The organism is Mesonia sp. K4-1 (assembly GCF_008017825.1).
Taxonomy (GTDB): Bacteria; Bacteroidota; Bacteroidia; order Flavobacteriales; family Flavobacteriaceae; genus Mesonia.
Map to the genome: position 1 here is coordinate 57,672 of NZ_VRLS01000094.1, position 57,671 is coordinate 115,342.

56 protein-coding genes (2 of these 56 cut by a window edge) are annotated in these 57,671 nt (G+C 33.9%); 7 read left to right on the forward strand and 49 right to left on the reverse strand.

Annotated elements, in window-relative coordinates; translation table 11 throughout:
* The 17 genes from FT986_RS15195 to FT986_RS15275 form a co-directional block, all read right to left on the reverse strand.
* On the reverse strand, positions 1-537 hold the 5' portion of the coding sequence (locus FT986_RS15195) for an APC family permease (protein ID WP_027126743.1). It extends 780 nt beyond the left edge of the window; 537 of the gene's 1,317 nt are visible here — the first part of the coding sequence; the start codon lies at positions 535-537; its stop codon lies beyond the left edge, outside the window.
* Positions 538-617: 80 nt separating this feature from the next.
* The gene (locus tag FT986_RS15200; protein WP_026753622.1) at positions 618-1,052 is read right to left on the reverse strand and encodes a Fur family transcriptional regulator; all 435 of its coding nucleotides are present in this window, start codon (positions 1,050-1,052) and stop codon (positions 618-620) included.
* A gap of 36 nt (positions 1,053-1,088) precedes the next feature.
* Positions 1,089-3,596: a heavy metal translocating P-type ATPase gene (locus FT986_RS15205; RefSeq protein ID WP_044403645.1), complete on the reverse strand. Its 2,508-nt coding sequence runs from the start codon at positions 3,594-3,596 to the stop codon at positions 1,089-1,091.
* A gap of 9 nt (positions 3,597-3,605) precedes the next feature.
* Positions 3,606-3,953 carry an STAS/SEC14 domain-containing protein gene (locus FT986_RS15210; protein ID WP_028281653.1) on the reverse strand — a complete coding sequence of 116 codons (348 nt, stop codon included), beginning with the start codon at positions 3,951-3,953 and terminating at the stop codon, positions 3,606-3,608.
* A 50-nt stretch (positions 3,954-4,003) separates the two neighbouring features.
* Positions 4,004-4,420, reverse strand: a complete 417-nt coding sequence (locus FT986_RS15215; RefSeq protein ID WP_026775391.1) for a Fur family transcriptional regulator — start codon at positions 4,418-4,420, stop codon at positions 4,004-4,006.
* Positions 4,421-4,436: 16 nt separating this feature from the next.
* Positions 4,437-4,775, reverse strand: a complete 339-nt coding sequence (locus tag FT986_RS15220; protein WP_026775392.1) for a P-II family nitrogen regulator — start codon at positions 4,773-4,775, stop codon at positions 4,437-4,439.
* A gap of 196 nt (positions 4,776-4,971) precedes the next feature.
* A complete protein-coding gene (locus tag FT986_RS15225; RefSeq protein WP_026775393.1) occupies positions 4,972-6,228 on the reverse strand; it encodes an efflux RND transporter periplasmic adaptor subunit in 1,257 nt (418 codons plus the stop codon).
* 16 nt (positions 6,229-6,244) lie between these two features.
* Positions 6,245-10,660, reverse strand: a complete 4,416-nt coding sequence (locus FT986_RS15230) for a CusA/CzcA family heavy metal efflux RND transporter (RefSeq protein ID WP_147865766.1) — start codon at positions 10,658-10,660, stop codon at positions 6,245-6,247.
* 119 nt (positions 10,661-10,779) lie between these two features.
* Entirely contained in the window at positions 10,780-11,175 is a 396-nt protein-coding gene (locus FT986_RS15235) for a hypothetical protein (RefSeq protein ID WP_244745226.1), read from the reverse strand.
* A gap of 74 nt (positions 11,176-11,249) precedes the next feature.
* A complete protein-coding gene (locus FT986_RS15240) occupies positions 11,250-12,695 on the reverse strand; it encodes a type IV secretory system conjugative DNA transfer family protein (protein WP_028281656.1) in 1,446 nt (481 codons plus the stop codon).
* Entirely contained in the window at positions 12,692-13,720 is a 1,029-nt protein-coding gene (mobB, locus tag FT986_RS15245) for a MobB family relaxase (protein ID WP_008992775.1), read from the reverse strand. The genes FT986_RS15240 and mobB overlap by 4 nt, the downstream gene beginning before the upstream one ends.
* A complete protein-coding gene (locus tag FT986_RS15250) occupies positions 13,720-14,268 on the reverse strand; it encodes a BfmA/BtgA family mobilization protein (RefSeq protein WP_027126753.1) in 549 nt (182 codons plus the stop codon). The genes mobB and FT986_RS15250 overlap by 1 nt, the downstream gene beginning before the upstream one ends.
* A gap of 531 nt (positions 14,269-14,799) precedes the next feature.
* Positions 14,800-14,997: a hypothetical protein gene (locus FT986_RS15255; RefSeq protein WP_008992777.1), complete on the reverse strand. Its 198-nt coding sequence runs from the start codon at positions 14,995-14,997 to the stop codon at positions 14,800-14,802.
* Between the two features lie 11 nt (positions 14,998-15,008).
* Positions 15,009-15,389, reverse strand: coding sequence for a DUF6876 family protein (locus FT986_RS15260; protein ID WP_025743391.1), 381 nt, complete (start codon positions 15,387-15,389; stop codon positions 15,009-15,011).
* An 81-nt stretch (positions 15,390-15,470) separates the two neighbouring features.
* Positions 15,471-15,806, reverse strand: a complete 336-nt coding sequence (locus FT986_RS15265) for a single-stranded DNA-binding protein (RefSeq protein WP_008992779.1) — start codon at positions 15,804-15,806, stop codon at positions 15,471-15,473.
* 959 nt (positions 15,807-16,765) lie between these two features.
* Positions 16,766-17,602: a DUF932 domain-containing protein gene (locus FT986_RS15270; protein WP_147865767.1), complete on the reverse strand. Its 837-nt coding sequence runs from the start codon at positions 17,600-17,602 to the stop codon at positions 16,766-16,768.
* Between the two features lie 96 nt (positions 17,603-17,698).
* Positions 17,699-18,106 carry a hypothetical protein gene (locus FT986_RS15275; RefSeq protein ID WP_147865768.1) on the reverse strand — a complete coding sequence of 136 codons (408 nt, stop codon included), beginning with the start codon at positions 18,104-18,106 and terminating at the stop codon, positions 17,699-17,701.
* Between the two features lie 298 nt (positions 18,107-18,404).
* On the opposite strand from FT986_RS15275, the gene FT986_RS15280 reads away from it, so the two are divergent.
* Positions 18,405-19,382: an IS110 family transposase gene (locus FT986_RS15280; protein ID WP_168817893.1), complete on the forward strand. Its 978-nt coding sequence runs from the start codon at positions 18,405-18,407 to the stop codon at positions 19,380-19,382.
* 726 nt (positions 19,383-20,108) lie between these two features.
* Positions 20,109-20,357, forward strand: coding sequence for a hypothetical protein (locus FT986_RS15285; RefSeq protein ID WP_147865770.1), 249 nt, complete (start codon positions 20,109-20,111; stop codon positions 20,355-20,357).
* Positions 20,358-20,596: 239 nt separating this feature from the next.
* Here the strand turns inward: FT986_RS15285 and FT986_RS15290 are convergent, their stop codons facing one another.
* From FT986_RS15290 to FT986_RS15325, 8 genes are all read right to left on the reverse strand, one after another.
* Positions 20,597-21,328, reverse strand: coding sequence for a haloacid dehalogenase type II (locus FT986_RS15290; protein ID WP_147865771.1), 732 nt, complete (start codon positions 21,326-21,328; stop codon positions 20,597-20,599).
* A gap of 68 nt (positions 21,329-21,396) precedes the next feature.
* Positions 21,397-22,041 (reverse strand): DsbA family oxidoreductase, encoded by a 645-nt coding sequence (locus tag FT986_RS15295; protein ID WP_147865772.1) that lies wholly within the window; start codon positions 22,039-22,041, stop codon positions 21,397-21,399.
* Between the two features lie 51 nt (positions 22,042-22,092).
* Positions 22,093-22,764, reverse strand: a complete 672-nt coding sequence (locus FT986_RS15300; RefSeq protein WP_147865773.1) for a hypothetical protein — start codon at positions 22,762-22,764, stop codon at positions 22,093-22,095.
* A gap of 22 nt (positions 22,765-22,786) precedes the next feature.
* Entirely contained in the window at positions 22,787-23,101 is a 315-nt protein-coding gene (locus FT986_RS15305; RefSeq protein WP_147865774.1) for an EthD family reductase, read from the reverse strand.
* A 17-nt stretch (positions 23,102-23,118) separates the two neighbouring features.
* Complete coding sequence (locus FT986_RS15310) at positions 23,119-23,844, reverse strand: SDR family oxidoreductase (RefSeq protein ID WP_147865775.1); 726 nt, start codon at positions 23,842-23,844, stop codon at positions 23,119-23,121.
* A 105-nt stretch (positions 23,845-23,949) separates the two neighbouring features.
* Positions 23,950-24,498, reverse strand: a complete 549-nt coding sequence (locus tag FT986_RS15315; RefSeq protein ID WP_147865776.1) for a carboxymuconolactone decarboxylase family protein — start codon at positions 24,496-24,498, stop codon at positions 23,950-23,952.
* A 66-nt stretch (positions 24,499-24,564) separates the two neighbouring features.
* Positions 24,565-25,128 (reverse strand): TetR/AcrR family transcriptional regulator, encoded by a 564-nt coding sequence (locus FT986_RS15320; protein WP_147865777.1) that lies wholly within the window; start codon positions 25,126-25,128, stop codon positions 24,565-24,567.
* A 58-nt stretch (positions 25,129-25,186) separates the two neighbouring features.
* Entirely contained in the window at positions 25,187-26,059 is an 873-nt protein-coding gene (locus FT986_RS15325; RefSeq protein ID WP_147865778.1) for a LysR family transcriptional regulator, read from the reverse strand.
* A 110-nt stretch (positions 26,060-26,169) separates the two neighbouring features.
* Between FT986_RS15325 and FT986_RS15330 the strand changes: the two genes are divergently transcribed.
* On the forward strand, positions 26,170-26,793 hold the full coding sequence (locus FT986_RS15330; RefSeq protein WP_147865779.1) for a LysE family translocator: 624 nt from the start codon (positions 26,170-26,172) through the stop codon (positions 26,791-26,793).
* 63 nt (positions 26,794-26,856) lie between these two features.
* Here the strand turns inward: FT986_RS15330 and FT986_RS15335 are convergent, their stop codons facing one another.
* The 16 genes from FT986_RS15335 to FT986_RS15415 form a co-directional block, all read right to left on the reverse strand.
* A complete protein-coding gene (locus FT986_RS15335; RefSeq protein ID WP_147865780.1) occupies positions 26,857-27,717 on the reverse strand; it encodes an SDR family oxidoreductase in 861 nt (286 codons plus the stop codon).
* A complete protein-coding gene (locus FT986_RS15340) occupies positions 27,714-27,914 on the reverse strand; it encodes a hypothetical protein (RefSeq protein WP_147865781.1) in 201 nt (66 codons plus the stop codon). The genes FT986_RS15335 and FT986_RS15340 overlap by 4 nt, the downstream gene beginning before the upstream one ends.
* An 89-nt stretch (positions 27,915-28,003) precedes the next feature.
* Complete coding sequence (locus tag FT986_RS15345) at positions 28,004-28,870, reverse strand: helix-turn-helix transcriptional regulator (protein WP_147865782.1); 867 nt, start codon at positions 28,868-28,870, stop codon at positions 28,004-28,006.
* A complete protein-coding gene (locus FT986_RS15350; protein WP_147865783.1) occupies positions 28,870-29,472 on the reverse strand; it encodes a short chain dehydrogenase in 603 nt (200 codons plus the stop codon). Before FT986_RS15350 ends, FT986_RS15345 begins: the two co-directional genes overlap by 1 nt.
* A 324-nt stretch (positions 29,473-29,796) precedes the next feature.
* Positions 29,797-30,099 (reverse strand): helix-turn-helix transcriptional regulator, encoded by a 303-nt coding sequence (locus tag FT986_RS15360; RefSeq protein WP_147865785.1) that lies wholly within the window; start codon positions 30,097-30,099, stop codon positions 29,797-29,799.
* A gap of 68 nt (positions 30,100-30,167) precedes the next feature.
* The gene (locus FT986_RS15365; RefSeq protein ID WP_187248654.1) at positions 30,168-30,653 is read right to left on the reverse strand and encodes an AraC family transcriptional regulator; all 486 of its coding nucleotides are present in this window, start codon (positions 30,651-30,653) and stop codon (positions 30,168-30,170) included.
* Positions 30,641-31,084: a hypothetical protein gene (locus FT986_RS15370; RefSeq protein WP_147865787.1), complete on the reverse strand. Its 444-nt coding sequence runs from the start codon at positions 31,082-31,084 to the stop codon at positions 30,641-30,643. Before FT986_RS15370 ends, FT986_RS15365 begins: the two co-directional genes overlap by 13 nt.
* A gap of 2 nt (positions 31,085-31,086) precedes the next feature.
* On the reverse strand, positions 31,087-31,611 hold the full coding sequence (locus FT986_RS15375; protein WP_147865788.1) for a hypothetical protein: 525 nt from the start codon (positions 31,609-31,611) through the stop codon (positions 31,087-31,089).
* A gap of 18 nt (positions 31,612-31,629) precedes the next feature.
* On the reverse strand, positions 31,630-32,235 hold the full coding sequence (locus tag FT986_RS15380) for a hypothetical protein (RefSeq protein WP_147865789.1): 606 nt from the start codon (positions 32,233-32,235) through the stop codon (positions 31,630-31,632).
* 31 nt (positions 32,236-32,266) lie between these two features.
* The gene (locus FT986_RS15385; RefSeq protein ID WP_147865790.1) at positions 32,267-33,217 is read right to left on the reverse strand and encodes an SDR family oxidoreductase; all 951 of its coding nucleotides are present in this window, start codon (positions 33,215-33,217) and stop codon (positions 32,267-32,269) included.
* A 172-nt stretch (positions 33,218-33,389) separates the two neighbouring features.
* Positions 33,390-34,304 (reverse strand): AraC family transcriptional regulator, encoded by a 915-nt coding sequence (locus FT986_RS15390; protein ID WP_147865791.1) that lies wholly within the window; start codon positions 34,302-34,304, stop codon positions 33,390-33,392.
* Positions 34,305-34,316: 12 nt separating this feature from the next.
* Positions 34,317-35,423 carry an MBL fold metallo-hydrolase gene (locus tag FT986_RS15395; RefSeq protein ID WP_147865792.1) on the reverse strand — a complete coding sequence of 369 codons (1,107 nt, stop codon included), beginning with the start codon at positions 35,421-35,423 and terminating at the stop codon, positions 34,317-34,319.
* A gap of 138 nt (positions 35,424-35,561) precedes the next feature.
* Positions 35,562-36,380, reverse strand: coding sequence for an SDR family NAD(P)-dependent oxidoreductase (locus FT986_RS15400; RefSeq protein WP_147865793.1), 819 nt, complete (start codon positions 36,378-36,380; stop codon positions 35,562-35,564).
* A gap of 142 nt (positions 36,381-36,522) precedes the next feature.
* Positions 36,523-37,485, reverse strand: a complete 963-nt coding sequence (locus tag FT986_RS15405; protein WP_147865794.1) for a 2OG-Fe(II) oxygenase — start codon at positions 37,483-37,485, stop codon at positions 36,523-36,525.
* A 318-nt stretch (positions 37,486-37,803) separates the two neighbouring features.
* Entirely contained in the window at positions 37,804-38,787 is a 984-nt protein-coding gene (locus tag FT986_RS15410) for a zinc-dependent alcohol dehydrogenase family protein (RefSeq protein WP_147865795.1), read from the reverse strand.
* 111 nt (positions 38,788-38,898) lie between these two features.
* Positions 38,899-39,054 carry a hypothetical protein gene (locus FT986_RS15415; RefSeq protein ID WP_255506002.1) on the reverse strand — a complete coding sequence of 52 codons (156 nt, stop codon included), beginning with the start codon at positions 39,052-39,054 and terminating at the stop codon, positions 38,899-38,901.
* 155 nt (positions 39,055-39,209) lie between these two features.
* On the opposite strand from FT986_RS15415, the gene FT986_RS15420 reads away from it, so the two are divergent.
* Entirely contained in the window at positions 39,210-39,620 is a 411-nt protein-coding gene (locus FT986_RS15420) for a hypothetical protein (protein ID WP_147865796.1), read from the forward strand.
* Here the strand turns inward: FT986_RS15420 and FT986_RS15425 are convergent, their stop codons facing one another.
* From FT986_RS15425 to nfsB, 5 genes are all read right to left on the reverse strand, one after another.
* On the reverse strand, positions 39,621-40,487 hold the full coding sequence (locus tag FT986_RS15425; protein ID WP_147865797.1) for an AraC family transcriptional regulator: 867 nt from the start codon (positions 40,485-40,487) through the stop codon (positions 39,621-39,623).
* Between the two features lie 104 nt (positions 40,488-40,591).
* Positions 40,592-41,701, reverse strand: coding sequence for an L-dopachrome tautomerase-related protein (locus FT986_RS15430; protein WP_147865798.1), 1,110 nt, complete (start codon positions 41,699-41,701; stop codon positions 40,592-40,594).
* Positions 41,701-42,534 (reverse strand): DUF4437 domain-containing protein, encoded by an 834-nt coding sequence (locus FT986_RS15435; protein WP_147865799.1) that lies wholly within the window; start codon positions 42,532-42,534, stop codon positions 41,701-41,703. The genes FT986_RS15430 and FT986_RS15435 overlap by 1 nt, the downstream gene beginning before the upstream one ends.
* A gap of 41 nt (positions 42,535-42,575) precedes the next feature.
* A complete protein-coding gene (locus tag FT986_RS15440; RefSeq protein WP_147865800.1) occupies positions 42,576-43,583 on the reverse strand; it encodes a zinc-binding alcohol dehydrogenase family protein in 1,008 nt (335 codons plus the stop codon).
* 19 nt (positions 43,584-43,602) lie between these two features.
* A complete protein-coding gene (gene nfsB / locus FT986_RS15445; protein WP_147865801.1) occupies positions 43,603-44,262 on the reverse strand; it encodes an oxygen-insensitive NAD(P)H nitroreductase in 660 nt (219 codons plus the stop codon).
* A gap of 170 nt (positions 44,263-44,432) precedes the next feature.
* Here nfsB and FT986_RS15450 point away from each other — a divergent pair, with 170 nt between their 5' ends.
* Both FT986_RS15450 and FT986_RS15455 read left to right on the forward strand, forming a co-directional pair.
* Entirely contained in the window at positions 44,433-45,320 is an 888-nt protein-coding gene (locus tag FT986_RS15450; protein ID WP_147865802.1) for an AraC family transcriptional regulator, read from the forward strand.
* 54 nt (positions 45,321-45,374) lie between these two features.
* Complete coding sequence (locus tag FT986_RS15455) at positions 45,375-47,222, forward strand: cation:proton antiporter (RefSeq protein ID WP_147865803.1); 1,848 nt, start codon at positions 45,375-45,377, stop codon at positions 47,220-47,222.
* A gap of 184 nt (positions 47,223-47,406) precedes the next feature.
* Here the strand turns inward: FT986_RS15455 and FT986_RS15460 are convergent, their stop codons facing one another.
* From FT986_RS15460 to FT986_RS15470, 3 genes are read right to left on the reverse strand one after another with little or no spacing between them, the layout of a single operon-like run.
* Positions 47,407-48,018 carry a trans-aconitate 2-methyltransferase gene (locus FT986_RS15460; protein WP_147865804.1) on the reverse strand — a complete coding sequence of 204 codons (612 nt, stop codon included), beginning with the start codon at positions 48,016-48,018 and terminating at the stop codon, positions 47,407-47,409.
* A gap of 24 nt (positions 48,019-48,042) precedes the next feature.
* Positions 48,043-50,328, reverse strand: coding sequence for a BamA/TamA family outer membrane protein (locus FT986_RS15465; protein ID WP_147865805.1), 2,286 nt, complete (start codon positions 50,326-50,328; stop codon positions 48,043-48,045).
* Between the two features lie 11 nt (positions 50,329-50,339).
* The gene (locus FT986_RS15470; RefSeq protein WP_147865806.1) at positions 50,340-55,409 is read right to left on the reverse strand and encodes a translocation/assembly module TamB; all 5,070 of its coding nucleotides are present in this window, start codon (positions 55,407-55,409) and stop codon (positions 50,340-50,342) included.
* Positions 55,410-55,629: 220 nt separating this feature from the next.
* Between FT986_RS15470 and FT986_RS15475 the strand changes: the two genes are divergently transcribed.
* Positions 55,630-57,671 carry the 5' portion of a metallophosphatase gene (locus tag FT986_RS15475; RefSeq protein ID WP_147865807.1) on the forward strand. The gene runs 1,558 nt beyond the window's last position, so 2,042 of the gene's 3,600 nt are visible here — the first part of the coding sequence; its start codon is at positions 55,630-55,632; the stop codon falls past the right edge of the window.

Sequence of the window (57,671 nt, forward strand, 5' to 3'; positions counted from 1 at the left end):
AATTTTAAAAAATTCTGCTTTGGGTGGACCAGTTTCCAAAAGTCCAAATACTATCAATAATAACAATCCCAAAAGTTGAATGCTGACCATAATAATATTTGCTGTCGACGATTTTGTGATGCCTGTAATACTAATTAATGACAACACCAATAAAATGCCATAACTTATTAGAAGAGAGGGCATATTAAAAAACGTATTGAAATACCCCGAAAAGGCAAGTAACACGGCTGCAATGGTGGCCGAACTATGAAACGCAATCGTCCAACCCGTGAGAAAAGACGGAATATCAATTTTTGGAAATGCCTTGCGTACAAAAATAAATTCCGCACCAGCATTGGGATAGGTAGAGGACAACTCTGCATAGGACATTGCAGAGACACTAGCCGCAATTGCTGCAAAAATAAAACTCAACCAAAGGTCTGTGCCCGCTTGTCCAGCAGCTGCACCAATCACGGTATAGATTCCTGCACCCACAATCGTGCCAACGCCATAAAAGGTAAGTCGAAGCGTACCCAAAGATTTTTTTAGTTCTGCCATATTTTTTAGTTAAAGAGGGTGGAAAAAACCTGAACTGGACCATTGGGCGCAAAGGTTCAAGGTTCAAGTACTCCCACCTGTTATTTTTTCCTGCATTTTTCACATATTCCTTTCAATACAAGGTTCACATCGTTCACTTCATAATCGTCTGGCAAGCTCTCTTCCGATATTTTATTTGGTAAACAGATTGTTTTCCTACAATCGGTACAATGAAAGTGCATATGTAAATCTGTACCGTATTTACCTTTGGCGTTTTCATCAGAAATCGCATATTTTGCCACTCCGACCCCATCATTAATCTGATGAATCAACCCTTTATCCTCAAAAATCTTGAGATTGCGATAAAAGGTCGTTCTGTTTGCTGTTTTATTGGTTTCGCTCTTTTGAACAAAGGCCTTTTTCAAATCGGAAAAGGACACGGCACTTTGTTTCCTTTTTAGGAACTTGTATATCTTCGACCTCATTTTAGTAGGTCGAATCCCGTGATATGATAGTATCTTTTCCGTTTTGGTCATTTTAACCTTTTCAAAAGCAACCCTTTTTTATTAAATTTATTTTTTATAAGCCAAAAGCCTTAACGCATTAAAAACCACAAGTAACGTTGAGCCTTCGTGGATGACCACTGCAATACCGATATTGGCCCAACCCATAATGGTCGATGGTATGAGCAATGCCACAATACCGAGGCTTACCCAAAGGTTTTGCTTAATAATGGTTTTTGCCTTCCTGCTCAAACCTATGGCAAAGGGCAGGGTTTCCAGTTTATCGGCCATTAGGGCAATGTCAGCTGTTTCCAATGCTACATCACTGCCCGCAGCACCCATTGCGATTCCTACGGTGCTGTTTGCCATTGCAGGGGCATCGTTCACACCGTCGCCTACCATTGCGACTTTGGATTCCTGTTCTTTTAATTTTTTAATGGCATCAACCTTTTCCTCTGGCAACAGGCTTCCCCAGGCATCGGTCAACCCAATTTCTTTAGCAACGGCATCGGCAACCTTTTGATTATCCCCGGTTAGCATTATCATCCGTTTGATGCCGATTTCCTTTAATTTTTTCAGTGTTTCCTTGGCCGCTTCCCGTGGGGTATCCATCAGGGCGATGATACCGATATATTCTTTGTTCCTTCTTATGAGCATTGTGGTATTTCCACCACCTTCAAGTTCTTTTACTTTATTCGATATTTCTTCGGGTGGTTTTGCTTCATCGAGGTCTTCGTACAAGTCAAGGTTTCCAATATAGATTTTATCCTTGCCCAAAGAAGCTTTGATACCTTTTCCAAGAACAGCTTCCAAATCGGTCGCATCGGGTATTGAAGTGCCTTCCAGACGTTCTTTTCCATCCCTTACAACGGCTTTTGCCAAAGGGTGGTCGCTCAAATTTTCAACAGCTACGGCTATTTTTATAAGTTCATTTTCTTCTATATCCCCAAGTGGAACAACTTGGGTAAGTTTAGGCTTTCCTTCGGTAAGCGTGCCTGTTTTGTCAAAAGCAAGGGCGGTCAATTCGCCCAAGTCTTCCAGAGGTCGCCCACCTTTAATAAGTACACCGCCCCGTGCTGCCCGTGCCACACCGCTCAATACGGCGCTTGGTGTTGAAATGGCCAATGCACAGGGACTTGCTGCGACCAATACCGCCATCGCCCTATAAAAGCTGGCACTAAATGGCTCGTCGATGACCAAAAAGGCAAAGAGTAGGATACCCACCAATATCAGTACGGATGGTACAAAGTATTTTTCAAACTTGTCGGTCAACAGTTGGGTTGGGGATTTCTGGGTCTGTGCCTCGTTGACCAATTTGACCAGTCGGGACAGCGTAGAGTCTTTGGCTTCTTTGATTACCTTTATTTCCAGCGTGTTATTACCGTTGATAGTTCCGGCGAACACGCGGTTTTCATCATTTATATCATCATCTGCGGAATAGTCCCTGCTCGTATCTTCCACGGGAATTTTGTCCACGGGTACACTTTCCCCGGTAATAGGTGCCTGGTTGACGCTGCTTTTTCCATTGACCACGACGCCATCTGCGGATATTTTACTATTGGGCTTGACCACTATAATATCGCCAATACTCAATTCCTCAATTCCAACTTCTTCGGTCTTGCCATCTTTTTTGAGCAATGCCGTTTTTGGTGCTAAATCTGCCAGTGCCGCAATGGACTTTCGGGCCTTTTCCATTGCATAATGTTCAAGGGCGTGACCCAAACTAAACAGGAACAGCAACAAGGCACCTTCTGCCCATTCTCCCAAAATGGCTGCCCCAATGGCTGCAACAAGCATTAAGAAGTCAATTTCAAAACCGCCTTTGGCGACGGTCTGTACTGCTTCCTTGGCCGTAAAGAAACCACCGAAAAAGTAAGCACCAATATATAAAGTAAGACTGACCCAATCTGGGATGGATTCTACATAGGAAAGTCCGAAACCTATTCCGAGAAGTGCCCCACAGATAATGGAAAAAATGAGCTCCGTATTTTTACCGAAAATACCACCGTGGGCGTGATCTTCTCCTTCATCGTGGGTCTCGCCCTCTGTGGAAGTTTGTTCTTTAGTATCTTCCTTCTTTGAACGCTCCTGTTTTTTGGATGCTTTGGTGTAATCATTTTCGTTTGAAGAACTCCGCTGAATCTGAAGCTCTTCTTTTTCAATTTGTTTACTTATTTCATCAAAATTCGTTTGCTTTTTATCAAATTCAAGTCGTACCATTCCAGAGCCTGAAACGGAAACTTCCAAAACTCCATTGATTGTCAAAAGGCTTTTCTCTATGGAACGAGCCTGCCTTGTGTGTCTGATTCCTTTAACTTCAATGAGCAAATGCCCGTATTTTTCGGTAATCTCGGCACCAGTACTTTCGGCGAGGGATTGAATGCGGTCAATGGAAATGATATCTGGGTCATAATGAAAACAGAGCTGCGGCACATCATCTCCGTTTGCATCGGCAATGTGCACTTTTTCGATGCCCTCTTTAGCTTGTAGTTTTTGAATAAGCCTTTCAACACAAGAATCTTTTTCGTTAGGAACTTGCGGAAGGATGACCGGTATTTTTAGTTGTAGTTTTTCCATTTTTTATTTTTATTTTATCCACTCTTTGGCATCGTCTTTTTCTTCGGTCTTATAAAATTTTATATGAGCTTCTGAAAAAGGAAGCAATACCTCGGTAAATTGCTCCTGCCATTTAACGCTACCCACCAAAGCAACACGCTTTAAATGCTTTTCATTCGGAAGGTCTAATTCAATTCCCTTCCAATGTGCCTCTGCTGTCCAACCTTCAAAATTTTCCATCTCGATGTACCAGAAAACTTCCGGATGGGCAGTTATATGTTCTGTTAAGACTGGTATCAAGTTTTCATAATCCTTGGCATCCAGCTTTTTCTCTGCCACCATATATACAGTAGCTTCTTTTTTATAGATTGACATCATTACTCACTATTTATAAATGATAATTAAATTTAAAAACCAAACGTTTAATCCTAATTGCCACTGCATTTTTCGCAAATGCCCTTTACCACCAAGTTGATATCCTCGGTAATATAACCATCAGGTAAGTTGATGTGAGGGATTTTATGCTCTGTTAAACAGACCGTTTCATTACAATTGTTGCAATGAAAGTGCAAATGAAGGTCGTTGCCGACCTCGCATTCACAATTTTCTTCGCAAAGGGCGTATTTTATAACTCCCGTACCATCCTCGATTTGATGCACAATACCTTTTTCTTCAAACGCTTTCATAGTCCTAAATAGGGTACTTCTTTCACTGACCTTAAAATCCTTTTCCAAGTCGCCAAGGCTGATGGCCACATTCAACTCTGCCAACCGCTTATATGTCATAAGGCGCATAGCTGTAGGTCGTATTCCTTTGCTTTCTAAAAATTGAACTATTTTTTCCATTTGTTTAAAAAGAGATTTACAGGTCGTGCCGTTTTAAGGAATCTCCTGTTTTAATCTGAAAGGCATCTTCAATATTTGCTATATAAATAATACCATCTCCAGGCCCGTCGGTTTTGGCGTTGGCTATAATTGTTTCAATGGCCGCTTGGGCTTCCTCATTTTGACAGACCAATTCCAATTTTACCACAGGACTATCTGTTACGTGAAAATCTAGCGACGGTCTTGCACCTTTTGCCTTGAATGCGCCCGTGCCTTCTGCTTGTGAAAGGGTCATACTTTCAAATCCATTGTCAGAAAGTGCTTCAATGACTCTTTGGATTCGGTTTGGTTTTATAAATGCTTTTATTTCTTTCATCTGTTGATATTTATTTGTTTTTTAATGGTCATATGTAATTCCCCAATCAACATTGTGGTTGGTATCCACATTGTTATAGCTCATTTCATATTTTTAAATTTTTAATCGATTTTGAACCGAGCCTGTTTTTTAATTTTTAACTAACTAATTAAGACGATAAACAAACTCGGAATCAAAATCTTTGATTGTTATTGAATTAATGTCCGTGTTCCAGTTCGCCCTTGACCATTTCCGAAGACAGGTTATAAGCTCCGTTTATCACGACTTTGGCATCCTTTGAAACTTCGGCAGGCAGGTTGACTTCAACAAAGCCTAAATCAGTAATACCAACCGTTACGGGTATCATTTTAAATTTCATTTTGTCCGCTTCCATTTCTTCATCTTCATCCAAAATAAAAATAAAGGATTGCTCGCCTTCTTTTATAATGGCAGCTTCCGGTACGGCAAAACCCTTTTTCTCGCCTTGCACTATTCGCCCTTCCACATACATACCCGGCAATAGGTTTTTATCCTTGTTTTCAATATCTGCCAGAACTTCCAAAGCTTTTGGGTCTGTATTGAAGGTTTTACCAACAGACCGAACGGTTGCTTTAAGCAGTTCATCTGGACGAGAGGCCGTGGAAAAATATATCTGTTGCCCTTGCTTGATTTGCTTTATGTCCTTCTCATATACTTTGAAGTTGACATAAATTTTTGAGTTGTCGCTTATCGAGAACATTTTGGATTGTTGTGCCACGTAATCGCCAAGGCTAATCATTACTTCATCCACATACCCACTTATAGGCGAGGTAATGGGAACAGCGGAATATATCTGTCCTTCCGCCACTTTGTCCGGGTTAATGCTCAACAGTCTCAATTGGGACCGCAAACCATTGACGCTGGATGTTGTAGAACGAAATTTTGACTGTGCCATTTGAAATTCCTTGCCAGAAGAAACACCTTTATCATAAAGAGTCTGCTTGCGCTCAAAATCCTGTTTCAAAAAGACCAATTCATCATTTTTTTCCTGATAATCTTGTTGCATTGCAATGATATCAGGGTGTTCTATATATGCCAACACCTGTCCTTTGCTTACGTTATCTCCGGGTATTACTTTTATGGAACTCACATTTCCACCAACAAAAGGACTTATGTTCGCCTTGTCCTGTGGGAAAAGTTCCAGCGTTCCTGTTACCTTAATGTTGTTCCCTAAATTGCGTTCCTCCAAAAGTTTCATTTCCAAACCTATGGTTTCGGCCTGTTGCTTTGTGAGTTCCACAACGCCTTCTTCCTCGCTGTGACCTTCTTCTTCTCCTTCACTGTGGCCTTCCTCGCCGTGTGCATCTTCTCCAGCTTCATTGGTTTTTGATACGCCTTCGGCTTCGTTATGCCCAAGTTCAGATTTTGGGGCATCATTACAACTCATAAACATAAGTGTAAATAATACGGTACTTACTAATAGTATATTCTTCATTTCTCTTTTTTTAAGGTTATAAATTGCCCAATTGATATTGCATATCAATGGTCTGCTGGTTAAACTGATTGATGTATTGTAAATGGTTTTGTTTAATGCGGATGGCACTATTGAGAATCGTGATGTAATTGACGTAATCTATTTCGCCTTCTTTAGATGCCAATTGTGCGGTGGTAATTTGTTCTTCTGCCAAGAGTAGTGCGCCTTCTTCGTAATATTGCAAAATCTTCTTTGTTTTTTCAAGGGATTTGGTCAATTGCGACACACGACTTTCCGTGACCGCCTTTTGTTCCAAATATTGATTCTCTGCTACCATTGCGTCTGCCTTGGCCGCCTTGACCCTCGACTTCTGGGGAAAAAACCACAACGGAATACTAATACCTGCCTGATAGGTGTTGAAGCCTGAAACATCATCCACAACCTGTCTGCCATACGATAAACTGAATTTCGGCAGGAATTGTGATTTCTCAACACCAACGTTTGCCTTGCTTACTTCGGCATTTTGCAACGCATATTGCAACATTGGGTTATTGGCCACCGAAGTGGAATCTAACATTGCCATAAAATCCAATGTTTTGTATGGTTCACTAATCGTTTCAATGGATTCATCCGTTCCCAAATATTGTTTTAAGGCACGTTTGGCTATTTCAATATCATCAAAGGCTTGTTGCCTTAATACTTGAATCTGTTGAAATTCTGAAGAGGCTGAAATAAATTCCAACTTACCTGTTTCTCCCGTATCATACCGAAGTTGGGCAGCGGTCTTAAAATTGGTATAAATACTGTCCAATTGGTCTGCAAAACGCAATTGTGCCTTGTAATAATTAATTTGGTCATACGCCTGCATCACATTACGCACCAATTGTTGTTCACTGGCCACATAAAACTTTTCTCCCAAGGCAATACGCTCTTTGTAAAACTTCGATTTTGAAAAACCGGAAAGCAAATCAATGTTGCCCTGTTGCACACCAACGGTTGTCTGCACTCCAGGAAGATTATTTCCATATTCTTCTTTGCCCGTGAAAACTTGAGTGCTACCAAGGTCAAAACTCGTTCCCTTTAGTGCCTTTTCCCGTTCAATAAATGCTTGGCTCTCTTTAAGTGATGGATAATTCTGTTTAGCCATAGCAATAGCCTCATCAATGGTCAAGGTCTTTGGGATTGTACCATCTTGATTGGTGTCTTGGGCAAATGAAGTACCAGAAGCCATCAAACCTCCAACCATCAATAATACGGTTACAATATTGGTTGATTTTTTAATATAACTTACATCTCCACCATTGTCCTTCTTTTCTTTTCGGGATTCCAGCCAATAATAAAGAATAGGAATAACCACCAAGGTCAGAAATGTTGCCGTAAGCATTCCTCCAATGACTACTGTCGCCAAAGGTCGCTGTACTTCTGCACCACCAGAGGTAGAAATCGCCATTGGGATAAAACCCATAATTGTTGTAATGGCTGTTAATAAAATTGGACGTAAACGTTCGTGCGTTGCTTCGTATATACGTTTTTTTAAATCTGTCATTCCACTGTCTTTTAATTCATTGAATTTGTTTATGAGTATGAGTCCGTTTAATACGGCAACTCCGAAGAGCACGATAAACCCGACTCCGGCAGAAATACTGAAAGGCATTCCACGAATCAACAAAACGAAAACACCACCAATGGTCGCCAAAGGCACTGCCATATAGATCATCAAGGCCTGTGTAACTGAATTTAAAGCAAAGTAAAGCAGAACAAATATTGTTAATAGAACGATTGGAACTACAATCATCAATCGGTCTGAAGCACGTTGAAGGTTTTCGAAAGAACCTCCGTAGGTTACAAAATAACCTGGTGGCAGTTTCACGTCCGTTTCCAATTTTTGTTGAATTTCCTCGACCATCGATTTTACATCGCGCCCACGAACATTGACCCCTACCGAAATACGACGGGAGGTATTGTCCCTTGAAATCTGCATCGGACCTGGCTTATAGCTGATATCTGCAACCTCCTTTAAAGGTACTTGTGCACCGTTTGGCAGGTCTATGAAAAGGTTTTTTAAGCTATTGATGTCTTGTCGATATTCCTCTGCCAAACGAATGACCACATCGAATCGTTTTTCCCCTTCAAAAATGACTCCTGCCTGTTCTCCAGAAAATGAAGCACTTACATAATCATTCAGCTTGTCAACGGTTACACCGTATTGTGCCATTTTTGCCCGGTTATACACCACTGTCATTTGTGGCAAACCGCTTGTAGCTTCTACATTGAGGTCAGCCGCTCCGGGAACGGTTCTGATGACCGCTGCGATTTCCTGTACCTTGTCTGCCAAAACGCCTAAATCTTCTCCGTACAGTTTGATTGCCACGTCCTCACGAACCCCTGTAAGCAATTCATTAAAACGAAGTTCTACAGGTTGGGTAAACACGAAATTTACGCCGGGAACTACTGAAATTTTTTCCTGTATTTTTTCTATCAGTTCTTCTTTACTATCTGCGGAAGTCCATTTACTCTTATCTTTTTCAAGAATAATATAACTATCGGCAATATCCATAGGCATCGGGTCTGTCGGTATTTCGGCCACACCAATCCTAGAAACTACTGTTTTTACTTCCGGAAACTCATTGATTAACTTCTGAAGTTTCTCTGAAGCCTCAATAGATTCTGTAAGACTGCTCCCCGGTTTTATCAATGCTTGAAATGCAATATCGCCTTCATCAAATTTAGGGACAAATTCTGCTCCCATATTGCTGAAAATAAATCCTGAAATCAAAAGCAAGGAAACCGCGCCTATAACCACACCTGCCCGAAAGCGAAGTGCAAAATTTAATATAGGCAGATAGATACGATTCAGAACATCCATAATTTTATCACTGAACCTATCAATCTTGTTTTCAAACTTGGCGAACCAACTATTTTGATTTTTAGCAGGTTTTAAAAATAATGATGACATCATTGGCACGTAGGTAAGACAAAGGATAATCGCTCCTAAAACGGCAAAACCAAATGTAAATGCCATTGGCCGGAACATTTTCCCTTCCACACCGGTCAAAAAAAGAATCGGTGTAAAAACTATAAGAACAATTAGTTGACCGAAGAAGGCAGAATTCATCATTTTACTTGAAGAATCATAGGCGATTTCATCCATTTCAGCTTGGTTGATGGCGGTTGTGGATTTTTTCATCCGTTGATGAATGTGGAAAACCGCTCCTTCCACGATAATCACCGCTCCATCTACAATAATTCCAAAATCGATCGCACCCAAGGACATTAAATTTGCCCAAATGCCAAATTGTTTCATCAAAATAAATGCAAATAATAGACATAAAGGGATTATCGAAGCTGCTATCAAGCCACCACGGAAGCTTCCCAAAAGTAAGACCAAAACAAATATGACGATTAGGGCTCCTTCTATTAGATTGTTTTTAACGGTACTTGTGGTTGCCTCAATAAGTTCACTTCGGCTTAAAAAAGCATCAATATAAACACCTTCCGGCAGGGATTTTTGAATTTCTACAATACGCTTTTCCACATTTTCAATCACGTCGCCTGGGCTTTCGCCTTTCAGCATTAAAATTTGTCCACCAACAGTTTCGTGTCCATCTTGGGTAAACGCACCATAACGCACTTGATTACCATAGCCTACTTTTTCCGCGACATCACGTATTAAAACCGGGCTTCCATTTTGTGTGGTTACAACCGTGTTTTCCAAATCGGCAATACTTCGTGCCAGCCCTTCGCCACGGATAAAATTGGCTTGGTGGTTTTTTTCGATATAAGCTCCACCAGTATTGGCATTGTTCACTTTAAGGGCCTCAAAAACCTGATTCATTGTAATGCCAAAACTTTTTAGTTTATCAGGATTTATGGCAACTTCGTATTGTTTTACATAGCCTCCAAAGGCATTGACCTCAACGACTCCGGGGACTAGTGCCATTTGGCGTTTAACAATCCAATCTTGGATGGTACGAAGCTCCATTGCGTCATATTTGTCTTCATAGCCTTCTTTTACTTTTAAGGTATATTGAAAAATTTCGCCCAGACCTGTTGTTATGGGTGCCATAAAAGGTGTGCCGAAACCTTCAGGGATTTCTCCAGCAACTTCGGTCAATTTTTCCTGTACCAATTGCCTTGGCAGATAGGTTCCAGCCTCATCCTTAAAGACAATGGTAACCACCGAAAGACCAAAACGGGACACCGAACGCAGTTCGATAACGTCTGGCAGATTTGCCATTGCCAATTCCACAGGGTAGGTAACAAATTGTTCTATATCTTCTGTCCCCAAGTTAGGGGCCACGGTTATTACCTGTACTTGGTTGTTTGTTATGTCGGGTACAGAACCCAAGTTTATAGTAGCCATAGACCAAATGCCCGTACCAACCAATGCCACTATAAATAAGCCAATAATAAATTTATTATTGATGGAAAATGAAATGATTTTGTTAATCATAGAAAATGTATTAATTCAGTTTAAAACTTACGATGCGAATAGGTGCAACGCATTTATATAGCAATGCCTATCTTGAGAAGCATCACGTTAGGATATAGCTATCCTTAAAAAAAACTGAATTATACTTTAGGGGGTTGGAAAAGCGATTCCAAATATCTGGAAGAGAAGTTTACTTTATGTAAGTTAACCTGTTTTTTTCCTTCAAACTTTAATTGATTAATTAAAGCCAAATTGTTGTTCTCAATCATTAACACTAAAGGGTGACAACATTGCTGATGGGAATGGATTGGTGTATTCTCCTTATCAGGGTTATGATGATGCCCTTCATTTTTTGCACCATTGTCAATGTAATCTTCGACTACGTATTCAAGGAAAGAGTCTCCATAAACTTTATGGTCTTGATAATGGGTAATAATGCTTGAAATTTCTTTAATTGGCCCACAAAAGTCCATATCAATGCTGATTCCCTGAAAAAAGAATAAAATAGACATTGATATGGAAAAGAATATTTTCATAAAGTTTGACAAAGATACAAATTAATCGATGCACAGGTTGTGCAAAAACTATGGTTGTTCTTTATTTACTAATTTTAGTTAACCTTAAATATAGATTTTGCCTCTCTATAAATCCGTTCAAAATTGAGCTTTAATTCATCGGTTGTAAAATGTTGATGAGGATTTGGTATTTCTCTTTTAATCGTTTGTAGTTTAAATTGAACTCTTTTATCTTTGCCATCAGCAAAAGTTATAAACTCGCCTTGTTTCAAACGGAAAAAAACATCTGCTCTACGTTTAGAAACTTCTTTTTCGCCTGTGGTAATTCTCGTATCAAAATTTAGATTGTGTCCACGATTTATACTTGTGGTTTCCTTACGAACAATCTCAAAGAAACGCTCATAATATTTTGCAGTATCTGGGTCATTAACTTTGCCGAAAAACTGATAGGAAAGATTGCTCAAAATAGCCTTACTCGCTTTGTCTCCATATAGCATATCATTCTGAATTTTATCCTGCATCACGTAAATTGTGGCAATATCATAGCTTCTTAAAGTTGCGGGAATGCGGTGCATATTAAGCAGCTTTATGGTTGGGGCTTCTTCCATCATTAAAAATGACGACTGTTGACCTCTCACGCTCATTTGCTTGATGACTGTGTGCATAATTGCAGCGATGATAGGCGAGTAAGCTGATTCATATTTGGGATGGTTCACGATGCAGATAACAGCAGGATTGTCCTTGCTGTTGATATTCAATGGTACTTCATCTTTTGACAAAGCCATAAACAACTGTTGTGAACCTATCTTTTTAAAGGCATTGGCCAATGTGCTTTTCACACCTGCCGTTTGTTTGTCAGAATCCATTCCGTTGATAAAAGCACTTGCCATACTTCGGGAAGTGATATTTGAGCTCACAAAAGTAACCAACTGTTTGGTAGTCATCGATTGAAAAATAGCAATCAAATGGGGCAGGGTGCAATATTGAGGATAGGACGTTTTTAGTTTCCAAATCATTCCACCCATCAAACCTTCAACAGCATCACTGAAGAATTTTGTGGTACTGTTTGTACTGGATTCGTTGAACTCCAAAAGATTTTCAATGAGTACCTTGGATAATTCATTCACACTTTCCTCATTGGGCAAATATCTTGGGGTAATTGGGTTTACACAATAATGGATTTGGTCAAAAGCTATGGTATAGAATTTAATATCCTTTTCTTTAAATAATGGGTAGGCAATTTCGGTAAGTTCAAAATCCTTGTAATCGTGTATGATACCACAAAATTGATGGGTACTAAAATGCTGTAAAAAATTATAGATAACACTTTCTGTTTTACCGCTTCCCGCAGAGCCAATAATCGATGCACCTCGCTTGATATTTTCGATTTGAAATTTTCCACGACGAAGTTTAAAGCGTACCTGATATTTCTTATCTCCGTTTTTGGGCTCTTCTTGATGAAGAAACACATATAAAACTGTACTGACAAACAATACCGGAACAACAATAAAAAGGATGATATGTGGTATTGACATACTCATATCCCAATAGAACCCGACTGTATTGCTCGGTCAATCCCTTTTTTAAACTTGTTGATTATCTTTAATGCCAACTGTACTTTGTTTGTTGGAATATTCATTATGGGTACACCAGATTTGGCAAGTATTTTATAGGCAGTTGCCTTTTCATTGGTTGGCAATCCCGAAAGAATTGAGAAATACAACTTTGGATTTTTCAGGAATGTTTTACGTGCCTTATAAGTTTCAACATAGTTTCGTTTGTATTGAAATAGAGTGTCAAACGTTTTTTCAGAAGCCTTAAAGAATTTGTCCCTATCAAAACCACGTTTTACAGGTTTGCCATTAAAAACGGTTTCCGAAGCTTTGTACTTGCTACCAGGGGACAAACTGTATTTATTGGACATATCCTTTCTGCTCACAATAATATGGATATGGCTTTGAGAGCCTTCTTTAGGCATCCCTCTAACAATGCGTTTTCCATCTTGTTGATGTGGTGCTTCTTTTTCCAATCGGGACATCGTTTGCTGTAATTTTTTGATGTTGCCTTCTAATTCGCCACTTTTAATTTTCCGGATATCGTTCTTAATTTGAAGTATCTTGGTGGCATAAGGTTGGTTCTCCTGAATTTTCCTATCCGTTCCCTTATACGTACGCTGATGCTCAATTTTGGCATAGTATATAATGTCATCTACAGTAACAGCTCGTCCGTTTATTTCCCGATTAAAAGATTTAGCGTACTCTTTCATCAATTCTCGGGTGTACTTTTTCAGTTCCTCGGAATGATTTTGCAATCGCTTCAATTCATAAGCACTCGGATTGACTGTAATGGAATAAAACTTTGGTTCGGTCTTTTTGAGTTTAGCCGTATTTCCGTCAATTTCTTTAATGACTTCCTTACCTGATATTTCTTCGCCATACTGATTGAAAAAATGTTCCATTTCATCAATGGATTTGTCATCGTTTTCTTTTTCGAGATAAGCGACAAAATCGGAAACGCTCTGTGCATAATTGCCATCTAATGTCTGTTTGGTTACTGTGATATACATTATAATTTTTGTTTAATGTTTTCAAATTCATCTTTGCTTAAATCCAGTTTTAAATAGCCACCTCCAAAACTGCTTTTAACATAAGTGGTCTTATCAATGATTTTTTCTAAATCATATTTTACGGAATGGAATTGTTGTTGAACTTCTTCGTACCGATTTCGATAATGATTCAGTTCCTCATTTTCTGTAATCAATTCCTGTTGTTCAAATTCAAATAATTCTTCTTGTGCTTCTTCCTCTTTTGGATTCTCCTGAAAGAGCAGTTCCAACATTGCATTGGTGGGTTTGGTCTGGTTTTTTTCAATATCCCTAATAATGGCTACAAGTGCATTGATTCGTTTTTTTAAGCTATTCTCTAAAGTCTTCATATTTGCACCCAAAGATTCATTTGGGGATAGCTCGTTCAAATCGAAAAAGTTCATCATTGCTTCCAACGTATCAGTATGTGAATGGGTAATTTCCTTGGAAAATTTCCGAAAGCGAGTTGCCACTTTAGGTTTAATACTAATGGCAGAAAAACTGTATTTCTTTTGATGATTTGAACTCATTTACTGTAAAAAATTGCCGTTTTATAGGGGTTTCAAAAGGATTTACTGTAAAACTTTGTTATTTCTCTATTTTATATAACCAGTAATTATTTGAATATCAAATAATTACAACTAAAAACCAATCGTTAACATCGCCTTGGCGTGTTACCCTCTTGCTTCTCAAATTCGTCCCGCAGGGACAAAATTTTTCAAACAACCTGACTGAAAAGTCAGTTGCTTTTTTTCGGAATAAAAAATTCCGATATGTTTAATTTTTGATGGGTATCATTATCGGCGAAAGTCAAATCAAAATGGGATAACGATACTTTAAATTGATACTGCTAACAGTCTTTTAAAGATATTCTATTTAGATATAATATTGAAATACAGATTGTTTCCAAATGGTTAGTTTTGATACCAAAAAATAGGATTTTTATAAAAAAGTAAATTTAAGACGTCGAGTTTTTGAATATTGGCTCTTGTAAATTTGAAAAAAGTAAAGCACAAAAAAAGACCTCTGAAAGTTCAAAGGTCTTAATTCTTGTTTTTATTTTAGATGTTAAAAACGTACTGATATGAATATAGATTTTTTATCGCTTCTTCGTCCAATATCTTATCATAATCCATATGATGTTCATTGGCGTAGGCTTTAAGGTCGTTCCCAAATTTGCTTTCTATATCTTCTTTTGAAACGGAAAGTAGATGTTGTTGGGTTTCGTCATCGAGGTTGTTATAATTTAGATAAATCATAGCCTTACTTTTTAATATTCGCTTGTAAGCATCAACGTATTATCCACAAAATACAACCGTAGTTCATCCAAAGGAAAATCGGTAAAATTGTATCGGTGTATTTCAAATATATTCCCATTTCCATCGCTGTAAATTATTTCAGCTTCATAGCCTGTATAATCCTGTTCCTCTTCCGATAGCCTTTTAAAATCTATTGTTATAAAATGGCTTCGGTTTAGCAAACTTTTGGCGATTACTGAAACATCGGTAATGAGCCAAAAACACTCTGCTACGTTGGCTAAATATTTCAGTCCGTTTGTAAATCGGGTGCGTATTAATGGGATTTGATAGAACATTTCAGAACCGTGAAAATGTTGCAATCCTTCTTTTATTTCGTTAACTTGTGCTTTCATTGTTATATCTTTTTAGAATTAATGATGAAAAGAAGAGGGCACAAACTAATTGAAAACTGGTATTAGTGCCCTCTTTACTTTTTACTTACTACCTAATAATAGGATTTCATCGGCTATCACTTCGGTAACATAGCGTTGATTGCCATCGTCCGTGGTATAGGTTCGGGTCTTTAGTTTTCCAACAACTCCGATTTCTTTGCCCTTTTCGGCATACTTTTCGATAATTTCAGCAGTTTTGCCCCAAGCGACAACGGTGTGCCAATTGGTATCCGTTTGCTTTTCGCCCTTGCCGTTTTTGTAGTATTCATTGGTTGCCAATGATAAACGGGCTACTTTCTTACCGCTTTCAAGGTTCGTAATAGTTGGTTCTTGCCCAACATTTCCAATTAACTGTACGTGATTTTTAATAGTACTCATAATAAAAGATTTAAAAGATTAATATTTCCCTTTTTGATTTAAACTGAATTAAATTTTAAGGGGTGTTTGTATGATTTCTTTCGTGCTCCGCACAATGGATGAAGTGGGTTTTGTCAAGACTTTTAGGGAATAAATCAGGTGTGTTTGCGACGTAGTAAAATCCTTGGATTTTCAAGGAAGTAGAAACCTTATTTTTGCCTAAAACTTGTACAGTCTTGACAAGTTCCATAATGGTATTAGCAATTCTTATAAAGCCATTTGTGACGAGAGCGTACCGACAGTTAAGCGAACAGAGCAAATGGCTTTATTTTAGAATTGGTTATGCCATACCTGTTTTTCGCTGTCCCGAAAAACAATAAAGGCTTCATCTATTATAAACCCCTTAAAATGTGTGAGGCAAAGGTTCGGTTTTTAAGAATTATCGAGTAAAGACCAAAGTAGGCTTTGCCGTTAATTCTGTTAAGAAAATCGAGGCTTTGACTTTCCGATTACAAGCGGACTGGATTCACGGTTTTGGTTTGGGAATGTAGCGTTCCTTCCCAGCGAAGCGGGAAGGGGAAGCGGAATGGAAAACCAAAAACGGGAATTGGGTCCAAGATTTTTTATAGAGAAGCTCTTTGCCCGAAATGTAGCTTTTTGCGAAATGTAGCGGGAAAGTGCTGAACGGATTATAGAACCAAATTATTCTTTTGAAGTAGGATTTAAAGCGGACTTGACTTTAAAGATGTAGATTGGAATAGAGTTTGACCACTTCCCGAATTTTCTCGGGAATGAGTAGGCAAGTGGAATGGAAATCGGAATCTTTGAAGTTGTGTCCAAGACCTTTTTTGAGAGCAGCTCATTTTCCGAAATGTAGAGCAACGGAATGTAGGGAAATGTGCTAAACGGAATGATAAGGCAGAAGTAAAATTAAAAATCCAGTTTAGTTAGGTACTGGATAAACCTTTTACAATGTTTCTTTAAACCATTGCATATATTTCATCGAACAAAACCTTATCCAACTTTTCTTGTTGTGAAAAGGTCTTTTTCAAGGTATTGTGAAGCATCCAATTAAAGGCGTTGTAACCTACCCATAAATTAGGTTTTGAATAAGCTGGAAACGGTTCATCGTTGATAAGCTCTATAACCTCACGGGATTTTTTTGATGGGTCATCGTTTTTGTCGCTACATTCATATCGGAACAATTTCGTTTTTTCCAATATGTCCTTTACAAATGCCTCGGTATCGATAAGTTCGATTTCTTCCATTTCCCTGAATTTCCTTGTGATTTCGTAGTATTCATTATTTAGAAACTTATCAAATAGCAAGTTCAATTTTGGCATTATTAAATCTGTATTGTTCTTGCTGTGCTTTATCGAAAATGCGATTTCTGCTTGTGCAACGTGTAATCCATTGGTGCATATTTCCCTATAAAAACCGAAATGTCCGGAAGTTTTCTCGCTTCCATCATAAGAATTTTTGAAACGTAACATTGGCAGAATCTTGTCCTGTCCTTCTTTTAAAGAAAACTGATTATCGTCCTCGATTATAAAATCGGTAATGAAAGACCTGTCATTTCTGTTGATAGTGCGTTTATGATATTTCAAATTGGCATCTATTAATAACCCTTCGGCTTTTTTGAAAAACAGTTCATTTGGAATATGGCCATAACTGTTCGAGACCACATTCACAATTTTGTCATTGGAAATAACGGCATTTTCAAGCCCTCTTCGAGACTCCATACCAGTAATAATTTTTAACGATTTCATTTCATTTGAAACGAAAATTTCATCTTGTTGTAAACGATTTAAATACATAATATTTGATTTTAGACCTGTCTGAAGACAGATATGATTAAAAAAAGAAAGCCTACTCTTGCGAGCAGGCTTTCACATTTGAAGACATTAGCTTCATTAAAGTTCAAATTTTAGAATCTGTTCTTCAATCTCTGATTTACGTTGTTCCAAAGTGGACTGTAAATGTGTAGTTACCAACTTGATTAAATTCGTGTTGGTCGTCTTGAATTCCAGATTGCGTGAGTCCCTAATATGAAAGGAACTTGAACCGTCCTGATTGTAATTGAACTTGGTAAGTTCACTCAAGGTTTCCGTAAGTCGTTCACGTTGCGTGGCCAAACCTCTCAATTTTTCAAACTTTTGAATTCTGTCATCCAAATTAATCTCTGGTTTTTTGGCTACCACGAGCTTTTCCGGTGTAACAGCTTTTCCGATAGCTTCCTCGGTCAACTTCTTTTGAACTTCCTTTTTAACGGTTGCATTTACTTTTTTTGCTGTTCCGTTTGATTTTACTTTTGTTTCCATAATTAAATGATTTTAGATTAAACAATATTTGAGCAAAACCCAAACGGAAGACAAAATTTTAGAGTGGAAAGGAAACGGAATCGTTACTTTACCGACAGTAAGAATTATAGATAAAAACAAATGTATTTTTACCATTAAACAACAGTTCCACTTACTGCATTAGCTTTAGAAACGGAATAGAGGAAATCTACTATTTATATTAAGTACAGTAAGTTATTTGAGTCAAAGCCAGAGAGTATTAAGGGCATAACCCACTAACGATTTAAGCCGCTCAATGGGAACATTAAAACATTTTATAATGGAAGTATATGGAATTGACCTGTCCAAAGAAAAGTTTGATGTCAGCTTTCTTGATGTAGGTAAAGAGAAAAAAAAGATCATACGCAATAACTTTAATGGTATATGCAACTTTTTAAAACAAGTGAAAGATGACTGTATCTTGGTAGCTGAGCACACGGGAAGTTACGGCGACCTATTAGTACACCTCTGTTACCGATACGGTATTAAAATAGCATTGGTCTCTGGTTACAGTGTTAAGCACAGTCTTGGGTTGCAGAGAGGTAAAAGTGATTCAAAGGATGCTTATCGTATCAGAAAGTATGGTGAGAGGTTTGCTGAAGAATTGCGCCTTGAAGAACCTAAATCCGAGTCCATCAAAGAACTCAAAGAACTCTATACCTTGCGCGAACAACTTTCCAAAAACAGGACATCACTTCTACTGGGGCAAAAGGCAAGAATGATTGGACCTTCCCAGAGTATTGTGGCCTATAGAAGCTGCAAAAGGGCAATTATGAATTTGGAAAATGAAATTAGTTCTGTTGAAAAAGAAATTGAAAAAGTCGTCCAATCAGATTCAGAATTAAGAGATAATTATAAACTTGTCACAAGTATCAAAGGAATTGGCCCGGTAATCGCAAACAACCTAATCATCAAAACGGAAAACTTCAAACGTATTTCGACGGCAAAAAAAGCGGCTGCATTTGCTGGTGTGTGCCCATACCCCAACTCATCAGGGAAAATGTCAATGAAATCGAAAACAAGCCATATGGCCGATAAAAAACTGAAATCCCTGTTATTCCTTGCTGCCAAAACGGCGGTAGCTCATAATAAGGAATACAGCTTATATGCCGAACGAAAAAAACTTGAAGGAAAGCCTTATTTCTTAATTATGAACAATGTGTCCAATAAAATGCTAAGAACAGTCTATGGTGTCATCCAAAGTCGTAAACCATATGATATGAACCATATTTGTATTGACCCAAGAAAAATGAGTTGAAAAAATAACGATTTTATTTGTTTTTAATAGAGTATATAAATAAGCGAGGGAAGAAGCGATGGCTTTATGCCGTCCCTTTTCCGAAAAATATTTTGCGACGTTTATATTTCGGTAATATTGTATGAATACTCTCTACCTCAAATTTTTCTATAGAAGTTCATCACTTAAAAGACCTATAATGAAATAGTTGATTACTCGATTTAATGTGTTTCCAGAATGATTAACTTAAAGATATTTAGTAGAAATGATTAGGCATAATGAACCAAATTTGAAGCAGTATTAAGAGTCATAAAATAAATGACTTTTTATGTTGGTTTGAAATAATACAAATTATATATTTGCACCATCAGAAAGTAAAGCATTTTACTTTAAGTTCATTTATAATATCGTCAACAAATCGGCTAACAGTAAAGTTTCGGAATCTGTAACTGGTTGATATATATAATATTATGGGGAAAGGGTATAATCCTGCCACCCCGACTAGAAAAAGAGTAATCAAATGATTACTCTTTTTTTTTGCTTTAAACTCAAGTGAATTATATTTTTAAAATTGGGCTTTTTCTATCGTAATAGCTATTATTTCTTTTTCTGAGAATAAATAATCTCGCGCAAGTAGATCTACAACCTAGATCAAAAATAGCTATACTAATTTGTAATATCACTGAAAACAGTTAGTCAGGTTTAAACCTAATATTCCAACTTTGTTTAAAACAAATAAGGATTACTATGGATTTTAAAACAATGTTACAATTACCAGTTTTAGATACAAATGAAGTTTTAAAAATACTTCAAGCAATAGCTGATATAGAGAGAAAAAAAGAAAAACCTCAAATGCTACAAGTTACAATTAGTACGCATTCAGGTGGTGCTTCTGGTTTTTTTGTAAACTATGACAGCGAGAAGTTTGGCTTAACTGGAATAATTTCGCCGCTTTTAATTGTAATTTCACCTTTAACAACAAATATCAACGAATAGTCATCTGTCCTAAAAGGATATGTAATAAGAATTTCTTCGTATTTATTTTTTGAAATATGTACGTGTAAAACGTCATTCTAGGGGTTATCCCCCATAATTTCAATTAGCTCATTTATAGTATGCTTTCTAATTAAATTTTCTTGCAAAATGGTTTTATGAAGATTTGGATTACAAATATAATATTTATCAAATTCCTTTTAGACTATTATCTGTTCTGTAATTTTCTAATAAACACTAAATTATTTATACGATAATAGAACCTGAGCAACTTTTTTTAAATCATCTTCACTAATCTCTGTCTGTGGGGCCAAAGGAAATATTTGCTGTCCTGGTCTACTGATGAATGCAGCACGCCAGCCAGCCCACAGCGCACCAGCAACATCCCACCCATGGGCCGCTATTAGCATACATTCTTCTGGTTTCACCCCCATTTTTCGTGCGGCCCAAGTATATGTGTCTGTAAATGGTTTAAATTTACCAATGTCCTCTACACTTATACGTTCATCAAAACACTCAGTTAAACCCGCGCTTTCAAATTGCTTTTTCACCCCTTCGTTTGAAGAATTTGTAAAAGATACCAGTTTATAACCGTCTTTTTTTAATTGAGCTAAAGCTTCTTTTACTTCGGGGTGTACTGGCAAACCACGTAAGGAATTTAAAACAGTTTTACGTGCTTCTTCCTCTGACAATTTAATATTATTATTCGCTGCTACCATTTGTAAAGCTGCAGCTCCAATATTTCCAAAATGTTCATATTGACCGCTTGCCGTAGTAACTAAAGAATACTGAAGCATGGTAGTAAACCATAATGAAAGTAGATCACCTCTACCATTAAGAGCTTCACTCACTACTTGTTTCATATCGGTAAGATCTAGCAAGGTTTCATTAACATCAAAGAATAAAACTTTTGGTCTTACATTGTCGCTATTTTCCATATTATTTTCTGTTTGTCCTAGTCCTATATTAGGCATCAAAACTCCTGTTGCACCTAATAACCCCAGGTTTTTTTATAAATTTCCTTCTGTCTTTCATAATCTACTTATTCAGTAATTAATTCTGAAAGTACTTCTTTAAACACGTCTACAGGTTGCGCTCCGGTTACTGCACTTTTTCGGTTAAATACAATTGTTGGCACCGAATTAACTCCCATGTTCTTCCAATAACCTTGCTTGTTTCTTATATCATAGCGTACTTCTTCATTATCTAGCCTTGCAAGTGCTTCATCTGCATTTAAACCAACATCTAGTAAAGCTTGTTTTAGGATATCTTTATTTGAAACATCTTTTCGTTCACTAAAGAAAGCGGTAGTTAATCGCATTTTAAGTTCGGTTTGCTTTCCGAAGTCTTTTGCATAATCTAATAAAATATGAGCATTAAAAGTATTTACCATTCGCATATCATCAAAATAATCAAACTTAAAACCAAGCTCTTCTCCTACTTCGGTCATATGCTGTTGGGACTCTTTTTGTTGTTCAAGAGTAGATCCATATTTTTCAGTAATATGTTCTTTTACATTTTGGCCTTCAACGGGCATATTCGGGTTTAACTCAAATGGTTGCCATTCTATTTCTATTTGATCTTGAACACCAAGTTCTGCAATTGCTTTTTCCAAACACTTGTATCCAATAGTACACCAAGGACACACTACATCTGAAACGATATCTATTTTTAATTTATCAGCCATAATTTTATTTTTCAATTGAATTTTATATTTATTTCTTCAACACTAATCTAGTTATTTACTAATTAGATTAGTGCTGAGGAAAATATTTTCCTTTTGTTCATCTTCTGTGATTTTATCTATTGATACCATATTTAAAACCATAGAATTCACAACTCTGCTTTTACTTAAATCTTTATTTATAATTAATGCTTTATGATACATACCTAATGTTTCTACATTAGGTTTTGGACTACTATTATTAATTATAACAATAGAATAATTATCCTCATTTACTGAATTTATTTTTGATGTAAAAGGCTTTAATAAATCATCGTCCTCTTTAAAAACAGGTGTAAATTTATTAGAATAGACTTCGAGTGTTTTATAAGCTTTATTAGCGTAAGCATGGTAATCTGCTATATGCAACTCACTTTTAATTTCACTAGGTTCATAACCTAACATAAGTATAGATTCATCTGCAGCATTGTCTACATGGAAAGGTGTGTTTACTTGTTGGTCAAAGCGCACAAGCCAATGATAGTTTAGTTTTTTGTTGAATGTAGAAACACTAAGTTTTGATAATTCTTTTTTTAGATCTATCATAATAGACCTAAATCGATAAGGTGTAATTTCTTTTTTGTTAAAAACTAGATGCACAAAACCTGGAGCTTCAGTAGTAGTTCTAAAAACGGATTTAAAGTTCTTTTCTGCTATATGTTTTATAGTTTCTTCTTTAATTTTCATTACAACACCTTTCTAGTCTTTTTTAAAAAGTAATCAATTCGCTAATTTGAAGCACTCCTTGCACATTACTATAATTTTTAACATCTGCAGCAAAGGTTTCTCCATGGAGTCCAAAGGACTCTTGAAACGAGGTTATGCTATCAAATTTTAAATGTGCGATTGCTACGTAAGGTGCAGGTTCTCCAGGAACCCTACTAGCCACACCTAAATCTAATTCTAAACCTTTTAAGGCATCACCTAGAGCATTTACGATCATTGGTAAATGGTTTGCTTTGTAATATTCTGCATCAAACTGCACATCTTTACCGTTCGGATACATTACGGATACTTTTATCATATTTTTATTTAAAATATTTATTCTGTTAAAACAACATTTTCGGAAAAACTCTGGTAAGCCTGTTCTACCTCTTTTGCCATCTCGTCGGGGAATAAATGAAAATCTCCAGATTTGAGTGCAGCTACAATTCCTTCTGAAACAGTTTCTGGAGAAGAAGGATTATCAAAACCTGCTTCGGCTGCCATTTCAGTATCTATAGGACTTGGATGCACGCTTAATATATTTACTCCTTTATCTTTGAAGTCTGCTCTTAAACCTTGAGTTAAAGAATAAGAAGCTGCCTTTGATGCGGAATAGATAGAAAGATGAGGGAAGTTTTTTAAAGAAGCTACAGAATTCATTTGAACCAGTGCTCCTTTGTTTTTTTCTAGTGTTTTAGCAAAAGCATTTGCCACTCGTAAAAAACCGAATACATTAACGTCTAATTGTTTTTGAAGCTCTTTTTCTACTTCTTTACCAATAGTTACCTGTGGGTTACCAATACCAGCATTATTAACAACAATCTCTACATCTGTTGTTTGTTGTGCTAAATGTTCTATAGATTCTGTATTGGACAGATCTGCTTTTACCGTTGAAACTTTGTTTCCATATTTCTCTTCTAATTCTTTCGTAGAGTCTAAATCACGAACAGCTAAGTATACTTTTTTAGCACCGTGTTTTAGAAATGATTCTACAATCGATTTACCAATTCCTCTGTTTGCGCCAGTTACTAATGCTACTTTACTTTCTACAGCCATACTCATAATTCTATTTTTTAGATTCTTAATTTTTTAATTTATAAACCTTCCGACTAAACGGAAGGTTTATAACAACTAACCTATCTTAAGTTTTAGAATAAAAACGAAGATTTATTTACTCCACTCATATTTTTTAAACCCTTCATCAACTGGTGTATTAGCAATATGGTTTACATAATTACTAATAGTTTTTTGAGATAAGCCTAAGATAATTTCAAGTACTTGTCTCTCGCCATAACCAGCTTTGTAAAAAGCATCTAAATCTTCTTGAGTTACATTTCCACGATTACGAACAATTTTTAATGTCATAGTTCGCAATGCTTCTAATTTAGGATCTTCTAATTTAGTTTCATTACGTAAAGCCTCTGTGATAGCATCGTCTACTTTCATCATTTTAGCGATACCCGTATGCGCTGGCACACAATAGTGACATTCATGCTCTACATTTATAGATTGCCATACTACAGTTAACTCTTCATTATTAAAAGAGGAATCTACAAATAACTCATGTAATTTTTGGTAAGCATCAAGAATCCCTGGAGCTCCGGCCAAAACACCATGTAAACCAGGTATCATACCATAAGCCTTTTTAGATTTTTCTAATAATTCTTTGCTCTCTTCTGGAGCAGATTCTAGATTCTGAATTTTTAAACTTGTCATAATTTTAAACTTTAATTGTTATTAATAAATATCTAAACAATCGTTTAGATTTGGGTTAAAAAATTTTTATATGTTTTTAAACGTCATTTCAATATAGTCTTCTATTTCTTTTTTGGTATTGACTCTAGACGCTGCGGCTAAACCGTGCTTAGCTAAAAGTAAAAAGTTAGCTTGCTTTAATACTGTTTCCTCGCTTTTGGATGCATCAGTATTTAGCTTTTCAATAAAAATGTTTTTAAGGTTACTCATAAAAACATTCATTTCATTTTTAATTAAAAAATCCTCACTCTCTGAAAATTCATTATAAGTATTAGTAAGTAAACAACCTTTTTTATTACCTAATTGAGATCCTATTTTTACAGAATCATAAAAAAATTCTTTGATGTCTTCAACACCGTTTGAAGCATTTTTAAGCTTTTCGAAGATCTTTTTAATTTTAGAATTGTAGCATTTTAAACTTTCAAGAAAGAGACCGTGTTTACTCCCAAAACTTGAATATATAGAAAACTTATTAATGCCCATTTCTTGCTCTAACATCTTCATAGAAGTATTTTCATAACCGTTTTGCCAAAACAAATACATTGCATTTTCAATAACTTCCTCTTCTTTATATTCTTTTTTTCTTGCCATAATTCTAATTATAGTTCAAAACTAAACAATTGGTTAGTTAACAAAAAGCATTTAACATTTATTTATCAACGAGCTGAGCAAAATCAACCACTTTATGTATCGTTTTATTTAATTCATCCTTTCTCCAATTAATATATAAATCTATTTCTTCATCTAACTCTAAAAACTCTACGTTTTCAGCTTTAGAAAATTTATAAGAATAAGGAAGTATGGAAATTCCAATATTCTTAGAGACTAAATTTACAATCATGCCTCCAAAGTCAGACTCTATTGTAGTGGTAGGTTCAAAACCATATTTTATAAATAATTCTCGTAAAAGAGAACCAAAGAAAGTAGTATGATGTAATCCAGAAATAAGAAATTTTTCATTCTTTAGTTTACTAATATCTCTAGATTTTTGTTGAACAAACCAATGATTTTTGGGTACTGCCAGGCAAATAGGCTCCGAATACAATTTTAAAGACTCAATACTTGGGTTCTTTAACTGATCTCTGCTAAATGCAATATCTGTACGATAATCTACTAATAATTTTTCATGATTTTCATCTGTAGGTTCAGTAAGTTCTAATTTTAAATCAGGTAAATTGGAATTTAGAATTTCTAAAAATTCAGGAAGAAATCTGTATGAAATAGATCCCGGATAAGTAATAGAAACTATACCAGATTCCCCTTCTTCTATTTTTTTTGCCTGACGATGAATTTGATCAAATTCTTTGAGTTTAACTGTCCATTGTTCTTGCAAAAACATCCCTGCATTGGTTAACTTCACGTTTCTTTTATTTCTTTCAAAAAGCACAACTCCTAATTCTTCTTCTAAAGATTGTATTTGTCTACTTAATGAAGACTGAGAAATGAAAATTTTTTCTGCAGTTTTCCAAAAATGCAATTCTTTCGCTAGTATTAAAAAATAATTAATCTGTTGTAAAGTCATAATTAATGCATTTTTAGCATTAGTTAATCAAAAATAAGTATTTTTTAAAAGCGCTCAAAAGAATTTATTTGCATAGATGTTTTACTTAACTCTTAAAAAACATATGGGCTATGGGAATTGAAAATTTTTTTGGTTTTTTTATAACTGCTGTGTTCTTTACCATGACTCCAGGAATGGATACTGTGTTTGTTCTAAACAAGTCTATTGGTCAAGGAAGAAAATCGGGTATTTATGCCACTTTTGGTATTAATTCAGGGGTTTTTACTCATACTTTATTTGCTGCTTTAGGCTTATCTGTTATTATTGCAAATTCTGAGTATGCACTGATAATAATCAAATTTTCGGGAGCTATTTATTTGATTTATTTAGGGTTTATAAAATTTAGAAATAGAGAAGATTTTCTACCAAATGAAACAAAAATTAAAGTTACTAAAAGAAAAAAAAGTGATTTTTGGTCGGGCTTTTTAACTAATACATTAAATCCAAAAGTTGCATTATTCTTTTTAGCTTTTTTTCCGCAATTTATTAATCCTACGCAAATTGAAAATCCATTACCTTTTATGGTATTAGGTGTCACCTATGCTTCAATTGGAGTTTTATGGTATTTACTTTTAACCTTATTTGCAAGTGCTTTCTCACAAAAAATCAAAAATAATCCCCGTGTAGGATATTGGTTAAATAAGTTAAGCGGAATAGTATTTATTATCATTGGTATCAAGATCGCTTTAGCGTAAAACTTAAACAGCTTCAGGATTTATTCTGAAGCTGTTTAAATCCAACAAATATTTAACTGGAACTTAGATCTTATCATCAACTTTTCGATAATTTTCTATCATCTCTGATGGAGATTGATGCGCTCTCTGTGCTACCTTTTCAAAGTCTGAAGTCACATCATTTACTCCAATCCTAATTCCTTCATAAATACCTGTAATTATGGTTCCCATAAAATCACCTAACTCTTCTTTTCTTTCTGTAGCATAAGCTTCTACAGAAACAGGATGGTATTTTAAATTTGTTTGATATACTTTATTGATAAATGTCGCTAATTGAGATTGTGTAATTGATTCTCCTGCTAAGTTAAATGTATTATAATTATGATTGTCATTTATAAGCAGTTGGGCATAAACATAGCCTAATTCTTCCCGACTTGTATAAGCACATTTACCATCTGCAGCACAGTTTCTAATTTCCCCCTCTTTGGTATAAGTTTCTATATATTCCAAATCTGGCTCTATATAAATACCATTTCTACCAATTACCCAAGCTAAACCTGATTCTTTTATATCTTTTTCAGTTTGCCTGTTACTTTTTACTATAGAACTGAATGCTGTTTTATCTTCATCCCCAATTATGCTAGTATAAACGATTTTTTTAACGTTATTTTGTTTCGCCGCGTCAATTACATTTCTATGCTGTTGAATCCTTTTTTCTGGCTCATCCATTCCTGAAACTAATAATACTTTATCAATTCCTTTTAAAGCTTCATTAAACTGTTCATGTTCATTATAGTCTCCCTTTCTTATTTCAACACCTAAATGTTCTGCTTTTTTAGGAGTTCTAGCAATGGCAATAACATTTTCTTTTCCTATTTCTTTTATTAATGTTTTTACAATTGCACCTCCCAATTGTCCACTTGCTGATGTTACCGCTATTTTCATAATTTTTCTGCTTTTAAAATGTCCAATTCCTTTTGAAGTTCTTCTGCCTTGGTTTTAAATTTTTCCATCGCTTTCTTCATCTGTCCTACTTTTTTAAAAGCTTCTTCATCTTGAATTGCTTTATAGGTTACTTCTCCGTCTTTCTCTTTTATCTTAGATTTACTGCCACAAGTTGGACAAATCGCTACTTTACTCATAGTATTATTTTTTTTGTAAAATTCGATTTATTTACAATTTCATAAAAGGTGAGCCTATTTCAAAAAATGGTAAATATGAAACCTGAGACTTATATTGTAAATTTGTACTGTTTAGGAGATAAGCCTGTATGTTTTTTAAAAAACTTAGAAAAATTGGTTACCTCATCAAAACCCATTTGATATGAAACTTCCTTTAGAGAATAACCTCCGCTAAGTATAGCTCGTTTTGCTTCAAGAATAACATATTGATCAATAAAGGCTTTTGTAGTATTTAAAGTAACGGTTTTTACAATGGTATTAAGATGTTTGGGAGTAATAGAAAGGCGCTCTGCATATTGTTTCGCATTTCGGGTGGTAGAAAAATTACGTTCTACCAAATTTTTAAAATTTACAAAATGTTCAAAATATTCTTTTTTCAGTTTATCTGAATTAGAGCTATGTGCAAGTCGTTCTAGTTTTAATAAATATAATTCTAACATTTTAGAAATTATCTCTTTTTTTGCATAAGAATCTTTAGTTTGAAGCTCTTCTAAGATTTGTTTCAGAAAAAAATCATTAAAAGTACTATTTTCCACCAAGGGTTGGGAAATATGATAATTATACAATTGAGAAATAAAATTAATTGTAGATTCTGAAAAATACTTCAATACAAAATCTTCAGTAAAAATTACCAAATACCCCTCATATCCTAGACTCTCTTCAAAAGCATGAACCTGACCTTTTGCGATTTTAAGTACTGAGCCTTTTTGAATAGCATAACGTTTTAAATCTACTTGATGAGTTCCACTACCAGAAGTGACAATTAACAAAGCAAAGAAATTAAGTCTGTGTAACTTTCTTGGATTATGAGTAGGATTTTTGGCTATCCTAGAAAAAAGTTCAGAAAGGCGCAAAAACTCAATATCGGTGGCGCCTTCGCTACTATTAAAAGAGATATTTGGTATTTTTTCTAACATTAAGCACTTACGTGAATGATCTCACCATTCCCTTTTCCTTTTACACTTTTTATATAAGCATTAACTACTTTACTCATTGGCACAGGGTTGTGACCAGGAAAAACGTCTTTATATTTTTCATAAGCATCCTCTACCATATCTGAAGATACAACATTTACTCTTAAACCGCTTTCTATTTCTAGCACAACTGCTTTTACAAAACTGTGAATTCCTCCATTTACCATAGCAGCACTCGTAGTTTGCACGACAGGACTAGTTGCTAATACTCCAGTGGTAAGCGTAATAGAACCTTTTGGGTTTAAATAATTTTGTCCTATTCTCACTAAATTAACTTGCCCCATAAGTTTACTCTTTAAGCCTATATAATAATCCTCTTCGGTAAGGTCATTAAACTTTGCCCATTTAGCTTCTCCTGCGATACAGATTATAGCATCAAGTTTTCCGGTTTTTTCAAACATTTCTTTTATAGAATCACTACTAGAAATATCTACGGTAACATCACCGTTTGTACGCCCAGCAATAATTACTTCATCTTTATTTTTAAAATTTGAAACTACTTTTTTTCCAATAGTTCCGTTTCCTCCAATAATTAAAATTTTCATATTTTATATATTATGTTAAACATTTATTTTTACTACAGTGTATTTTCTTTTTTCTTGTTTTATAGATCGTTAACGTGGCAATGATGCTCCACAGCAAATTGGTAACAAAGGGAGGTATTGCATTATAATAATAACAATTTATAGCAATGAATATTCCACCTAGCAAATTCAAATACTTGCTAAAAGTTAAGTATTTTTTATTTTCTATAAGCGTCAACGCATAGGCAAAAATTATTAAGCTTGAACCTACCCATCCTAAAATATCAATAAATAATTTCATAGTTTGTTATATTGCTATATGTCGATATATAATTTTAAATTTTTTTAACTCAGGTATTTTACAAATTGCTGGATTATTTGTTCATTTCTTCTAAAATAAGACCATTTACCATGTCTGGTAGAAATTAAAAGTCCGCATTTCTCCATATTGGTCAAATAGGTTGAAATGGTCGATTGAGATAAACCTGCCTTCTCTTGAATATAGGTTACACAAACCCCTTCATCAAAATGTCTTAATGATTCGTGAGGCGGAAAATTTTTCTCTGGCTCTTTTAACCATTCCATAATCTGAAATCTAGTTTGATTAGATAAACATTTCCCTATTTCAGTAGCAAGTTTTAAATCCATAAAACAAATATATCTATAAATCTAGATATATAAAAACATAAACAGATTTTTTTTTAGGGAGAAGAAATTTAATTTAAAGAACATCTATATTCCTTCGGACTCATCGAGGTTTTCTTTTTAAAAATTTTACTAAAATGTTGAGGATATTCAAAACCTAAATCAAACGCTATTTCACTAATTGAAGGTGTGGTACTCAATAGCTTATTTTTTGCTTGTTCTACTACATAATTATGAATGTGTTCTTTAGCACTTTCCCCTGTTTCTGCTTTTAGTAAATCACTTAAATAATGGCCTGACATATTTAAGGCTTCTCCACATTGTTTAATATTTGGTAATCCTTTGTTTGTCAATTCTGTAGAAGTAAAATAGTTTTTTAAAAAACGTTCAAACTCTATTAAGTAATCTTTGTTTAAATTAGTTCTTGTATAAAATTGACGATCGTAATAACGTTTACTGTATTTTAAAATGCTTTCTAAATTAATTATGATTAATTCTTGCGAATGTCTATCAGTAGTATTAGTGATTTCAATACTGATGTTTTTTATAAACTCCAAAAGCATTTTCTTTTCTTTTTCAGAAATATGTAATGCTTCATAAACCTCATAATTAAAAATGTATAGTCTGAAATTTGTTCCGTTAAGGAAGTGTGTCTAATAAAATCTGGATGAAAAACTACAGTCCAGCCTTCATCTGTATTTAATTGATTTTCGTCAGTATTTTGAAAATCAAACACTTGCCCAGATGCTGTAAAAGACATAGAACCTTCGTCAAAATCATAAGAATTTCGTCCATATTTAAATTGGCTATGACAGCTTGTTTTTAAACTTATAATATAAAAATTAAACTTATATTTTCCTGCATGAATTTGTAGATCTTTAGGTAAATCTTTGGTATGAATTACCGAAATTAAAGGATGATCTGGACTTTGCAATCCTAGTAACTTATGAAATTCGCTGATGGTACTTACATTATGTATTGTTTTCATTTTTACTTTAATTTTTCAAAACTTTTGTTTTCTGTTACTAATACCAATTTCTTATGATAAGCTTCAATTCTAGCATGAGCAGCGCCATCTACTAACAAAATTACCATCATCATGGCAATAGTAGTGATGCTAATTGCACGCCAACTTGGAGTATTTATAAAAATTATAAGTAAAGCTGCAATAATGATAATAATAGGAATAACCTTAAAAACTATGGTTTTGTATTCTTTTAAAGTACTTTCGGTACGCACAATTTCTGATTTTACAAATTCAGCAGGGTTATTATTATAGGCTACTTCAAAAACTGTAATTCTCGATTTATTAGTAAAGAATAGTCCACATCCTATAGTTATAAGTAAAATTCCTGTGACTATAGTCGGAATTATATAAGCTCTTGCTATATCGGTTTTTCCTAACTGCCAGAAACCTAAACTAGCAGCAATAAATACAAACCCAAAGAGAATAAAAAATGGGATTGAAAAAAGTTCGTCTTTTGCCCAATGGGTTGCTGTTTTTAATATATCCATTACTTAAATTTTATATTTTTATTTTCTAGCTCCTATATTCTTAACAATATTAATGGGTCCTTCAGGAAACCAAGTTTTAATTAAAAATTTGGGAATAGAGCCTACTGGTATATAATCTGCATTATAGGTGATTTTTGTTGTTTCGTTATCCATTTTTTCAAACTCATAAATAACCTTATAATCTGTCATTCTCTCAATATCCGATTTTTTATAATTACTTGATATTGCTTGTGCTATAAAAATAAGTTTATTTTTAGTTTTAGTTCGATTAATTCTTATAACGATATCACTATTAGAAAGTGGCCAAGGCGCATCGAAAAAATAATAAGCTAACCATTCATTGTCTGATATTCTTTTTATTTCCTCAGTGGTGGGCGTTCTTTCCAAAAAATTTTTATGATTAGTTGTATTAGAAAAATATGCATCTAATTTAGTTAATGAAACTTTTGCTGTAGTCTGAGCTATATAATAAAAATGAGTTCCTTCGTCTTCCTTGATGAGTTCGTACTTAACGCTAGATTTATCGTCTTCAGAGTTTTCAATTGTCCAATTTCTATTTTGCGAAAAAGCATTGATCGATATTAGCAATACCAGTAATATCCCTATGTATTTTATTTCTTTCATTTCTATGTTTTAAGATTTTGTGTATTAAGAATTATAAGTTCCACTTGAATCCTGTGGCATTTTCAGAGACTTTCCAAAGCTTTTCTGCTACAGCTTTATCTTTGGCATGGGACTCTAATTTGCACTCGCCCACAGGGCCTGTCCAATAATTTCTTCCGGTAGGACCATAAAATCCTTTTTGATCTAGGTTTGGCTCTGTTGCACACATCAACTCTGGAAATGCACCTTTTCTAGCCGACTGTACCATTGGGGTTAGTTTCATTATTTGCCATACAAACCTTGTCATTAAACTACCGCTGGTTTTAATTAAAGAAGTTGCCGAAGCTCCTGGATGACATGCATATATTTTTACATTAGTTTTCCCCGCTTTTTGTAAACGATCTTGTAATTCATATACACACATAATTTGCGCCAGTTTGCTTTGGCTATATACGCCATTGGGACTGTAATTCTGGTTCCAGTTCATATCGTCAAACTGTATGGTTTTAATTCCCATTTTATAACCTTCACTACCTACAACTATTATACGTCCTTTAGATTCTTCAATTCGTAGATAAAGTAAGCCTTGTAGTAAGAAGTTAGCGTAATGATTTACACCTAACTGACTTTCAAAACCGTCAACGGTAAGTGTTTGTTTGGGTACTTGAGCTATGGCAGCGTTGCAGATAAGTGCATCGATTTTAAGGACAGTATTAAGAACTTCTTCCGCAGCTTTTTTTACGGAAGCGAGTTCTGCCAAATCCATAAGTATGTTAGATACTTCTATATCATTACCAAGTTCCTGCTTTAAGGTTGTAAGGGTATCTTCAGATTTTTTTGGATTACGATTAAGCATCACAACTTTAGCTCCTTTTGAAAGCAGAATTCTTGCTGCTTCAAATCCTGTACCACTAGTGGTACCTGTAATGATATATGTTTTACCTTTTAAATTTCCTATTCTTTCTGGAGTCCAGCCTTTTTTACCAAATTTATTTTTATTCATCTCTTTACCTTATTTTGTTCGTAAATTTTATTTCTATTTTAACAGAACAAAATTCACTATAACAGTTTCAGAAAATGTATAAATTTCGCAGAAGCTTGGATACTTTTGGCAGAAATTAGGCCTTTAAGTAGAAAAGCATCAGTATCCTTTAATCCTGTAAGCTTTCGTTTTTTTAATTTGTGCTATGTCTAAACTCCTTAGGACTCATAGAAGTTTTCTTTTTAAAGATTTTACTGAAATATTGCGGATATACAAACCCAAGGGAATATGCTATTTCACTAGCACTCTTTTTTGAATTTAGCAATTGGTTTTTAGCTTTCTCAATAATAAGTTGATGAATATGATCTTGCGTCCCTTGCCCTGTCTCTTTTCTTAATAAATCACTTAAATATTTAGGAGACATATTCATTTCTTCACCACAAAATTGAACCGAAGGAATTCCTAATTCTAGCTGTTTATTTTCTTGATAATACATCCTTAATAATTGTTCAAATTGGCTAGCAATATCTTGGTTTAAATTGGTTCTTGTATAAAATTGACGATCGTAAAAACGCACGCAATAATTCAACAATAGTTCTAAATTAGAAATAATTAATGTTTGACTATGAGCATCAATATTATTGCAAATCTCTTTTTCAATAGTAAGAGCAATGTTTGTAATGGTTTCTCGTTCCTCTTCTGAAAGATGTAAGGCTTCATTTGAAGCGTAATCAAAAAATGAAAACTGACTTATCTTTTTGCCAAGTTCTGCTTTTCTAATTAGATCTGGATGAAAAATAATAGACCAACCGGTATCATCTTTATTTATATCTTGTTTTTCAAACTCTAAAACTTGATTTGGCGCCATAAAAACCATAGAGCCTTCTTGATAATCATAAGAGTTTCTACCATAATTTCTTATAGTAAAAGGACAACTGTCTTTTAAACTAATTTGATATAGACCTAAAGAGTATTTAAACTTTTCTATATCTAAATTTTCTAAATCGTTGCTCACTCGTAATATTGAAATCAAGGGATGCTGAGGTTTTCCTAATTGAAAAAACTCATAAACTTCAGCAATACTATTAATGGTTATTATCTCTTTCATTTATAAGCTAAGTTATAGTTTTTTCCACCAATCTGTATAAGCGCTAACTGAATCTTTCACTAAGATCTCTTCTCCTATTTTTGGCGTAATTACTTTTAAATTTAGATTTTCCGCTTCAGCTTTCACACGATTTATAGGATCTGTCCATTCGTGTAATGCTAATTTAAAACCTGCCCAATGAATAGGCATTATTTTACTGGCTTTTAAATCTATTCCCGCTTGTGCGGTTTCTTCTGGCATCATATGTATATCTGCCCATTTTTCGTTATACTGCCCACATTCCATTAAAGCAATATCAAAAGGACCGTATTTTTTACCTATTTCAGTAAAATGATTTGCATAACCGCTATCTCCACTAAAATAAATATTTTCATTTTTAGATTGAATTACCCAAGAACTCCATAAGGTACTCTGACCATTATTTAGTTTTCGACCCGAGAAATGTTGTGCAGGGGTGCAAACTAATTTTAATGTTTCAAACTGGGTTTCTTGCCACCAATCCATTTCAGTAATTTTATTTGATGGAACTCCCCAGGCTTTTAAATGTACCCCAAGGCCAAGTGGAACATAAAAATGATTGGTTTTGTCTTTAAGCTTTAAAACCGATTCATAATCTAGGTGATCATAATGGTCGTGAGAAAAAATAATGGCATCAATTTCTGGTAATTTTTCAATTTCAAGCGGTAATTGAGAGTTAAACCTATTCCCTCCCATTAAGGAATGTGGGGCGGCAACTTTACCAAACATAGGATCTAATAATATATTTTTTTCTTCAATTTGTAATAAAAAAGCAGAATGTCCATACCAAATTAAACGAGAATTTCCTTTATAGTTTGCAACCTCAACGGAGTCAATTTTATGAATTTCTAAATCTTTTTTTGGTCTACCATTAGGCACTTTAGTTGTGAAGAAAGTGTATGCCAGTCTCATAGTTTCAGAAAAGCTTAAATCTTTAGGAACAGGATTAGTATTCCTAAATTTCCCATCGTTAAACTGTTGAGATTTTTGAAATACTACTTTTTGTTCTTTTGTAATATCCCCTCCAAAACTAGGATAAAAATTAGTAAATGCTAAATATACTAGAATGAGAATACTTATGATGATGAGAATTGTTATCATTATTCGCTTTAAAATTTTCTTGAACATTTAATTAAAATTGGTCATTATAATGTTGTTTTGTAAATAACTGTAAAGCAAAATTATAGAAATCATCAATTATGAATGTATTCTAATTACTGATAGTTGTATACTAATTTCTTAATTTATTTTCTCTAGAAGTTTTTCTGTAATTCTAATAAGATCGTTTATCATATCTTTTTTATAAGCATCTGGATGTGCAGAAGCAAAATGCCCAATAGTATTTCCTTTATCGTTATCAAAATATTTACCTGAATCATTTTTATATACTTCAGCTGTTACTAAGTCGTATAAAATGTTCACTCCTTTTTCTGCTGAAGACCAATGTTGACCATAAGCTTCTTTAGCCATTTTTGTGTTTAATAAAGATCCTGGATTTACAGCTATGGTCGTAATATTAGGGTGTTGTTTTGCAAAATTAAAACTCCACATCGTTAATGCTAATTTACTTTGTGCGTAAGCTTCACTTTCATTAACTGTAGTTTTACCAATTAATACCTCTTTTTTAACTGTTGATTGTGCAGCAGAACTTAAATTAACAATTCTTGGATTACTTCCTTTTTCTAACACAGATAAAATGTTTTCAGTTAAAACGTAAGGGGCTAAATAATTTACAGCCATTCTTATATCAAAACCGTCTTTTGATTTTTCAATAGGACTTTTAAAAATTCCTGCATTGTTGATTAAAATATCTAAACTTGATATTTCACTTTTAATTTTTTCTGCTAATTGTTTAACGGTTTTTAAATCTGAAAAATCAGCTACAAATCCTTTTATATTTTTATTATTTGAAGCATCTTTTATTTCAGCAACTACATTGTTTACTTTAGCTTCACTTCTACCGTGTACATAAACTGAATGTCCATCTTGTGCAAATTTTAAAGCAGTTAATTTCCCTACACCATCTGTGCTTCCTGTTACTAATATGATTTTATGCATTTTATCTTTTATTTTGTATGAAATATATTAGTTCGAGTACAGTCGAGAATTATTAAGACCTTTCGACTGCGCTCAAGGTGACATTTTTTTCATTCTGAATTAGTTAATCTAGTAAATCTAATTTTATTGCAAGTTATTCTTTTTAAAACGGTGCAGCTGTATCTTTAGGATCCTCTGGTAAACTCCAACGCTGGCGAGGAGTAATCTTTTCTCTTTTTATATCTTTAGATTCTGAATTATTAACACTACCATAACTACTTGAACCGCCACGTGGAATTTTCATATGGTCTCCATATAGCCATACTACCAAATTACTACGTTGCCCACTGATAATTGGGTGTGTAGCGTGTGGCACGTTGCCTCTGTGAAGTATTGCTTTGCCAGGTTCGAAGATAGTTTGTACAGTTTTCCCCGTAGTTTTGTCGTGAAAATCAACTTGCGAACCCGTAAACTCTTCTTCGGGTAAGTTAATATTAATATTTAAAGTAGCAGCGGAAGCATCAGTATGTGCATGCAAATCTTTATCCTTATCTGGATTATACTGAATAGAGAAACCAAATGTTTGATTATCATAACCATAAGTATCAAGTAATAAACGAGAAACCGGGCGCATATAACGGTCCATTATTTCATTGTAAAACGCCTGAAAATTAGGTGCAGTAAGATGACCTTCAGAACGTGGATCGAGCATCATTCCATAACGATTTAATTGTATTCCATATGGTGCACGTTTAGGAATTTTTGAATTTACTACAGCTTCTAAATATTTACGAAATTCTGCTAAGCGTTCAAGGTCAAAAAATTGGGCAGAATATACACCAGGAATAATTTCTTCCCATAAGTCTGCAACAGCATTTTCTTTTTCAGGGTTTTCCCATGCTTCATTTATAGCTTTTCTCAAACGTGGGTCAAGTAGCTTCTCATCTGGAATTAGTATGTTACCTTTATTTTCAATTTCCCATTCTGCCCAAGTATTTTCAAGTAAATTTCGGTTACTATTCCAGAAATGGGATACAGATGTTTCACGGTTTAGAGAGGCTTCACGAGTAGGTAAAGTAAGCGCACGAGCTTGTTCTAGAGCATTTTTATTTATCTTTGTTTTCATAATTAATTTATTTTTAATTGAAATAATTTTTCTTCAAGTTTGTTATGTATTGCATATAATCTAGATGTATTTATAATCCCCACAGATATTTAGGATGCGTAACCTTAGACTTTCAGTTTAATTAATTTTTCATATAATTATAAGTTAGAGGATTAATAATATGATAACAAAGGTAGCCTTAGACACTTGTAATTTCTTGGTAGTAAATCTGGCTTTAATAGTAATTTTCAAGGTTTATCTACAGCATAAAAAATGCCTCATGAAGAGGCATTTTAATACAACTAATCAATTTTAAGGGGTACTAATAATCAGAATTTTTTAATTTTCAACAATTACTTTTCCAATAGCTTTTCCACTAGCTAAATGCGCATAAGCTTCACCAACTTGTTCTAATGAAAATTGATTTTCATCAACAATGGGTGTTAAATTTCCAGCATTTGATATTTCAGCTAATATTTTTAAAATTTCACCGTGTTTTTCCCTGTTGAAATTGTGTAACATAGGGATTAACATAAATACTACGTGTAATGAAGCTCCTTTAAAGTGCAATGGAGTTAAATCTAATTCTAGTAAAGAAACCGTAGTAGAAATATGTCCGTTTAAGGTAACAGCTTCAATAGAATTATTTAAATTAGGACCTCCAACTGTATCAAATACAACATCAAAACCACCATCTGTATATTTATTTGTGTAATCTGCTACCTTTTCAGTTGTAAAATCAATAAATGTAGCACCAAATCTTTCAACAATAGTTTTTTGTTTATCACCCGTACCAGTTGCAAATACCTCTGCTCCAAAATACGTAGCCAATTGAACTGCTAAATGACCAACCCCGCCAGAGCCACCGTGAACTAAAACTTTTTGACCAGCTTTAACACCTGCTCTTGTCAATCCTTCATATGCAGTAATCGCTACTAAAGGTAATGCAGCAGTTTCTCGCATAGTTAAATCCTTTGGTTTGTGACCAATTAGATCGCTATCTGCAACAATATATTCGGTTAAAGTTCCTGGTAAATCTGCAAGTCCGCCAGCACAACCATAAACTTCGTCTCCTATTTTATAATCCTCTACTCCTTCTCCAACTGCTTCAACTGTTCCAGAAAAATCCATACCTAGTAATGCTGGAGATGCTGGTGATAAAGGTAAATCAGACCCCATATTTTTTATCATCATATCAATAGTATTGACACTTGAGGCAGCAATTTTCACTAAAACGTGATTAGCTTTTACTTCTGGTTTTTCAATTTCTGATACTTCAAAATTTGCATTTTCTCCGTATTCCTTAATTAACATCGCTTTCATATCTGTTTTCTTTTAATTTATAATTATTTTTTTTATTAATTTACTTCTTGAATATCAATAACCATTTGTTCCCAATTTTTTTGGTTTTTATGGTCAAACTGGACACTGTTGTCATCTGCATATTGGAAACGTTTTACCGCTGCAAAGACTGCTTAAATCTGCTAACATATCTTGTCCTTGTACTTTCACTGGTCCAAAATTGATGTCTATTGTTAAAATTCCTCCTTTTTGTTCTGCGGTAAAAGTTTGAAAGTTTTTGTAGTTCATAGTAAAATGTTTTTGGTTAACATTAGTTCTAAACTTATTATAATACAAAGGTATCTTAGACATTCATTTTGAAACAGGTAAAAAACAAAGGGCTTTTAGTAAAAAAAGAGGTAATTAATATTTTACTAAGTTTGTATTAAATATTTAACTTAATAATGAGTACATCTTGCGAGTTCCCTCCAAAAAACAAAAGAGATTATATTTCTGATATTGGTGAAATTCTTATAAATAAACATGGTAAGAAGAAATACTATAAACCTGAAGAAGTAAAAAAAGCACACAGAAATAGCAAATGGTTTGAATATCTTGATTTTGCTTGTTGGGGTATGAGTGTTCACTCATCACATACAGATTTTGATACTTACCATAAAAAAACTGGGGAAGCTTGTGATTATATAGAAATGAAAACAGAAATGCTAAGCGGGTTATCTCGTACTTCTTTTTCTAATTGGAAAGAAATTCCCGATTCAGATATTGATGCTTCTTGGTTAGATTTTGGAGATGTATTTGATGGACTGTTAGATGGAATTGGGGAATTTGTTTCGGGAATTTTTGAAGGTATTTAATTATACAGTTATACTTGCTTTATAGGCTCCAATTGTCATTCCCTTATAGCTTTGGTAGGTTTTATTTAAGTGGCTAGAATCTGTAAAACCAAGTTCTGCTGCAATTTCAGAGTATTGCAAATCGGTATATTTTAAACGTGTTTCTACAAGTTTCAATTTGTAATTGATAATGTATTTTTTTAAAGACACTTCTGTATGCTTTTTAAAAAACTCACTTATATAATTATCTGCCATATTAAATTCTTCTGCTAAACTTTTAGTGTGTAGTAAATCTGAATTATAAATATTAGAATGAATGTAATTTATAATTTGCTGAATTTTAGAAGACTTTACTTCTTTGACAGATTCTGAAACATTTATAAACTGAATGTTTCTTGCAATTAAATGTAAAATAACTGACAGGGAATTTTGAATGATAAAAATATCGAAGGATTGTTTGTTTAAATATTCGGTAGCAGTCATATTCACTAAAGCCACTAAATGTGCACGATCTGCTTCCGTTTCAAACTGCATTTCACGAAGTTCATGACTTTCACTATTTAGAATTTCTTCAATTTTGCGAAACCAATCATTTACTGGCAGGTTCACATTTTGAGAACTTGTATTTCTAAAAAAACTCTTTAAAAATTTGATAGCAATGGTAGATGTTGCTGATTCTGGGTTCATGATATAAATGTCATCTGGAATAAATACAAAAATACTATTTGCAGAATAGTTTACCGTTTTACCATTTATTTTAATAGTTCCTGATCCTTTTTCAAAATATACAATTTCAAAAAAACGAATGGTGGTATACTTACAAAACTCAAAAAATATTTGGTCTTTGTATTGTGCAATAACGATATTTTCAATAATAGTTCTAGGCATAAACTTTTTATAAAGTTACTAAATAATTGAAGTTGAAAAAGCTACTTTAAGTTGATACATTCTTACACAAATAATTTAAAAATATTTCAGTTTTAATTTTAAAGCTATCTGAAAGAAACACCCTTAACAATAGGCTTAAATCTAAAAATGTAAAATGGTTTTGTTGATTGATCTTTTCCATCGTTAAAAATTGCACCTTTATTTACCTGTGCTGCCGAAACATACATATAACCATCTACATGATTGTAACTAACACCATCTGGCCAAACCATATTTTTATGTTGCACCATTGTTTTAACCATTTTATCATTTGCAGAAACTACTGCAACACTATTGCTTTCTAAAGCAGTTAAATAAATGTTTCCATCTTTGTCTATAGACATTCCGCCATTATTTGGTTTTTCTGAATAGGTTTCAATTTTAGAATCTAAATCTTCATCTGTATACGCTTCGTTAACTAAATCTACTGTTTTAATTCGGTAGATTTTAGTTCCGTTTAACGGTCCGTAATAGATGTATTCAAAATTTTTATCTGCTGTAATTCCGTCGTTACCAACCAATAAATCCTTTCCGCTAACAGCTAAATGCTTCCCTTTAATTACTGTTGGTGTGTTTTCTGGTAACGTAGATCTTGTACCTTCCAAAACACGACGTGTTTTTCCCGTTTTCATATCTACGATGATAAAAGCTGCCTTGCTCCCATCTCCTCCATTACCAATACCTTCATCGGCTATAATAAAATAACCATGTTTGGTATCAACCACCATATCATTAGGTTGGCTAATTGAAGGTACACTTGACTCTGGCAAGTAATATATACGTTCTAATTTGTCGGTTTTTGTATTCCAGCCTACAATTTTTGGCGTTACATTGTTACGTTGCGCCATATCTATCATCCAGATAACCCCATTTTCATCATTACGGATTCCTAAAACATTGCTCAAGTAATTATCATCGGTTTCTCGTGGTGTATTCCATTCTAAATTAGGAAAAGGCGTAGTCGTATTCGTTTTTTTATCAAATTTCACTACTCTTCTTGCCGGAGAAAAAAATGGATGGTGACTATAAACCAAATCTCCTGAATTAGTAAACGTGATATTACCAACTGCTTGGTCTACGGTTGCGTATGTTTCTAATTCCGCTAAAGTATTTTGAGCCTGTGTAACCATAATTGAAATGATTAAACTTAATATGATACTTGCCTTTTTCATCATTACTTTACTTCAAAATCACCGTTACTTCTAATATAAATCACCGTTTCTTTAGATGTTGAAATGATTGAGGTTGCGTTTTCTTCTGCGCCAAAATATGAAGGAGCGTCTAATTGATTTTTAGTTCCCTTTTTAGAAAACTGATGAGTTATTCCTCCAGAAATAACAACTGCTCTAAAATTAGGACTCAAATTTTTGATTTTTCCACTGAAGCCTGCTGGTAACCTCAAAAGTGTTGCACGCAATTGATTTTCCTCGTGACTACCCCATAAAAAGGCAGTTTGCACATTACTCATTTCTTTTACCCACTTAATATTTTTTGCATTTAGCCAAACCATATTGGTTTTGTCTACATTAATAGATCTTTCGCCATTATCAAAAGCTTCAGATGTTGGTTGTACTAAATACGGTCCTTCTTGAATATCTAAAAAAGCTAAATTTTCTTGTCCATCTGCTGCAGTTATATGTGCTTCTCCTGCTGGTTGCTGCCAATAAGATCCTGCTGGCAACCACTGTTTTTCTGCTTTTTCATCGTCATTGTGTAATAAACCTTGTATTACAACACCTCTATAAGTAATGTTATGAATGTGTGGAGGCGATGAAAATCCTTTTTTAAATTTCACTAAAAATCCTGCAGGTTCATTTTTTGTACGGTCTCCCCAAAGTTTTCCGGCAGCCGGACTTTTGTCCCCACGTAACGGATTTAACCAACCCCATTCTACATTGTCTGCCGTTACCACCTCATTTACAGATTTGGCAGGATCCGTTGTTGGTGTTTGTGCACTTGTATATGCCGTTGTTGCTATTGCTAAAGCAAGTAGTATTGTTTTTTTCATTTTGATATTTTTTATTAATGTTTTTATTTAACTCAATTAGCCTAAAATCCTTCTAAAACAATTTTACCTTTTGCTTTACCCGTTTCTAAAAAAGCGTGCGCTCTTCTAAGATTTTCAGCATTTATAGTTCCAAAATTTTCGCCTAACGTAGTTCTAATAGTTCCGTTGTCGATTAATTCGGAAGCTTTGTTCAATATATTATGCTGCTCAATCATATCTTCGGTCTTAAACATAGAGCGCGTAAACATTAACTCTATGTGCGTAGAAATCGCTTTTCCTTTAAAAGGCATTACATTTAACGATTTTGGGTCATCTATAAATCCGAATTTCCCTTGAGGTTTAATCAGTTTAGCAATTTCATCTACGTGGTGTTCCGTAGCATTTAAGCTTACTACATACTCCGGAGCCGGTAAATTGTATTTATCGAACTCTTCGCTCAATTTATTTCTGTGGTTAATAACCATGTCTGCACCTAATTCTTTTATCCAAGACGTAGTTTCTTCACGAGAAGCCGTACCTATAATGTTCAACTTCGTCAGTTTTTTAGCCAATTGCACCAAAATAGAACCTACACCACCAGCGGCACCAATTACCAAAATAGATTTGCTGGCATCGTCTTTAGATACCTCTAACCGATCAAACAACATTTCATAGGCTGTAAGTGTGGTTAATGGTAATGCAGCAGCTTCAGCATAAGATAAGCTTTGAGGTTTTTTACCAACAATACGCTCATCTACAATTTGGTATTCTGCATAACTACCTTGACGAGTAAAATCGCCTGCGTACCAAACTTCATCTCCAACATTAAAAAGAGTCACATCTTCACCAATTGCTGTAACTATTCCGGTAGCATCCCAGCCAATAACTTTCCAGCTGTCACCTTCTGCGGGCATTCCTGCACGTACCTTATAATCTGCTGGATTTACAGAAATAGCTTTTATTTCAACTAAAATATCTCTTCCTGTAGCTTTTGGAGTTTCTAATTCTACATCTTGTAAAGAATTTAAATTGTCAATGGGTAAATTCTCTTTGTATCCTATTGCTTTCATCTGACTTAATTTTTAAAAATTATATACCAGTAAAAATTTCATTTTCTGGTAATCTAGATTTTGGTGTTTTCTCAGTTGAATTAAAATCAGATTCTGCTCTATATCCTAAAGAAACAGCAACTAAAGCAGTATACCCTTTTTCTCTTAAACCAAACTCTTCATCTAAAGCTTTTACATCTATACCTTCCATTGGTGTGACATCGATACCTAAACTAGCGACTCCTAATAAAAAGCTTCCAATATTAAGATACACTTGTTTTTCCATCCAGTGTTGAAGGTCTTTTAAGTCGTATTTATGTATACCTGCAAAGGTTTTAACAGCCCCTAAAAACCCATTTTTTATATCTTCATTTGGAAATCTTCCATTCTCATCTTCGGTATCGGCAATATGCTGATAATAAGCATCGTCAGCATCTGTTTTTACACAAAACAATACTACTGCAGAAGAATTAGTAACTTTAGGTTCATTAAAATGAAAGAAACCTTGGGTTCCTTTTGCTATACGTGCTTTACCTGCTGCAGTTTCAGCAACGATAAAATGCCAAGGTTGTAGATTAACACTTGAAGGACTCATTCTCAACAAGTTTTTGATTTCAGCCATATCTTCATCAGATATTTTTTTGCTTGCATCATATTCCTTAGTAGTGTATCTCCAGTTTAATATTTCTTTTAAATTCATTTGTATGTGTTTTAAATAAGTTGTTTTAATTTTCATTACAAAAGTAAGAACATACTAAAACTGAAATCATGTACAAAAAATTGATATTTATGTATAAATAGAGGTTATTCATTTAAAAATAAATAACCTTAACTTTTTTTTATATAGTTTTGGACTTAAAATAAACTGAAATGCAAATATTAGAAGCATACAAACCTTTTGAAATACAAGAATTAAAATTATCTGAATGGAAGCAACGTCCTGTAAAAAATAATTTTTTCGAATTAGTTCTCATTAAGGAGGGTAATGGAACACAATGTATCAACTATAACTTCCATCCTTATGAAGAAGGAAATATATTTTTACTTCCACCATTGAAGTGTCATTCTTTTACTATTGAAACGACTTCCAAATTCGTGTTTCTAAAATTTACTGATGCCTTCTTTAAAAATTCAAATCGGGTTGCTGTAGATAGATCAGAATGGTTTAGTGAAGCAGCATACATTCTTTCTAATTATAATCAACTTCCTGGGGATGTAATTAAAAATGATATTGACAGGCAGCATTTAAAAAGGTTAATAGCTATGATATTGCAAGAATCGCGAAATTACGGAGAAGAATCTATTTCATTGGTATCTAGCTTAATGACTAGTATTTTGGAAATTTTAATTCGGAATATAAAAAAAAGCAGTCATTATGAAGTTGCTGAAAAAAGTAGTGATGATAGAGCTACTAGAATGTTAACCTATATAAGTGAAAATATTAATAGAACAGATCTTTTAAAGGTAGAGCATTTAGCTGAGGAATTTTTAATATCACCGACTTACGTAAGCGAATTTTTTAGAAAACAAGTTGGACTCTCTTTACGAGAATATATTATAAAAGCAAAGTTAAAGTTAGTAGAAATACGCCTTCTAAACTCAGATTATACACTTACTGAAATTGCGGATGAGTTAGGTTTTACTGATGTTAGTCATTTATCTAAAACTTTTAAACGCTATGTGGGACAATCGGTTCGTGATTTTAAAAATAATGGAGAATACATACTTTTAAAACGTGCAACTTGCACCACTTCATAAAGTAGAATCTTAAGAAGTAAGCTGGAGAATCATTAAAAAATCAATTAATTTATTATGACAGGTAGCATCCTTTTTCAATCTATTGTATTTCTTACAGGAGCAATTATATGTGTACCTCTTGCTAAGCGATTCGGTTTAAGTTCTGTTATTGGTTACCTATTGGCAGGTATGTTAATTGGCCCATTTGTTTTTGGATTTGTAGGAGAAGAAGGCGAAGATATTCTAGAATTTGCTGAATTTGGAGTCGTAATGATGCTTTTTATCATTGGCTTAGAAATAAAACCTAAGAGCTTTTGGCAGATGCGAAACATTGTTTTAGGGATGGGTAGCATACAGGTGTTTGGAACTATGGCGCTCACCTTTGCTATATTATATGCTTTTGAAATTGAATGGGAACTTTCATTAACAGTTGCCATGGCTGTGGCGCTATCATCTACAGCAATTACCTTACAAACCAATAAAGAAAAAGGGTTAATGCAAACCACCTACGGGACATCTTCCTTTTCAATTCTATTGTTTCAAGATATTATTGTTATTGTGATGTTGGCCGTTTTACCTCTTTTATCCAATCTTTCAGATGGCGCTACAGTTGAAACAAACGGACATAACTCTCACACAAGTTTTCTTGAAAACTTACCTTTAGGCTGGCAAGCTTTAAGTATCGTTTCATCAATCATACTCATTATTGTAGCGGGTAGATTTTTAGTAGTACCCATGTTACGGATTGTTGCTAAATCTAAAGTTCGAGAGTTGTTAGTCGCCTCAGCATTATTAATCGTGGCTGGCATCTCTTTTTTAATGGAATTAGTAGGTTTAAGTCCGGCATTAGGAGCTTTTTTGGGAGGTGTAGTTTTAGCGACGAGCGAATTTAAACACGAACTAGAAAGCACATTAGATCCTTTTAAAGATTTACTTCTAGGTTTATTTTTTATGGCAGTTGGAGCTTCGATTAATTTTGCAGTCATAGGAGAAAACCCCCTTTTAATTTCGGGACTCGTAATTTCAGTAATTCTTATTAAAGCCATTGTCCTTTTTATTATAGGAATCATTTTTAAAATGAAAATCGACCAGCGTTTATTGCTTATGGTAGGTTTAGCTCAAATTGGAGAATTCGCTTTTGTTTTGCTTTCTTTTGCCTTTCAACTAAATATTTTTGAAAAGGAACAACTAGATATCCTATTGGTTGTCACAGCTCTTACCATGACACTTACTCCTATTCTTTGGATAATAAATGAACACCTATGTTTACCCAAGATTGGTACGAAGGAGTCTGAACAAAAGCCCATGGATGACATTCAGGTAAACAACAAAACCATCTTAGTTGGTTTTGGTCATTTTGGAAGTACAATAGGAAGGTTTCTACGTGCGCATGGCATATCTACAACCGTGCTGGATATTGACTCAAATAGAGTAGATTTTTTAAGAAAAATGGGGTTTGAAGTATTTTACGGAGATGCTTCCAGAATGGATTTATTAGAATCTGCAGGAATTGCTGAAGCCGATTATTTAATCTGTGCTATTGATAATCCCGATGTAGCTCTTGGTATTGTAAAAAAAGTGAAAGATCAATATCCACATGTAAAATTATTAGTTCGAGCAAGAAATCGTAACGATGCATATGATTTACATAATATAGGTGTCGAACATATCTATCGAGAATCCTTAGATACATCCGTAAAGATGGCTAGTGATGTACTCCATTTTATGGGGTTTGATAGAGATGCAACTCATGATCAAGCTACAAAATTTATAAATCTTGATGTCCTCAGCCTAAAACGCTTGGCAACGACTCCAAAAAATGGAAAAGAATATATTTTTAAAGCAAAAGAAGAAATAGCCCAGCAAGAAAAACTCCTTGTAGATGATTTGAAAATTGGTAGTAGTAAAGTTGGAAATAGTTAAGGCTATGAAACCCAATTAAAATGTGCTCTAAACAATTAAAGTTATAATAATTTGATTTAAAATTCTAAAAAAAGATTTCGACACATTGGTCAAAAATCATTTATTTTACCAGAAATGAATGCTACCACGACACGGCAAGAAAGGTTTTTATAAAGAGAAGAAAAAAGTTTAATAGGGACTGACACTAAAATTTCTTAAAACTACAAAACAAGAAATTTTGAGTGGTTTTAAATGGAGTCATATGATCTTCCGTAAAGCAAGCTACTTTATTAAAATTGTTTTTAAATATATTGGTTAGCGTTTCTTCAGAGTATTGTTTAATTTCTAATCCGCTACATTTTTTAGGACCATTTTTAGAAAATGTTCCTAAAACTAAATAGTTTTCTACATACTTAGATACCAAATCTATATATTTACTAGTTTGCTCGTTAGTAGTTAAAAAATGAAAAGCTGCTCTGTCATGCCAAATATCAAAAGTAGTATTAGGCTTAAAATCTAATATATCACACACTATCCAGTTTATTTTTTCCGCTTTAGCTCCTAACCTTATTTTAGCTCTTTCAATTGCTTTCGCAGAAATATCTAAAACTGTAATATTCTCATAACCATTTTCCAACAGGTGATCTACTAAATTACTATCCCCACCTCCTACATCAATAATTCTGGCTTTTTTGCTTAAAGAAAAAGATTGGATCAATTCTAAGGAAGCTTTTGGTGTTTTTTGTGTCCAGCTTACTTCTTGAGGCGTTTTTGTTTTATAAACATTTTCCCAATGAGATTTTAAATTAGCTTTCATTTTAAAAGTCTTTTTTTTGAATTATTAAAAAGGGTAACCTATAGCAAAATTAAACACTGGTTTATCATATTCAAACTCCCATTTCTTCGCTGGTCTTTTTAATGGTGATGCCAAATCAAAACGAATCACAAACCCTTGAATATCAACTCTAAGACCTACTCCTGTTCCTATTCCCAATTCGTCTGAAAAGTTACTCGAGAATTTTCCTCCTGGTAAAGCTTCATTTTCTTCGGTTAACCAAACATTTCCTGCATCGGCAAAAACAGCTCCATTCACATACGTAAATAAAGGAAATCTGTATTCTATATTTGCTTCTAAACGTATATCTCCCGCCTGATCGTAATAAGAATCTACACCCTCTTCTTCTGGCTGATAAGTTCCTGGTCCTAATGAACGTATATTAAAAGCTCTTACACTATATGGTCCTCCAGAAAAGTATTGCTTTACAAATGGTAAAGACTGAGAGTTACCATACGGCAAACCAAGTCCGCCAAAAAGTCTCCCTACAAGTACATCTCCATTACTTCCTATTTTATAATGATAACGCAAATCTATATCCGCTTTAGCGTATTGAGCATATTTAAGTCCTAAAAAAGTTTTTTCACCTTCACTGTTTTCTTGTGCAAACAAATCGATAGTATTGCCTGCAATATCAAAATTAAAATTTAAATAAAAACTCCCTCTTCTAGAAGCATCAACTAATTCGTTATACGTAAAACTATAGGTTAGACCTGCGATAAATTGCTGCTCAAAGCTGCGTCTTAGAAAAGGGTTCTCATCTAGTATTTCATCAAATTCATCGGTTGTATTGCCCAATTTCACATAGTTTATATTAATAGGGTTTAGTTGGTGAGTAACGAACCTATTTGCCTTCCAAATGTAACCAAAGGAGGTTGAAAATGAATTTAATGAGTATAACTGACTTCGGTCTAAGTAATCTATCCCAGCTTTAATTTGAGTTTGCGGAATGGAATATTTAAATCTATTATTTAAATCTATAGGAAATAAGAGTCTAGGAAATGTCAACGAAGACCCTAAGCCTAATTGTAAACTACGTAACCCCGATTGGTCACCACTGCTGGAAAATTGTTGTTCGTAAGCAAAACTTCCTGTTATTCTTAGAATTTCTCCTCCTCTAAATAAATTTCGGTTCACGTAAGTAAGTCCTAAACCTGGACCTGCAAAATTATTAGATTTAGTAACGCCTTGCAGTTCTGCTCTTAAAGTTCTCTTATTAAATGGAGAAAGGTGAATTTCGGCGTCTAGGTGTCTAAATCCGTTTTCATCGGTAATGGTATCTTTTTCTTTATATCGAATATTTACATATTTATAAATTCCTATAGAGGATAATCGTCTACTCGTATATTTTGATAACAACGGATCATACTTCTCGCTAGGTTGCAATAATACATAAGGATCCATACGATGTGGCTTAAAAAAATTATCCTTTTGTATATAATGCAAACTGTCAAACACTACGGTGTCCTGTAATTCTTTTTCAGAAGCTAATGTTTCATTAGGATAAACCCTTACTTTATCTACGATATAGGTTACCTTAGATTTTTCTGGAACACCTCCTTTAAGGCGAAGAAACAAATCGTACTTTCTATTATCGTATTGATTGGTATCTGCCTCAAAAATGATAAAATTAGGATTAAAATTATAATAACCTTTTTGCTTTAAATAATCATCAATTCGTTCTCTTTCGGCTTTAAAACTTGTTAAATTAAAACGCATTTCTTCTTCAATGAGCGTTTCTCCCATAGATAATTCTATATCTTCCAAAAGTTTTAAAGATAAAGAATCTACTGAGTCCTTTTCTACCGTAAAAGTTTCCATCTTATAAGGCTGAGAAAGCGTTACCTCATAAATTGCTTTTCCTGTTTTTGCGCTGCTATCTCGCTCTACGGCGGAAGTAATTCTACTGCTAAAAAAACCATTATTTTCTAATCGATTTTCTATAATTTCTTCTGTGCTGGGAACGTCAACATCTGATAAATATACTGGCTCTTCACCAAACTTTTTATTTAAAAACTTATTTATAAAACCAGGTTTTTCTTGCTGTCCTTTGTAGTAATAATGCAACCCAGGATAAAGACCTAAAAATTTAGAATTCGCTTGCGGATAAAGTAAGTTATCTAATTCTAATTGTAAATCGGTTTTGTTTTTTATCCCTATAGTATCTTTCAATTTTATTGTCCCACCACGATACAAGTATTCTCCTTCTGGAATGAATTTTTTCACCGCACAAGAGCTAAGAACCAATGCAGTTGCAAACGTTATCAAAACAAAAGAATAATTTATTTTCATGATTTCTCTCATTAATTTTCTTCTTCTTTTATCGCTTCCGCGGAAGTGGAGTTATTCTCTTCCTCTTCAGGAGAAGGGTTTTCACTTTCTTCATTTTGAGATTTTTCTTCTTCTATTTGCTGAATTTCTTTCTCAAATAATTCGCTAAACTTATTAAATTCTCTCGTAAAAATTAGAGCAATTCCACTTACAAATACCTGACCGTCAATAATGTTTTCATATTCACTTTTTCTAAATCCGCGTAAGCGCCATATTCCATCTTCGGTTAATAAATATTCTATACTCACATTTCCAATAACAGGGTTATTTTCTCCTGGTCTCGCTTCTCCTTGAACGCCAACTTCACTCCCTGCGGTGACCACCAAACGGTCGTTTAATAATTTTTTGCTGGCACTTATATTTAAATCGGTTCTACTTTCTAGAGAAGATCCTTGATAATCGGTATAGCTATTAAGTCCAAAATTAAGTTCGATTCCTGTATCTCCTGTGAGTTTATCTGAAAATACATTTAGTTGATCTGAAAGCGCTTGGTTGAGGTTATCACGTGCTACAACGGCTGCTCCTCCCTCACTTCCATCGGTTCCCGATTGAGGGAAAAATCTATTTAAAACCAGTAAAGAAAAAACTTGTTGGTTAAGTTCATCTTCTTGTTGGTTAAGTTGAGAGATTCTTCCGTAGACGGCTCCACCAATGGCTCCTCGCTCATCTTCTGGCATATCTAAACTAAAATCTAAAACAGGCTGATTTAATTCTCCTTTAATATTTAAATAAACGAAAAACGGAAGTCGCTGTTTGAATCTATTTTGAGAAGAAGCTGACTCTCCCGAAGTTTGACTTGCCATAAGAGCCGAAGCAGAGGTTTTTACATCATAAATAGCTTTTACATCCAAATCTGCATTCATAGGATCTCCTTGCCAAGTCACCGAACTTTCTGGTGCAATATCAAACTTTCGTTTTACCAAATTATAAAGGCTCATTTCATAATGACCATCACTAATTTCATATCTTCCAGTTAACGATGTTCTTCCATTTCTATCAATATCAAAAAATAAATTTCCTTCGCCTACTACTTGTAAATTATCTCCTGTTCTCTCATTTAAAACGATATTAAAAGTAGCTTCAGGTTCAATGATTAGCTCTGTATTGAGTTCTATACCTGTAATTACAGCAGAGGTTTCTTCTTCATCATTTCGGGTTAAAATAGCATCGGGGTTTTCTTTATTCACAAACACCACTACTCCATCTCTCTCTACTACATCTACTTGCGTTTCTGGTAAAACATAAGTCGCATTAGTATTTTCATTTACAGTAAGTTTTGCTTCAATTTTTGGAAAACTTAATTTTCCTCCTACGGTTGCATCTACATCAAAAACTACTTTTCCGTAATATAATTCATTATCTTCTTTGGTAGAATTAAGAGCTTCAAAATCGTTTGCTTTTATGCTTAAATTAAAAGTGGGATCTGTAATTTCTTTAGTAAGGACTTCTCCACTTACCTTAAATTTATTGTTTTGTGCATCAGCAATTGAAAACTGATTAAAATAAATTCCTTGATTATCTACTTTAATTTTATCATTACTCAATTTAAATTTAGAATTAAGTTTACTTACTAAAAATGCCGCTTCATTAAAATTAATTTCTCCTTTGTAATTTAAATCAGTTATAGGTCCATCTAATTCAAAATTAGCCGCTATACTTCCTTCAGACTCTTGAAGCTCTTCATTTGAAAAACCTTCTATAATAGATAACGCCAACTTATTTAAATCTACATTTAAATTGAGTTGCGGACCTGTTTCTTCTGCTAAATAATCTCCATTTATATTTAAGTCAATATTTTGTCCGTTAAGGTCTAATTTAAAATCGTACTTTTTATTATTAATAGATTTAGCTTTAAGTTGCAATTCTCCTAACGGCACTTCTATAGCTTTAAAATCTGTAATATTCATATCGGCAACCATTCCCCAGTCTGCCAACGGATTAATAATTTTAAAATCTCCATTTACGATACCCGAAGCCAAATATTCATCGGGATTAAAATAACTCATAAACGTAGAAAGCTTAAAGTTTTTTAACGCTACGCCAATATGATTTTTTGTTTCTCCTAAATCATCACTCAACTTAATTTCTTGACTATTTCTAGAAAGTACAAAGTCATTAAACGTAATTGCTTCTTTTGAAAAGGAAATTTGATTAGAATTTGGAATTTCCCAAGGGTTTCTATTCAAGATTAAATCTGATGGGTTGATCCTAAAATTGAGCTCCTCATCATTTCCCGTAATTTCTGATTGAATACGAAAAAGCTTCTCGTCATTTGCAAAAGAATTAAAGTCTAAGTAAAGTGTATCTTGGGTTAAGCTCCCATCAAAATAGGTTTTATTAATGGCAAGAGGTCCTGCTTCTAAATTGCCAAATCCTATATTAAATTTCGCTTCTTTACTGTTAGAGTCTATATTAATGTGTAAACTATCTAGTCTATTTTCTTGATAAACCAAACTTGGTAAAGAAACTCGAGCCTTTAAATCTTCTTCTTTTTCATTAAAATCTACCTTAAAATAAACGGTATCCATTTGTTGAATTCCGTCCAGGAAAACATCGCTAATAATAGGCGATTCAGTAATGGTAGTTTCCATTTTAAGATTTACAAAATGAGAAATACTATCCTTTTCAATGTTGTCTTTAAAATAATGATTGGCGTGATGCTGCAAGGCGGTTATAATCTGCGCCGGACTTGCATTAGAGTTTAATTGGGTTTTTAAGAAAGTACCATCAATATTTAAAGCGGTGCTGTCTTTTGTCACTTGAGAATTGATAGCAATATCACCCAAATAATACGGCTTATCTTCATATACTGCCACACCCTCAGTAATATTCACTTTTGTAGTAAAATCCTCGGCATTTCCTTTAAAATGACCATCTACATAAACTTTTGCTTTGATATCTTTTTTGGTGAATCCCAAAGCATACAAATCAATTCCTTCTAATTCTGCTTTAAAATCCAATTCTGGTGCAACAGAGTCTAAAACTACTTGAGAATCTAATTTTAGATTTACACTTTTGTCTTTAAAACCCAAATTTACATTCCCCGTACCGTTCACAATTTCCCCCGAAAGTTTTACCGCAGACAAATCGTACTCATTATAAGTAAGTTGAGTAAAACGAGAGTCTAAAGTAGCATCTAAAGAATTGATATCTTTACCGCTTCCTGAAGTTTCTAACAGCAATGAAACCTCTCCCAATTCTGGCATTTGTAAGATTTTTCCTAAATCTAGATCGATAGTTTCTACCTGCGTATCAAAAGCAATCTGATTGTCGTTTCTAAACGATCCGTTTACTTTAATTTTTCCTTCAGGAATAGTCATTTGCGCTTTCGCGGAAAGTCGATCCAAACGTCCTTTTAGATTTCCGTTAATGTTTAATGTTTTTGGAAGACTAATTCCCAATTCTTTCTCTGAAGTGAATACTAAAATATCTTCCTTAACGGAATTGATTTCAAATTGCTGAATATCGAAAGTGAGATTATCTGTATCTAAAACATTTTTTAAATTTCCGTTTGCAACTACCGAAGTTTTACCGCCCCAATTAACTTGTGTATTCTTTAACTGAAGGTTAGCTAAAGTACCATTAGCATTAATTTTTCCATAGAATTTTTTAGAAGCTACCTTTTTAAATTCTGTATTTTGTCGTAATTCTGGAACAAAATAATATGCTTCTTGAGCATTTAGATTAAAAATAGGAACTGATACCTGAAAACTTCCTTTATCTGGATTTTCTATAAAACTTTCTAAAGATGCAAAACTTGTAGTTAAACTTCCGTTTAAATTACTTTTTTGGGTTACTGCATTCAAATTATTGACTTGCAGAGCTTGCGGACTTAAAGAGATTTGCGTAGAAAATTCTTGTAATTCAAAACCTCCAGCTTCTTTAAAGGTAAGTTGATCTAAATTTACAACGGCGGTTTCTTCTTTAGAAAGTTCAAGTTTATTGGCTAATAAGGTAAAGTCACTCAATTCAAAGGCTAGAGGGTTAAACTGTCCGGAAGTAACTTTTTCTTCCGCTTGACGGAAAGAAATCGTATTATCTTTAATATCAACCGCATTAATATTTACGTCCCAATCTGGCCAGAAAGTAGATTCTGTAACAGTTTCATTATCTACATTTTCTTGTGGTTTGCCTGTTTTTAATTCTACAAGAGAATTATGTAATTTTAAGTTATTAACTTCAACTTGTTGGTTTTGAAGATTAATAAGTGGAACTTCTGCAAAAAAATCTTGAATTGTCACATCTGCTTTTAACTCATCTGGTTGAGAATCGTAAACAGCATTTACGTTTTTTAATTCTATTTCTCCTACCGCAAGTATAGGCAAAGGAATAGTATCTTGAGATTCGCTTACCAAAGGTTTGGTTTGCTTGTAATTAACAGTCGTATTACTAAGGTTAATGTATTTTAATTCATAAATACTTTTATCTAAATCTAATTTTTTTCCTTCGGTTTCTAGATTGTTTAATTTTAAATCTAAAAACGTACCTGCAACTTCATCTTGATAATTCAATTTTATCTTTTGTAAAGCTACAGTACCTAACGAAAAGGTATAAGGTTTCCCAGGATTATTAGTTTTTGGAGTTGTAGTTTGAGTAGTATCTGTAGCAAAGGCATCAATTATAAACTGATAGTTAAATCCGTTAAGGCTATCTTTTTGAACAATATTAGCGGTTAACTCTTCTATTTCTACATCATCAATATTAATCTCGTTATTTTTATAAATACTCCATAAAGGAATATCTGCTTCTAACGATTTGGTATGTAATAAAGTGTCGCCTTTTTTATCTTCTAAGTAAATTCCTTTAATAGAAATATCTCCAGAGAAAGTAATAAAAAGCTTATCTATGTTTACTTTAGTATCTGTTTTGTTGGATACATATTGTGTTACTTTATTTACAATAATATCTTGTCCCCATGGGCTTCTAATAAATAGTAATAATAGAATAATTATAATAAGTAAAGTGAGGAAAGACTTAGCAACAATTCGCAAGACTTTCTTTAGCACAGACGTATTCTTATTATCTTTTTTGGGTTTATTCACTCGTGTATTTTATTAATCTTCAAATTTATTCAGCAAAAGCGTAATAATAGGCTTATACTCTGTTTAAATTAAGTTAAAGTTTAACCTATAGGTAAGTATATATATTAATTTAATACACTTAAAGAAAACTTGTTGAAATGTTATAATGAGTTAAAAAAAATTACATCTTAAATATTTTCATGAATTTTAGCTCACTAAACAAAGACCATAATCATAAACTATGCGAAATTACTTTACTCAAATCAAAGAAAATCCTAAATTTTTATTGATTTTTTCTAGTATTTTATTCTTCTTTACTTTTAGTGCATTTGCACAAGAAAAAGATCAAGAAGTTTCTAAAACTATCTATTTCACTGCTAATACAGGCTTGGAAAAAGAATCAAAAACCGATGAAATCCTTAGCGAAATTGTAAAATCTTCTCAACAAGATAATAATGCAGCTATCGTAGTGATAGGAAATATTACCAGAGAAGATGGATATCCTAAAAATAAAAAAGATAGAAAAAAAGAAGAAGACTTTTTGACCAACAGCCTCTTAAACCCTCTTAAAAATTTTAACGGAAATGTAATCTTTACACCAGGAAAAAATGAATGGAATAAAGGCGGACATAAAAACATAGACGATTTAGAGTCTTTTTTACAAGATAATAGCAAGTCTGAGTTTTGGCCAAATGATGGTTGTCCCATCGAACGTGAATCTTTAAGTGATGAGGTAGAACTGGTAATGATAGATTCTCAATGGTATATAGAAAATTGGGATGATTATCCTTATTTAAACAATAAATGTGAACTCAAAACCAGAGAGCAGTTCTTTGCACAGTTTAAAGATGAGTTAAAAGATGAGCAGAATAAAACAATTATTGTTGCAATTCATCATCCTGTTTTAAGTGCTAATAGAAAAGGCTTTTTTGGTAGAATGGGTGGTTTTTCTAACCAGGCATATTATAATACTCAAATGCAAGAGTTAGTGGGAAGATTAGAGAGTTTGGCTAGCCAGTTTGAAGATGTAATATTTGTTTCGGGTGCCCATAAAAACCTTCAATATTTAGTAGATGATGGAATCCCACAAATTATTAGTGGTGCTTCAGGAAAAATTGAAAAAACAAGACCAGAAGAAGATAAAGGATATTTCGCAAGTAATAAAAATGGATTCGCTAAATTAATAGCATATAAAGACGGTAATTCTCTTGTAGAAATGTATGAAGTTCAAGACGGTAAATCTACTTTAGTTTATACTAAAGAAATTACTAGAAAAAAAGGAAAGTTAGAAGACTTCGATTATCACACTAAAGACGAATTTGGCTCTACTTATAAAGCATCAATATATACAGAAGAGGAAACCGATAAATCTAATTTTCACGAATGGGCTTGGGGAGATCATTACCGAGATGTTTATAGTAAAAAAATTGAGGCTCCTGTACTATTTATAGATACTCTACCTAACAATATGAAAGCTTCAAGAGCTGGAGGAGGAAACCAATCTAGAACTTTAAGAATAGCTAATGACGAAGGGCGTGAATATAATATAAGAGAATTACGCAAAAGTGCTGTAAGGTTTATACAGTCTACTATACAAGACCATTATGTGGTAGATTATATGAGAAATACTTTAGCTGAAGATATCGTTTTAGATTTTTACACAACTGCACATCCTTATGCTCCCTTTGCTGTAAATGGATTATCAAAGAATTTAAATATTTATCATGCCAATCCTAAAGTCGTTTACGTTCCTAAGCAAAAAGCTTTAGGCAGATTTAACGAATCATACGGAGATAAGTTATATATGCTAGAAGAGCACGTAGGAGATGAAAATAAAGATTTTGAGACCTTTGGAAACTCAGAAGATATCATTAGCACTTCAGATATGCTTTTGGAGATTCAAGATAACAAAGACGCAAAGATTGATGAAGATGAGTATATCAAAGCTCGTATTTTTGATATGTTAATCGGAGATTGGGATAGACACCAAGACCAATGGAGATGGTCTAAGTTCGAAGAAGATAGTAAAGATGTATATAAACCTATACCAAGAGATCGTGACCAAGCGTTTCCTAGATACGACGGTCCAATTATCTCTTTATTAAAAATTGGTGTTCCAGCTTTAAGAGTAATGCAAAATTATGAACCTACAATAAAGAACGTAAAATGGTTTAATTCTGCAGGATACCCTCTAGATAAAAACTTCATTAATACCTCAAGCTGGGAAGACTGGAAAAAGCAAGCGCTATATATTCAAAATAATTTAAGTGATGAAGATATAGA

What these genes read in the sequence shown, in the direction of transcription:
- FT986_RS15200 (WP_026753622.1), bottom strand. Translation starts at nt 1,052, where the DNA reads ATGACCAAAACGGAAAAGATACTATCATATCACGGGATTCGACCTACT.
- FT986_RS15205 (WP_044403645.1), bottom strand. Translation starts at nt 3,596, where the DNA reads ATGGAAAAACTACAACTAAAAATACCGGTCATCCTTCCGCAAGTTCCT.
- FT986_RS15210 (WP_028281653.1), bottom strand. Translation starts at nt 3,953, where the DNA reads ATGATGTCAATCTATAAAAAAGAAGCTACTGTATATATGGTGGCAGAG.
- FT986_RS15215 (WP_026775391.1), bottom strand. Translation starts at nt 4,420, where the DNA reads ATGGAAAAAATAGTTCAATTTTTAGAAAGCAAAGGAATACGACCTACA.
- FT986_RS15220 (WP_026775392.1), bottom strand. Translation starts at nt 4,775, where the DNA reads ATGAAAGAAATAAAAGCATTTATAAAACCAAACCGAATCCAAAGAGTC.
- FT986_RS15225 (WP_026775393.1), bottom strand. Translation starts at nt 6,228, where the DNA reads ATGAAGAATATACTATTAGTAAGTACCGTATTATTTACACTTATGTTT.
- FT986_RS15230 (WP_147865766.1), bottom strand. Translation starts at nt 10,660, where the DNA reads ATGATTAACAAAATCATTTCATTTTCCATCAATAATAAATTTATTATT.
- FT986_RS15235 (WP_244745226.1), bottom strand. Translation starts at nt 11,175, where the DNA reads ATGAAAATATTCTTTTCCATATCAATGTCTATTTTATTCTTTTTTCAG.
- FT986_RS15240 (WP_028281656.1), bottom strand. Translation starts at nt 12,695, where the DNA reads ATGAGTATGTCAATACCACATATCATCCTTTTTATTGTTGTTCCGGTA.
- mobB (WP_008992775.1), bottom strand. Translation starts at nt 13,720, where the DNA reads ATGTATATCACAGTAACCAAACAGACATTAGATGGCAATTATGCACAG.
- FT986_RS15250 (WP_027126753.1), bottom strand. Translation starts at nt 14,268, where the DNA reads ATGAGTTCAAATCATCAAAAGAAATACAGTTTTTCTGCCATTAGTATT.
- FT986_RS15255 (WP_008992777.1), bottom strand. Translation starts at nt 14,997, where the DNA reads ATGATTTATCTAAATTATAACAACCTCGATGACGAAACCCAACAACAT.
- FT986_RS15260 (WP_025743391.1), bottom strand. Translation starts at nt 15,389, where the DNA reads ATGAAAGCACAAGTTAACGAAATAAAAGAAGGATTGCAACATTTTCAC.
- FT986_RS15265 (WP_008992779.1), bottom strand. Translation starts at nt 15,806, where the DNA reads ATGAGTACTATTAAAAATCACGTACAGTTAATTGGAAATGTTGGGCAA.
- FT986_RS15270 (WP_147865767.1), bottom strand. Translation starts at nt 17,602, where the DNA reads ATGTATTTAAATCGTTTACAACAAGATGAAATTTTCGTTTCAAATGAA.
- FT986_RS15275 (WP_147865768.1), bottom strand. Translation starts at nt 18,106, where the DNA reads ATGGAAACAAAAGTAAAATCAAACGGAACAGCAAAAAAAGTAAATGCA.
- FT986_RS15280 (WP_168817893.1), top strand. Translation starts at nt 18,405, where the DNA reads ATGGAAGTATATGGAATTGACCTGTCCAAAGAAAAGTTTGATGTCAGC.
- FT986_RS15285 (WP_147865770.1), top strand. Translation starts at nt 20,109, where the DNA reads ATGGATTTTAAAACAATGTTACAATTACCAGTTTTAGATACAAATGAA.
- FT986_RS15290 (WP_147865771.1), bottom strand. Translation starts at nt 21,328, where the DNA reads ATGCCTAATATAGGACTAGGACAAACAGAAAATAATATGGAAAATAGC.
- FT986_RS15295 (WP_147865772.1), bottom strand. Translation starts at nt 22,041, where the DNA reads ATGGCTGATAAATTAAAAATAGATATCGTTTCAGATGTAGTGTGTCCT.
- FT986_RS15300 (WP_147865773.1), bottom strand. Translation starts at nt 22,764, where the DNA reads ATGAAAATTAAAGAAGAAACTATAAAACATATAGCAGAAAAGAACTTT.
- FT986_RS15305 (WP_147865774.1), bottom strand. Translation starts at nt 23,101, where the DNA reads ATGATAAAAGTATCCGTAATGTATCCGAACGGTAAAGATGTGCAGTTT.
- FT986_RS15310 (WP_147865775.1), bottom strand. Translation starts at nt 23,844, where the DNA reads ATGAGTATGGCTGTAGAAAGTAAAGTAGCATTAGTAACTGGCGCAAAC.
- FT986_RS15315 (WP_147865776.1), bottom strand. Translation starts at nt 24,498, where the DNA reads ATGACAAGTTTAAAAATTCAGAATCTAGAATCTGCTCCAGAAGAGAGC.
- FT986_RS15320 (WP_147865777.1), bottom strand. Translation starts at nt 25,128, where the DNA reads ATGGCAAGAAAAAAAGAATATAAAGAAGAGGAAGTTATTGAAAATGCA.
- FT986_RS15325 (WP_147865778.1), bottom strand. Translation starts at nt 26,059, where the DNA reads ATGACTTTACAACAGATTAATTATTTTTTAATACTAGCGAAAGAATTG.
- FT986_RS15330 (WP_147865779.1), top strand. Translation starts at nt 26,170, where the DNA reads ATGGGAATTGAAAATTTTTTTGGTTTTTTTATAACTGCTGTGTTCTTT.
- FT986_RS15335 (WP_147865780.1), bottom strand. Translation starts at nt 27,717, where the DNA reads ATGAAAATAGCGGTAACATCAGCAAGTGGACAATTGGGAGGTGCAATT.
- FT986_RS15340 (WP_147865781.1), bottom strand. Translation starts at nt 27,914, where the DNA reads ATGAGTAAAGTAGCGATTTGTCCAACTTGTGGCAGTAAATCTAAGATA.
- FT986_RS15345 (WP_147865782.1), bottom strand. Translation starts at nt 28,870, where the DNA reads ATGTTAGAAAAAATACCAAATATCTCTTTTAATAGTAGCGAAGGCGCC.
- FT986_RS15350 (WP_147865783.1), bottom strand. Translation starts at nt 29,472, where the DNA reads ATGAAAATTTTAATTATTGGAGGAAACGGAACTATTGGAAAAAAAGTA.
- FT986_RS15360 (WP_147865785.1), bottom strand. Translation starts at nt 30,099, where the DNA reads ATGGATTTAAAACTTGCTACTGAAATAGGGAAATGTTTATCTAATCAA.
- FT986_RS15370 (WP_147865787.1), bottom strand. Translation starts at nt 31,084, where the DNA reads ATGAAAACAATACATAATGTAAGTACCATCAGCGAATTTCATAAGTTA.
- FT986_RS15375 (WP_147865788.1), bottom strand. Translation starts at nt 31,611, where the DNA reads ATGGATATATTAAAAACAGCAACCCATTGGGCAAAAGACGAACTTTTT.
- FT986_RS15380 (WP_147865789.1), bottom strand. Translation starts at nt 32,235, where the DNA reads ATGAAAGAAATAAAATACATAGGGATATTACTGGTATTGCTAATATCG.
- FT986_RS15385 (WP_147865790.1), bottom strand. Translation starts at nt 33,217, where the DNA reads ATGAATAAAAATAAATTTGGTAAAAAAGGCTGGACTCCAGAAAGAATA.
- FT986_RS15390 (WP_147865791.1), bottom strand. Translation starts at nt 34,304, where the DNA reads ATGAAAGAGATAATAACCATTAATAGTATTGCTGAAGTTTATGAGTTT.
- FT986_RS15395 (WP_147865792.1), bottom strand. Translation starts at nt 35,423, where the DNA reads ATGATAACAATTCTCATCATCATAAGTATTCTCATTCTAGTATATTTA.
- FT986_RS15400 (WP_147865793.1), bottom strand. Translation starts at nt 36,380, where the DNA reads ATGCATAAAATCATATTAGTAACAGGAAGCACAGATGGTGTAGGGAAA.
- FT986_RS15405 (WP_147865794.1), bottom strand. Translation starts at nt 37,485, where the DNA reads ATGAAAACAAAGATAAATAAAAATGCTCTAGAACAAGCTCGTGCGCTT.
- FT986_RS15410 (WP_147865795.1), bottom strand. Translation starts at nt 38,787, where the DNA reads ATGAAAGCGATGTTAATTAAGGAATACGGAGAAAATGCAAATTTTGAA.
- FT986_RS15415 (WP_255506002.1), bottom strand. Translation starts at nt 39,054, where the DNA reads ATGAACTACAAAAACTTTCAAACTTTTACCGCAGAACAAAAAGGAGGA.
- FT986_RS15420 (WP_147865796.1), top strand. Translation starts at nt 39,210, where the DNA reads ATGAGTACATCTTGCGAGTTCCCTCCAAAAAACAAAAGAGATTATATT.
- FT986_RS15425 (WP_147865797.1), bottom strand. Translation starts at nt 40,487, where the DNA reads ATGCCTAGAACTATTATTGAAAATATCGTTATTGCACAATACAAAGAC.
- FT986_RS15430 (WP_147865798.1), bottom strand. Translation starts at nt 41,701, where the DNA reads ATGATGAAAAAGGCAAGTATCATATTAAGTTTAATCATTTCAATTATG.
- FT986_RS15435 (WP_147865799.1), bottom strand. Translation starts at nt 42,534, where the DNA reads ATGAAAAAAACAATACTACTTGCTTTAGCAATAGCAACAACGGCATAT.
- FT986_RS15440 (WP_147865800.1), bottom strand. Translation starts at nt 43,583, where the DNA reads ATGAAAGCAATAGGATACAAAGAGAATTTACCCATTGACAATTTAAAT.
- nfsB (WP_147865801.1), bottom strand. Translation starts at nt 44,262, where the DNA reads ATGAATTTAAAAGAAATATTAAACTGGAGATACACTACTAAGGAATAT.
- FT986_RS15450 (WP_147865802.1), top strand. Translation starts at nt 44,433, where the DNA reads ATGCAAATATTAGAAGCATACAAACCTTTTGAAATACAAGAATTAAAA.
- FT986_RS15455 (WP_147865803.1), top strand. Translation starts at nt 45,375, where the DNA reads ATGACAGGTAGCATCCTTTTTCAATCTATTGTATTTCTTACAGGAGCA.
- FT986_RS15460 (WP_147865804.1), bottom strand. Translation starts at nt 48,018, where the DNA reads ATGAAAGCTAATTTAAAATCTCATTGGGAAAATGTTTATAAAACAAAA.
- FT986_RS15465 (WP_147865805.1), bottom strand. Translation starts at nt 50,328, where the DNA reads ATGAAAATAAATTATTCTTTTGTTTTGATAACGTTTGCAACTGCATTG.